Consider the following 55,628-nt stretch of genomic DNA (forward strand, 5'->3'; position numbering starts at 1 on the left):
GTTCGTGGGCGCAGGACCACGTCGCGGCGGCGATTCAGCGTTCGTGGGCGCAGGACCACGTCGCGGCGGCGATTCAGCGTTCGTGGGCGCAGGACCACGTCGCGGCGGCGATTCAGCGTTCGTGGGCGCAGGACCACGTCGCGGCGGCGATTCAGCGTTCGTGGGCGCAGGACCACGTCGCGGCGGCGATTCAGCGTTCGTGGGCGCAGGACCACGTCGCGGCGGCGATTCAGCGTTCGTGGGCCCTGGTTGCGGCGAGCATGGCGGTCAGCTGGTCCACGAGCCAGCCGTCGAGTTGCTCCCGCGGCACCGTTGCTTCCTGCAGCCAGGACAACAACGTGCCCTCGACCACGGCCGTCCAGCAGCGCAGGGTCAGCAGCACCAGCGGCGACGGTTCGGCAATCTCCAGCGACTCGAGGATCAGCGTCACCGCCCGGTTGCGCACCTCGTCGATCGCGGCGTCCGTCTCCGCCGTGGCGATCACCGAACCGCTGCGCAGCAACGCGACGTAACCGGCACGGTAATGCGCCGCGACGTCGACGAGTCCACGCACGGCTGCCCGGACCCGCGCCTTCGGCGGACCTTCCGCCAGCGTCGCGAGCCCGTCGACGAGGCCGTCGGTGACCGTGCGGAGGGCCTCCACCTGCAGCTCACGCAGGCTGGAGAAGTAGCGGTAGAACAACGGGCGCGACACCGCGGCGTGCGCGACGATGTCGTCCACGGTGACCAGTTCCGGCGCACGGCTGCCGAACAGGTCCAGCGCCGAAGCGATCAGATCGTCGCGCCGGGCCTGTGGAGTCATCCGGCGCGGCCGGCTCACGGCGCGACGTCCAGCTTCGCCGCCGCACGCAGCAGACCCGGCGTCAGTCGCGAAAGGACATAGGCCACCTTCGCCTCCGGAGTGGACGGTTGGACCGCGATGTTCCTTTCCACCGCACGGAGAATGTCCCGAGCGACTTTTTCCGGGCCGAAGTTGCGCCGCGCGTACAGCTTCGACGACGCCTTCTGCAGCCGCTGTTGCTCGTCGGCGTCCACACCGACGAACCGGGTGGCGCCGGTGATGTTGGTGTTCACGATGCCAGGACAGATCGCCGTGACGCCGATGCCGTCAGCCGCCAGTTCCGCGCGCAGGCCGTTGCTCAGCGCCAGAACGGCCGCTTTCGTGGTGCCGTAAGCGGTGAGGATCTTCGACGGCAGATAAGCCGCCGCCGATGCGAGGTTCACGATCTGCCCGCCTTCGGCCCGCTCCTTCATCATCGGCGCGAAGGCACGGCACCCGTGGATCACGCCCCACAGATTCACGTCCACGACCTTCTCCCAGTCCTCGACCGTGGTGTCGAGAAACGAACCCGACATGCCGATCCCGGCGTTGTTCACGACGATGTCGGGCACTCCGAACTCGTCCCGGACCTGCTCGGCGAACCGCGTGACCGCTTCCCCGTCCGAGGAGTCCACTGTGTACGCTCCGGCGGTGGAACCCTTGTCACGCACCAGCTTCGCGGTTTCCTCAGCCGTGTCCGCGGTCAGGTCGGTGACCACCACGTCGGCCCCTTCGGCGGCGAACGCCAGCGCCGTCTCCCGGCCGATGCCGCTGCCCGCACCGGTGACCACGACCAGCCGATGCGCGAAGCGGCCTCGCTCGGTCTCCCCGGCTCGGGACCGTTTCAACGCCCGGCTCTCGGCACCGGTCTCGGCGTAGGCGATCAGCTCGGCCGCCGCGGTGGCGACCACCTCCGGCTTGCCGCGGGCGACCCAGTGCGAGCCGACGATCCGCCGCACCCACAGGTCCGGCACCCAGCGCTGCACCTCGGTCTGCAGTGGATCGGTCACGTAGGCGTCGCCGGTCGGGGCGAGCACCTGCACCGGGATCTCCGCCGGACGCGGCTGCGGCCGGGCCATCCGCGGCCCCATGTTGGCGCGGTAGAGCTCGAGTCCGTGCACCCCGTCCACGGCCGACGGCGCGTTCTCGTCCGGCTCCAGACGCCGGATCAACGCCCGCATCGCGCCGGTGCGCCACATCAGCTCCGGAAGCACCGGCAGCTGGAATGCCACGATGTAGTAGGAGTGCAGGAGCTGCCGCAGCGCGTTCGCCAGCCGTTTCGGCGTCGGACGGGCCAGCTGCGCGCGGAACCAGGCACCGGCGTGATCGAGGCTCGGCCCGGAAATCGAGGTGTAGGAGGCGATCCGGCCCCGCAGCCGGTCGCCGGTGACCGCGTGCCACGCCTGGATCGAACCCCAGTCGTGCGCGAGCAGGTGCACCCGGCCGTCCGGCTGCACCTCGTCCACCACCGCGGCCAGATCGTCGGCGAGCTGGTCGAGCCGGTACGCGCTGCGCGGCCGCGGCTTGCCGGATTCCCCGGCACCGCGCACGTCGTAGGTCACCACGCGGTGGTGGCGGCCGAGGTCGGCGGCAACGCCGTCCCACAACGAGCTGTTGTCCGGATAGCCGTGCACGAGCACGACGGTCGGTCCGTCCGGTGCCCCGCCCACCCGGACCGAAAGGCGGACACCGTCACTGGCGGTCACCTGCTTGTGAGACATCCTGTCATGTTAGACAACTCGTCAACAGTGCCGTTCACCTCGACGGCGGTTGCCGTCTCCCGGTCGTACGTGCAGTGGGCCGCCCGGTCCGTTCGTGACGGCGTTTTCGCTGGTTCCACGGGAAACCAGGGCCGTCGGGTCCACCGTTCGGTGGACAGCCGGATTCCACTGCCCGGACGTCCCGCGACCGCGTCCGGTAGCCGCACGATGAAGCCATGAGCACTGCAGTGCGAGTGCGCGGACTGCGCAAGGAGTACCCGGGCCACGTCGCCGTGGCCGGCATCGATCTGGACATCCGCCAAGGCGAGGTGTTCGCCCTGCTCGGCCCGAACGGGGCAGGCAAGACGACAACCGTCGAGATTCTGGAGGGACACCGGCGGCGTACCTCCGGCGAGGCCGCGGTGCTGGGCGAGGACCCGGGGACTGCGGGCCGCGCGTGGCGCGCCCGCCTCGGCGTCGTGCTGCAGACGGCCACCGACGCGGCGGAACTGACCGTCGCGGAAACCGTGCGGCACTTCGCGAAGTACTACCCGCACCCGCGGAATCCGGAGGAGGTGATCGACCAGGTCGGGCTGACCGCGAAGGCAGGCGCCCGGGTCAAGTCGCTCTCCGGTGGGCAGCGCCGTCGGGTGGACGTGGCACTCGGCATCGTGGGCAGACCGGAGCTGCTCTTCCTCGACGAGCCCACCACCGGTTTCGATCCGGAGGCCCGGCGGCAGTTCTGGACGCTGATCGACGGGCTTGCCCACGCGGGCACCACCATCCTGCTCACCACCCACTACCTCGACGAGGTCGAGGCGCTGGCCGACCGGCTCGCGGTCCTCGCCCGCGGGGGTGTCGTCGCGGAAGGGACCCCGGCGACGCTCGCCGGGCGCGAGCGCGCCGAAGCCCTCGTGCAGTGGCACGACGAACGCGGGACCCACCAGGAGCACACCGCGTTCCCGACGAAGCTCGTCACGCAACTTTCCGGCGGTGGCAGGGAACTTGCCGGCCTGACCGTGACGCGGCCGAGCCTCGAGGACGTCTATCTCGACCTGATCGGGGAGAAACCGTGACCACGACCCTCACCCTGCCCGGCACCGCGCGCCTCGGGCTCGCCCGCGGCTCGTTCGAGCTGCGGCAGTTCTTCCGCAACCGGGAACAGGTGGTGTTCACCTTCTCCCTGCCCGCGGTGCTGATGATCCTGCTCGGGTCCATCCTGGACGGTCCGACCGCGCAGCCGGGCCTTTCCTCCGGACAGCTGCTCGCCGCGGGCATGATCGGCTCCGGCATCGTGTCCACGTCGTTCAACAGCGTCGGCATCGGGATCGCCGCGGATCGGGAGGTGGGCGCGCTGAAACGGCTGCGCGGTACACCGATGCCCGCGGCGGCCTACTTCATCGGCAAGATGATCATGGTCGCGGTGACCAGCGTGGCGCAGACCGTGCTGATGGCCGCGGTGGCGATGCTGCTGTTCGGGCTCGAACTGCCCGCCGACCCGGTGAAGTGGCTGACGCTGTTGTGGGTGCTGGTGCTCGGGATCGTGTCCTCGACCCTGCTCGGTATCGCGATCAGCTCACTCACCCGCACCGCCAACGGCACGGTGGCCGTGGTGCAGCTGGTGTACCTGGTGCTGCAGTTCATTTCCGGGGTGTTCGTGACACCGATCACGAACCTGCCGAAGATCATGGTCGACATCGCGTCCTTCTTACCGTTGAAATGGATCTGCCAGGGCTTCCGGTCGGTGTTCCTGCCACCGGAAGCCGCAACGCAGGAGATGGCGGGAGCATGGGAACTTCCGACGGTCGCACTGGTACTGGGGGTCTGGTGCGTGGTCGGGCTGGTGCTCACGAGGGTGACCTTCCGGTGGACGAACGAAGCGCGGTGAAGCAGCCGGACGACGCATGGCGGCGGTCGTACTGGGCGTGGGAGGTGTTGTTCGCGGTCGCCTGCGTGGCGACCGTCCTCCTGGTGCTGTTCGACGACCCGCCGGTGGCGGCCAAGGCGATCTCCGCTGGTGCGATCGGGGTGCTGGCGCTCGGTTACCTGGTGACCGGGCGCCGCATCGTGCACGAGCAGGACAACGGCACCACCCGCGTGGCCGCCGCGACGGTGCTGGTGGTGCTCACCGCCACCGCGGTGTTCGCGGCCACCTCGTCGAGCTTCGTCATGTTCTTCACCGCCCCGCTGCTGTTCATGCTGCTGGACCTGCGCCCGGCGATCGTGGCGACCACGCTGCTGCTGTTGTGCGAACCGGCCTCGGCCGTGGTCAACGGCGGCTGGCGCAATCCGAACCTGGTCATCCTGCTGCCGATGACCGCGATCCTGGTGGTGTTCAGCGTGCTGGCCGGGAAGTTCACCCACGACGTGCTGCGGGAGAGCAACGCGCGGGCCAAGCTGATCCGCGAGCTCGAGGAGAGCCAGGCGGAGGTCGAACGGCTCTCCCGGGAGGCGGGCACCGCGGCCGAACGGGAGCGGCTGGCCCGCGAAATCCACGACACGCTGGCGCAGGGCTTCACCAGCATCGTGGCGCTGGCCCAGGCGATCGAGTCCGAACTGGACACCGACCCGGCGGCAGTACGCAGGCATCTGGCGCTGACCGGCCGTACCGCGCGGGAGAATCTGGCCGAGGCGCGGGCGATGGTGGCCGCGCTGACCCCGTCCGAACTCGCCACCGGTTCGCTGCCCGATGCCGTGCGCAGGCAGGCGAACCGGCTTGCCGATGAGACGGGCATCGTCGTCGAGTGCACAGTGGACGATGCGTTGCCGCCACTGCGCACTGCGGTCGAAGTGGTGCTGCTGCGCGCGGCGCAGGAAGCGTTGTCCAACGTGCGCAAGCACGCCGGTGCCTCCCGGGTGCACGTGCGGCTGTCTGCTGTGGACGGAGCGGTACGGTTGCGCGTGGACGACGACGGAGGCGGCTTCTCCCCACAGGCACCCACCTCCGGGTTCGGGCTGCGGGGGATGCGCTCGCGCGCCGAACAGGTGGGTGGACGGCTGGCCGTGCAGGCGGGCGAGGACGGCGGCACCGAACTGGAACTGGAGGTGCCCGCGTGATCACGATCATGCTCGTGGACGACCACCCCGTGGTGCGCGAAGGACTGCGCGGGATGCTCGAGGCCGAGGCCGACCTCACGGTGGTCGGCGAAGCCGGCTCCGGCGACGAAGCGGTCGCGCTCGACCGCGTGAAACAGCCGGACGTGGTGCTGATGGACCTGCGGATGCCGGGTCTGGACGGGGTCGGGGCGATCCGCGCGATCCTCGCGGAGACGCCCGCGCGCCGGATCGTCGTGCTGACCACCTACGAAACCGACACGGACATCCTGCGGGCGGTGGAAGCGGGCGCGGCGGGCTACCTGTTGAAGGACTCGTCACGCACCGAGCTGGCCGGAGCGATCCGCGCGGCGGCCCGTGGGGAAACCGTGCTGGCGCCGTCGGTCGCCGGCAAGCTGGTGCACCGGATGCGGAACCCGGAGCCGGTCTCGCCACTGTCCACCCGGGAGGTCGAAGTGCTGCGGCTGGTCGCGAAGGGGCATACCAACGCGGACATCGGCCGTGCGCTGCACATCGGCGAGGCGACCGTGAAAACGCATCTGCTGCGGGTGTTCTCCAAACTCGGGGTGTCGGACCGCACCGCGGCCGTGACCACCGCGCTGGACCGGCAGCTGCTCGGCTGACCCGGCCGGGCAGAATGGCGCCCATGCTGGACTCGACCGAACTCGCCCTGTACCGCCGGCTCGCTCACGAACAGGCGGTGGGCCGTGCGCCGTCGCTGGTCGCCGCCGTGGTGCGGGACGGCGCACTCGCCTGGTCCGGCGCCCGTGGACGGGTCGGCGAGGCCCGCCCCGACGACGACACGCAGTACCGGCTCGGCTCGATCACCAAAACCCTGATCGCCACCGCCGTGCTGCGCCTGCGTGACGAAGGCCGGCTCGCGCTGACCGATCCGCTGGAGCGGCACCTGCCGGGCACCGCGTTCGGGTCGGTGACCATCGCGCAGCTGCTTTCGCACACCTCGGGCCTGACGTCGGAATCGCCGGGCCAGTGGTGGGAGCGCGCACCGGGCGCGGACTGGGCAGCGCTCGTGGCGAGCCTCCAGCAGGACGCGACGAAGCTGCGGCCGGGCTTCAAGTTCCACTACTCGAACGTCGGCTTCGGGGTGCTGGGCGAGCTGGTCGCGCGCCACCGCGGCAAGCCGTGGTTCGAGGTCGTGCGCGAAGAAATCCTCACCCCGCTCGGCATGCACCGCACCACGCCGCACCCGGTCGGTGCGCATGCGGAGGGCTTTGCCGTGCACCCGTTCGCGGACGTGCTGCTGCCGGAGCCGTCGCCGGACGCCGGCGCGATGGCCCCGGCCGGGCAACTGTGGTCCACGATCGCCGACCTCGCCCGCTGGACGTCGTTCCTCGGCGGATTCACCGGCGGCGTGCTGGCCGAGGACACCCTTGCCGAGATGCGGACGATGAACACCGTCGACGACACCGCGGTGTGGACGACCGGTTTCGGCCTTGGCCTGATGGTGCTCCGCCACCAGGGCAGGCACCTGGCCGGACACACCGGCTCGATGCCCGGCTTCCTCGCCGCGACGCTGGTCGACGCCGCGACCGGCACCGGCGCGCTGTGCCTGACCAACTCCACCGCGGGGGTCGGCATCACGCAGCTGTGCGTCGACCTGATCACGGTCACCGAAGAGCTGGAACCCGCGCTGCCCGCGGAATGGCAGCCGTCCACTGTGGACCCGAAGCTGCTGGCGCTGACCGGGCTCTGGCACTGGGGCCCGACGCCGTACCTGCTGCGGGTGCGCGGCGACGGCCTGCTGACGCTCAACCCCGCCGACGGAGCAGGCCGTGCGTCCCGCTTCCACCCGACCGGCCCGGACCAGTGGCTCGGCCTGGACGGCTACTACGCGGGCGAAACCCTGACCGTCGGCCGAACCGAGGACGGCACCGCAAACCACCTGAACCTCGCGACGTTCATCTTCAGCCGCACCCCCTACGACCCGGCCGCCCCAATCCCGGGCGGGGTCGACGAAGCAGGCTGGCGCTGAGGAAACCCACCACCTGGACCGATCGCCGGGTCTCCCGCGCGGTCCCCTCAGCACCGGCCCGCGCCCAGCAGCCCCGGAACCAGAACCCAGGCCGGTTCCGTAGCGCCGGGACGTGCACTGGTCGCGGCCAATCCCGGCCCGGCCCGGGCCGCGGGCCGATGGGGTCCGTGGGCCGATGGGGTCCGCGGGCAGGGCAAGGTCCGCGAGGCCAAGCAGGATCCCTGGGCCAGGCAAGATCCACGAAGCCAGGCAAAGTCCGCGCCCAGGCAAGGTCTGCGACGCAGGCAGGGTCCACGAAGCCAGACAGGGTCCGTGGACCGGGCAGGGTCCGCGAAGCCAAGCGAGGTCCGCAACCCAGGCAAGATCCGCGAGGCCAAGCAGGGTCCGTGGGCGGGCAAGGCCCGCGGGGCCGGGCAGGGGTTACTCGTCCCGCAGGTGTTCCGTGCTGGCGGTCCGCCATAGGGCGGGCAGCGTTACCGCGGTGACGAGCAGTACCGCGGCCGCCGCGGTCGCGGTCAGCAGTGCGATCGCCGGGACGTCCACGGCCATCGGGCGGTGTACCACCGCGGTGAGCAGCAGCCAATCGAGGATGAGCCCGGCCGGGATCGCGACGGTCACCGCGACCGCGACCGGAATCGTCAGCTGCCACACCAGTGACCGGGCGAGCACCCCGCGTCCGACACCGTTCGCGGTGAGCACCGCGAGGCTGCGCCGGCGTTCCCGCAACTGTTCCCACGCGGCGATCAGCAGGCTGCCCGCGGCGAGCAGCAGGATGAGCACCGAGCCGACCGACAGCGCACGGGTGATCAGCGCGTAGGTACCGTCGCGCCCGGTGCCGAGCGAGGCGACCTCTCCGTTCCACCCCACCAGGTTCCGGACCTGCTCCACGAGTTCCGGGTCCGCCGCGGGGACCGTCACCGACAACAACAACCCGACCTTCGACGCCGTGGCCAGCGCCCCGCTGGTGACGAGCAGCTCCCCCGTGCCGTCGCCGGTCGTTCGCGCCGGGTGCACCGCCGGGACCGTCCACTGTGCTGGTGCGGCCGGGTCGACCCGGCGCGCGCCCGCGAACCAGGTCTGCTCCCCTGCCCGTGGCACGTAGCCGTCGGACCCGTCGCGGTAGACCTCGCCGTCGCGGCAGTCCACGAGCCCGGCTTCGGCCCGCAGCTGTGTGCAGGACCCGACGAGGATCGAAATCTGTTTCCCGGCGTCGTTCTCGATCTGCCCGCCGAACCGGACCTGGCGATCACCCTGGCCCGGCAGGGTGTGGAAGGCGGCGGTGAACGCCTTGGCGTCCGCGGTACTCGTGGCGAAGTAACTCGTGATCACCGTCGCCTCCGGCACGGCCGGCTGCTCACTTTCGGCTCGGGCGTAAACCCCTTGCAACGCAATGGATCCGGCCAGCACGACGGCGATCCCGCTGACCAGCCGGGCGGCCGTCGCGCTGTCCAGCTGGAGACGGCGGACGGCCAGCAGCCACGCAGGAGAACCGCCGTGCAGCAGACCCGCGACGCGCTCGACCAGCCACGGCAGCACCACCGGGACCGCGACGAGAACGAGCACCACACCGCCGATCACCGCGGCGGTGCTCCGGGATTCGTCGGCTCCGTAGCCGACGAGCAGCAGCACGCCGCCGGCGAGCACGGGCAGGATCCGCCACCCCAGCCTCCGGCGGCCGTGCGCGCCCCGCCGCACGACACCAAGCGGTTCGATGACGACGAGCCGCAGCGCGAACACCGCCGCCGCGCACGCTAGCACCGGCAGCACCAGCAGGATCGGAACGGCGAGCCGCCAGTCCGGCACGATGTCGGCAGCGAAGAGGCCGCCGCCGAAGGCGGAGACGGTGATCCCCGGTGCGACCACGCGCACCACCAGGAACAGCGCGGCCCCGATGACGAGACCGGTGAGCGAGCCGAGCAGGGCTTCACCCGCGGCAATCCGGCGTACCTGGCCGCGGTCCGCGCCGACCAGGCGCAACGCGGCGAGCCGCCGGTCGCGCGACGCCGCGGCGAGCCGGGTGCTGGCGACGACGAAGACGAACACCGGCACGAGACACGTCGTCGCGCCCACCACGACCAGCAGCAGCTCGAGCGAGCTCAACCCTCGCCGGTGGATTTCCCCGCCGAACCGGCTCACCGCCGCGGCATCCGGTTGTCCGGCGACCGAATCGGAGCCGGTGTAGAAGAACAGCTCGTTCGGTCCGGTCAGCCCGGCGTCACCGATGGTGCCAATCACCCGCTGCGAGAACCGTGGCCGCAGCAGCTCACCCTCCGGGGACCGCAGGAGCTCGGCGAGCGCAGGAGAGAGCACCACTTCCCCCGGCGCCGGCAACCGTTCGACGCCCGGTGCGGAAGGCGGGTGCGGCCCGGTCGGCTGCACGACCTGGCCCAACAGCCCGCGGCCGCGGTACTCGTCGCTGCGCTGGACGACGTAGACCGGATCGACACCGTCGACCGCGGTTTCGTCGGCGATGCGTGCGGCCGAGCGATCGTCGCGGGCACCGAGCAGATGCGGTAGCGACGCCGCGGTGAGCAGAACCGCCACGCCGAGCCCGACCCCGACGGCGGTGAGACCGAGGCGGACGAGCGCGGTCCGCGCTCCACCGCCACGCAGGGCCAGGCGCATGCCCAGCGCCAGATCGCCCACCCAGCGCCGGATCACCGCGTCACCTCGAGCGCACGCGTACGGCCGTCTCGCACGACGACCTCGCGGTCGGAATACGCCGCGACCCGAGCCTCGTGCGTGACCAGGACGATCGCCGTGTTCCGCTCACGGGCCGCGGCGGTCAGCAGCTGCATCACCTGCTCACCGCTGAGCGAGTCGAGTGCACCGGTCGGCTCGTCGGCGAAGACCACGCGGGGGCCGGTCACGAGCGCGCGGGCCACGGCCACGCGCTGCCCCTGCCCGCCGGACACCTCGCCGGGCCGTTTGCCTGCCACCTCGGCAAGACCGAGTTCGGTCAGCATCTCCCGCGCCCGCTTGGCGGCGGCCCGGTTGCGTTCGCCGTTCAGCCGCAACGGCAGTGCGACGTTCTCCAGGCAGGTGAGCTCCGGGACGAGCTGCCCGAACTGGAAGACGAACCCGAAGTCCGTGCGCCGCAACGCCGAACGCTCCCGATCGGGCAGCCCGGCCAGATCGGCGCCCCGGTAGCGGACCGTCCCGGCATCCGGCCGGACGATCCCGGCGAGGCAGTGCAACAGGGTCGACTTACCCGCCCCGGAAGGACCCATCAGCGCGACCACCTCCCCCGCCCACACCTGCAGACCGGCACCGGCCAGCGCGTCGGTGGCCCCGTAGGTCTTGCGGACGCCGGTGGCGGAAAGCAGCGCGCCGTCCTCCGCCTCCGCAGGAGAAAGCCCGTCGGCAGTGCCGGATGCCCCCTCCGCGGGAAAAAGCCCGTCGGCAGTGCCGGATGCCCCCTCCGCAGGAAAAAACCCATCGGCAGCGCCGGATGCCCCCTCCGCAGGAAAAAGCCCGTCGGCAGCGCCGGATGCCCCCTCCGCAGGAAAAAGCCCGTCGGCAGCGCCGGATGCCCCCTCCGCAGGAAAACGTCCGTTGGCGAGGCTCATGCGAGGGCCTTCGCCAGCTGGTCTAGCCGGGCTGCGGTGAGCTCGAGCCAGCGGAGGTCGGCCTCGAGGTGGAACAGGGCGTGGTCGCAGACCAGCTGGTCGACGAGGTCGCCCCCGGTCTTGCGACGGGTGAGCTGGCGCATGGCGTCCAGGTGTGCGGTGCGCTGGATGTCGAGCACGTCGGCGGCGGCCCGTCCGGACAGCAGCGCGAGCACGACCTTCGTGTACAGCGTGTTCTGCAGGTAGGCCTCGGGCTTCTCCGGGGTCGAGAGCCAGCCCGCGACGTCCGCGACGCCGGCTTCGGTGATCGCGTAGCGCTTGCGCTCGGGACCGCCGTCCACCTCGACGCCGTCGGCCTCGACGAGTCCCTGCTTCAGCAACCGGGCCAGCGTCGAATAGACCTGCCCGTAGTGCACCTGGCGGTCGTGCCCGAACCGATCGTCATAGGCGTGTTTCAGGTCGTAACCGTGCCGGGGGCCGGTTTCCAGCAACCCGAGCAACGTGTGTCCCATCGACATGCGCCCCACTGTACACCACGTGTATAAACCGAGTTTATACACGTGGGCGGTAGTGATCACCCGGGTCCGGCCGATGCGCACCGGGGCAGGCCGCACCCGGCGGAGCACTGCCGCTCCCACATTCCGGGCAGTACCCGCCCCGTCAGCTGCGTCGTCCCGACCTGAGAGACTGGCCACATGACCGACGCTGAGTTGACCATCCCCGCGGACCTCAAGCCGGCCGACGGCCGCTTCGGCTGCGGACCCTCGAAGGTCCGCGAAGAGCAGCTCGCCGGCCTCGCCCGGTCCGGCTCCGCCTACCTCGGCACCTCGCACCGCCAGAAGCCGGTGAAATCCCTGGTCGGCCGGGTGCGCGCCGGGCTGTCCGAACTGTTCTCGCTGCCGGAGGGCTACGAGGTGATCCTCGGCAACGGCGGCACCACCGCGTTCTGGGACGCCGCGGCGTTCGGGCTCGTGCGGGAGCAGGCACAGCACTTCACCTACGGCGAGTTCTCCTCGAAGTTCGCCTCGGTGACCAACGGCGCACCGTTCCTCTCCGACTCCGTCGTGGTCAAGGCCGATCCGGGCAGTGCACCCGAGATCGCCTACCAGGCAGGTGCCGACCTCGTCGGCTGGGCGCACAACGAGACCTCCACCGGCGTCGCGGTGCCGGTCCGCCGCCCCGAAGGCAGCGACGGCGCACTGGTCGCGATCGACGCGACCTCCGGTGCCGGCGGCCTGCCGGTCAAGGCCGAGGACTTCGACGTCTACTACTTCGCGCCGCAGAAGTCGTTCGCCTCCGACGGTGGCCTGTGGATCGCGCTGGCCTCGCCTGCCGCGATCGAGCGGATCGGCGAACTCGGCGGCGGCGACCGCTGGATCCCCGAGTTCCTCTCGCTCACCACGGCGCTGGACAACTCGCGCAAGGACCAGACGTACAACACCCCCGCGGTGGCCACGCTGTTCCTGCTCGCCGAGCAGATCGAGTGGATGAACGGCCAGGGCGGACTCGACTGGACGACCGCGCGCACCAAGGACTCCTCGACCCGGCTCTACGAGTGGGCGGAGAAGACCTCCTACACCACGCCGTTCGTCACGGACCCGGCGCTGCGGTCGCAGGTCGTGGGCACCGTCGACTTCGCCGAGGAGGTCGACGCGGCCGCGGTGGCGAAGGCGCTGCGCGCGAACGGCATCGTCGACACCGAGCCGTACCGCAAGCTGGGCCGCAACCAGCTGCGCGTCGGGCTGTTCCCGGCCATCGACCCCGACGACATCACCCAGCTCACCCGCAGCATCGAGTACGTCGTCGAGCGGCTGTCCTGAACCCGGCCGGTGCCGGGCCCCGGCAGATCGGGGCCCGGCACCGGTTCAGGCCAGCGCGCGGCTTGGCGGCAGCCGCGCCGCACGTGCCGCCGGATAGGCCCCGGCGACCGCGCCGACCAGCGCGGACACCACGACCCCGCCGATCAGCGCGAGCGGGGGCAGCACCGCGGGCCACCCCTGGCTCAGCGCGTATCCGGCGGTCGCCGCCACGCCGATGAGCACCCCGACGATCCCGCCGAACCCGGACAGCAGCACCGATTCGGCGAGGAACTGCCCGCGGATCTGCCGCCGGGTCGCGCCCAGCGCCCGGCGCAGGCCGATCTCCCGGCGTCGCTCCAGCACCGAGATCACCATCGTGTTCGCCACCCCGACACCGCCGACCAGCAGCGCCACCCCGCCAAGGCCGAGGAACAACGCGCTGTAGCTGTTTTCGGTCAACTGCTGCGCTTCGAGCGCGTCGGACGGACGGCGGACATCCACCTCCCCCGGCGAACCCGGGTTCAGCGTCGCGCCGAGCACGTCGCGGACCGCGGGCACCTGCGACTCGTCGGCGCGCACGTACACCGTGCTCGGATGCCCGTCGAAGCCGAGCAGGGTTTTCGCAACGTCCCAGCCCACCAGCACCGAGCGCTCCACCTCGGGCGCCAGCGGCATCGGACCGAGCACGCCTGCCACGCTGAACCACCGTCCGCCCAGCCAGACCTGCGGCGGCCGCGCCGGATCGACATGGTCGATGCCGAGCCTTGTCGCGGCCTCCTGGCCGAGCACGACCACCGGGAACCGCTGGTTCGCCTGGTTGAGGAACGCCCCGGACACGACCTGCCCGCCCAGCACGTCGAGCAGGTTCCGGTGCGCCGCGTACACCGACAGCCCGGACGTCTCCTCGGCCGGGATCCGGTCGTTGCGGCGCACGGTCTGCTCGACCGACCCGACCTCGGCCGCAGCCTGCACCGGACCGATCCGGCCGGCCCGGCCGACCGCGCCGTCCGGCAGCGTCGCAGGCTCCCCGAACAACGTCTGCCCCGGCGCCGCGGTCAGCAGGTTCGTGCCGAGCGCGGCGAGCCGGTCGTGGATCGCCTTGGCACTCGACGCCGGAATCGCCAGCACCGCGACCATGGCAGCGACGCCGATCGCGATGCCCAGCGCGGAAAGCACGGCCCGCACCGGACGGGTACGCATCCCGTGCGCGCCGAGCGACAGCACGTCCCGCACACCCAGCCGGGCCGGGGACGGCACCGGCGGCGGATCCGGCAACGGGGTGGGCGGCGGAGGCACGACGGCGGTCATCGCGACCTGCCTTCCCTGCGCGCGGGCGAGCCGCCCGCGCTGTCTCCCACCGCGTGCAGGGCTGCCGCGGGGAACCCGGTGTCCCGCTGCAACACCCCGTCGAGCAGTTCGATCTGCCGGGGCAGCCCGGCCGCGATCTCCCGGTCGTGGGTGATCACGACGATCGTGGTGCCGTCCGCGCTCAGTTCGCCGAGCAGCTCGAGCACCGCCGCACCGGTCCCGGTGTCGAGGTTGCCGGTCGGTTCGTCGGCGAGCAGGATGGCCGGTTCGCTCACCACCGCACGAGCGATCGCCACCCGCTGGCGTTCACCGCCGGAGAGTTCGCCGGGCCGGTGCTCGGCGCGGCGGGCCAACCCGACCCGGTCCAGCGCGGCCAGCGCCCGCTTCCGCCGTTCGCGACGCGCCACGCCCGCGTAGAGCAGGCCGGTGCACACGTTGTCCACCGCGTCGAGCCCTTCGTCGAGGAAGAACTGCTGGAAGACGAACCCGATCCAGCGCGATCGCAACGCGGCCAGCCTGCGGTCCGACAGTGTGGCGACGTCGTGTCCGCGCACCTCGATCCGGCCACCCGTCGGCCGGTCGAGGGTGCCCATGAGCTGCAGCAGCGTAGATTTTCCCGATCCGGACGGGCCGACGATCGCGGCGAGTTCGCCTTCGGCCAGGGACAGCGAAACGTCGCGCAGCGCGGCCACCCCGCCCGGGTAGCTGCGGGAGGCTCCGCGCGCGGCGAGCACCGGCGTCACGAGGTCGTCACCACCCGCATGCCCTCGCTCAGCCCGGCGCCGGACACCTCCACCTTGCCACCGCTGAACAATCCGGTCTTGACCGCGATCAGCCGCCGCTGCCCGTGCTGCTCGGCCTCCACCGCGTAGCCGCCCTCGGCGAGCGCGAGCAGCGCACCGACCGGAACGGCGAGCACACCCCGGTGAACGTCCTTGGTGAACCGCACGGTCACCGGTGCCGAATCGAGCGAACCGGCCGCGTCGGCCTTGTCCAGCCGCACGGTGACGGTGATGGTGAGTTTGCCGTTGGGCTGCCCGGAGGCGTCCTTGCCCGGCTCGGCGACGTGCCCGACGTCGGTGACCGTGCCGGTGGTCACGGCCTCGTTCACGGTCACCGAAACCTTCGCACCCACCTGGGCGAGCTGCTGCTTCGCCGCGTCGAGTTCGACCTCCACCGAACGCGCGGTGCCGGTCGTCTTCAGCACCTCGCCCTGCGCCGGACCGCCGAGTTGCCCGGAAACCGCGGAAACCCGCAACTCCGCGGCGGCGAGCACCACATCTCCTTGGCCGAAAGTGCCGGTCTGCTCGACGCCGAGCGATTTCTGCCACCGCTTCACCGCCGCCGCGGTCGCCGACGTGAAACGGGTGTCCGGCGTGCCGAATCCACCGAATCCCAGCGCACGCAGGTTTTCTTCCAGTTCCTTGACGTCCGGGCCGTTTTCCGCCCCGGCCGAAAGGTCCCGGTAGAACGGCAAAGAGCCGTAGAACAACGGCACCGGTTTCGCGTCCACGCCATAAACCGTGTTCCCGCGGGAAACCTTCGCACCCGGCGAAGGCAACCACGTCAAGGTGCCGGTTTTCCGTCCGGTCACCGGGGATTCCGCGCCATAGCCGAGGGTCCCGTCGGCTTCCTCCTCGTCGCTGAGGTCGGCCTTGTGCACTTCGGCCGTCTCGACATTCTTCGGTGCGGCGGCCGGTGCGGGCGAGCCTTCGGCCACCCGCGTGAGCACCACAGCGGTGGTCGTGCCGAGCACGACCACCGCCGCGGCGACCGCGACGAACCACCGGTTCCGCCGGGATCGCCCGGTCACTTCGGTTCCCCTGCCGGCTCGCCCGCGTCGGCCATGGTGCCGAGCCCGCAAGCCTTCGCGGCCTCGGCCATCTTCCCCTTGTCACCCGCCTCGATGGCCGGACGGGCAGACTTGCCGCTCGGGTCCGGGTCCGGCATGTCGACGCCGTGCTCCCGCATGCACTTGGCCTCCTTGCGTGCCTTGTCCAGCTCCTGCGGGCTGAGCGGCTTCGGCTGGCCACCGTTGGGCAGCAACGATTTGCACGCGTCCTGCGCCTTGGTCAACTTGTCGTCGGACGCACCGCCCGGAAGGGCGATCGTGGCTCCCGACCCGTCGCCCTTGGGGTCGGGCATGTCGATGCCGTGCTCCCGCATGCATTTCGCGAACTGGCGCATTTGCTCACCGCGGTCGGTGTCCGTGCCGCCGCTTCCCCCCGCCGTACCGGCCGCGGACGTGCTCGGCGGCGCCGAAATCGACGCGACCTTGTCCCCGTCGTCCCCGCCGTTCCCGCAGGCCGACAACAGCAGTGCCGTCACCCCGGCCAGGACGGCCACCTGTGGCTTGCGCATCACTCCTCCTTCACTGCCGGGCGGTTCCGACCCGGTGGTGAAGTTCTACGAAAGCCACTATTCCGGCGCGGTAAGCGAATCCGCTTATGCGGTGCTTATCCCCCGCACTGGTATGAATGGCCGGGTGCGGGTACTGGTGGTGGAGGACGAACGGCTGCTGGCCGATTCGATTGCCGAGGGCCTGCGCCGGCTGTCCATGGCCGTCGACGTCTGTTACGACGGCAGGCAGGCAATGGAGCGGGTCGGGGTGCACGGTTACGACGTGGTCGTGCTGGACCGCGATCTGCCGCTGGTGCACGGTGATCAGGTATGCGCCGCGCTGCTGGAGCATGGCGGGCAGAGCCGGGTGCTGATGCTGACCGCGGCCGCGGACGTGCTGGACCGGGTCGCCGGACTCGGCCTCGGCGCCGACGACTACCTCACCAAACCGTTCGTGTTCGCCGAACTGGTCGCGCGCGTGCAGGCACTCGGACGCCGGGCCCGTCCCGCGCTGCCGCCGGTGCTCGAACGCGGGGACGTGGTGCTCGACCTGCCCCGCCACCAGGCCGCACGGGCCGGGCGGTTCCTGCCGTTGTCCCCGAAGGAGTTCGCCGTGCTGGAAGTGCTGATGCGGGCCGAGGGCGCCGTGGTCAGTGCCGAGGAGCTGCTGGAGAAGGCGTGGGACGAGCACGCCGATCCGTTCACCAACGCGGTGCGCGTGGCCGTGATGACCCTGCGGCGCAAGCTCGGCGAACCACCGGTGATCGAGACCGTGCCCGGCGCCGGTTACCGGTTCGACGCGTGAGGCGCATGCGGCTGTCCATCCGCAACCGGCTCACCGCGTTGTACGGCGGGCTCTTCCTGCTCGCCGGACTGGCCCTGCTGGTGATCAACTACGCGCTGGTGAACAGCTCCCTTCCGGATGCCGCGGGGTTCGTCGCCACCCAGCCCTTTTCGACGTCCGTGCCGTACCCGGCCGGTGCCACCGGTGCGGACGCCCCGGCCGGCGCGGGCCCGGCCCTGGCCCGGCCGCCGCACGCGATCAGGGCGGCGACCGAGATCGTGGTCTCGGACTACCGCTCGACCACCTTGTCCACCCTGCTCGTCGGATCCGCCATCGCGCTGCTCGTCGCGGCCGCGCTGGCGGTGTTCTTCGGCTGGGTGATGGCGAGCCGCACGCTGCGGCCGCTGCACACGATCACCTCGACCGCGCGGAAGCTCGAAGCGGGACGGCTCGACCGGCGGATCAACCTCGACGGTCCCGGCGACGAGCTGAAGGAACTCGCCGACACCTTCGACGGCATGCTCGACCGGCTCGGCGAATCGTTCGACAGCCAGAAGCGCTTCGTCGCCAACGCCTCACACGAGCTGCGCACCCCGCTGGCCGTGCAACGTACGTTGATCGAGGTCGCACTGGCCGATCCGGAGGCCGGACCCGAGCTGCGCAAGCTCGGTGAGCACCTGCTGCTGACCAACGAGCGCAGCGAGCGGATGATCGAGGGCCTGCTGGTGCTCGCGCGCAGTGACCGCGGGCTGGCCTGCCGGTCCCCGGTGCGGCTGGACGAGGTGGTGGCCACCGTGGTCGAGACGACCGCCGCGCAGGCAACGGAAGCCGGGGTGACGGTCGAAACCCGGCTGCCCGCGCGGACCGTCGCCGGTGATCCGGTACTGCTCGAACGGCTCGTGACCAACCTGGTGGCCAACGCGCTGACCTACAACTTCCACGGCGGATGGGTGCACGTCGAGATCGGCGGCGATCCGGCGCTGACCGTGCGCAACTCCGGGCCGGTCGTACCCGCGGACGCGGCGGCCGCGATCTTCGAACCGTTCCGCAGGCTCGACGGCGAACGCACCGGCGATTCACGCAACGCGGGGCTCGGCCTGTCCATCGTCCGATCGGTGGCCGCCGCGCACGACGGGGAGGCGACCGCCCGTCCCGGTGCGCGGGGCGGGCTGATCGTCGACGTCCGGCTGCCACCGCACGGGGATTCCACTCGTTCGTGACGGAACGTGTCCCGCGTGTCACGCCACCGCCAGCAGGAACCGGGCTGAGAAGATGATCACCAGCGGCGACCGGAAACGGACGCCTCGGCGCGCCTCGCACGTCAAGCCGACGCGCCGTTCTAACGTAGACACCCACAAAGGTGAAGACAGGGGAGGCGAGAAATGCGGGCGTTGCGGGTGGTCGGGCTGCACGAGGACGGGAAGTCCCTCGTGCTCGAGGACCCGGCGAGCCGTACCCGCTTCCTGCTCCCTGCGGATGAGAGGCTGCGTGCGGCGGCGAGGGGAGACATAGCCCGGCTGGGCCAGATCGAGATCGAGTTGGAGAGCCAGATGCGGCCACGCGAGATCCAGGCGCGAATCCGCGCCGGCGAGTCCGTCGACCAGGTCGCGAGCAGTGCCGGGGTGTCGGCACAGCGCGTGGAGCGGTTCGCCTACCCGGTACTGCTGGAGCGCTCGCGCACGGCGGAGCTGGCGCAGAGCGCGCACCCGGTTCGCGAGGACGGACCGGACGTACAGACTCTCGGCGAGGTCATCGCGTACGCCTTCGGGGTGCGCGGCAACGACTACAGCCAGGCCCAGTGGGACGCCTGGCGCGGCGACGACGGCAAGTGGGTCGTGGTGCTGCGCTGGAAGGCGGGCCGCTCGGACAACCGCGCGCACTGGTCGTTCTCCCCCGGCGCGCACGGCGGCACCGTGCACGCGCTGGACGAGAACGCCGAGGTCCTGCTCAACCCGAACGCCTACCGTGCGCCGCGCACCGTGCGTGCGCTCGAACCGGCCCGTGACTCCGTGGTGCAGCCGACGCTCGACGCGGCCGAGGAAGTGCCTGCCATCGAGGGCCCCGGCGATCCGGAGGACGACGACACCCGCGAGATCCCGCGGGTGCCCGGGGACGACGACGCGGCCGAGGAAACCCCCGCGAAGCCCAAGAAGAACCATCCGATCGTTCCGTCGTGGGAAGACGTGCTGCTCGGGGTCCGCACCCAGCGCGGCTGACGCCTCAACGCTCCAGCAGTGCGGCCAGTGACTTCGGCGCCACCTGCCGGTAGGCGTCCCGCACGATCTGCGCCACCTCGGCCCAGTCGAGGTCCACGTCCAGGCGCACGCCGAGCCAGCCGCGGTGCCCCACGTAGGGCGGCCGGAAGAACCGGTCCGGCTCGGTGCGCACCAGTTCCTCCTGCACCCCCGGCGGCGCCGGGCACCAGAAGGCGAGCCGGTCGTCGTGGTGGTGGTCGGCGAACATCACGAACGTCTTGCGGCCGCGCACGAACCAGGTCGGCTCGCCGTGGCTGAGGCGTTCGGTGGCCTCGGGCAACGCGAGGCACAACGCGCGCAGTTCCTCCAGTGGTGCCATCGGCCCAGTATCAATGGCTCGAAGCACCGTCACCAGCAGTGGTTCAGAAAGCGCTGCTCGCCTTGTCTCAGAGCACTGTCGCGAGCACGCCGATCCAGGCCAGCACGAATCCGCCGCCGGCGCCGTAGGCCGCCCAGCGCAGGATCGGCACCCGGCGGCCGAGCCACAGCGACGGCGCGACCCCGCCGGTCACCACGAGCGCCGCCAGCACCGCGAGCCAGCCACTCGTCTCCCTGGCGAGGGTGCCTGCCAGCGCCAGCATGCCGACGACGACCAGCACTGCGGAGAACACCGACACGGGAAGACCGGTGAGCCACGGCGTCGGCTCCCTGATCTCGCGCACCCGCGCGTGCCGGCCGGTCCCCGGCTGCCGGGGCGGCGGCTCGACCACGGTCTCGATCCCGGACACCGGATCGACCAGCCGCACCTGCGTGCCCATGACCGAGGCCAGCCGCGCAGCGAGCTGACGGCCGCGCTGGGTGACCACCGCACCCGCGGCGTCCGCATCCGGTCCGGCGCGCGACACCGCGGATGCCACCCTTGCCCATTCGTGCAGCGCTTGTGCGAGGTCGGCACCGATGGCGAGCCGGCGCGGGTCGACCTCTCGCGCGTGCTCGCCGCCCGGACCGGCGAGCATCGCGCGCTCGCCCTTGATCCGCAGCTCCATGCTGTCCTTCCGCGCGGGAATTTCCGGCGTATGCCACCTTAGTGGTGGGTACCCGCCGCCGATGTGCACCACGACCGGGACCGCTCAGCCCGTGGTGATCTCGTGGAAGGCGATCGCCGCGGCAGTGGCCACGTTCAGCGAATCGACGCCGGGGACCATTTCCACCCGCACCGCGACGTCGGCCGCGGCGATCGCCTCGGCGGTGAGACCGGGCCCTTCCGCGCCGAGCAACAGCGCAACCGGGCCGGGCACCTTCTCCCGCAGACCGCGCAGCGGCACGGCATCCGGACGCGGGGTGAGCGCCGCCACCCGGAACCCCCGATCGCGCAGCAGAGCCAGTCCGCCGGGCCAGGCGTCGAACGACGCGAACGGCACGCGCAGCACGTTTCCCATCGACACCCGCACACTGCGCCGGTACAGCGGATCCGAGCAGCCGGGCCCGAGCAGTACCCCGTCGACGCCGAGTGCCGCCGCGTTGCGGAACAACGCGCCGAGGTTCTCGTGGTCTCCCACACCCTCCAGCACGGCAAGCACGTGCGCGCGGTCAACGATGTCAGCCACGGTCGGCGGAGCCGGGCGATCCGCCACCGCCAGTACCCCACGGTTGAGGTGGAAACCCACGACCTCGGCCATGGTCTCCGCGGACGTCACGTACGCAGGCACGTCGAGTCCCGCGAGATCGTCTTCCAGCTCGTGCATCCGCCGTGCCACGCCGAGCAGAGCCCGCACCGGATACCGCGAGGCGAGCAGCCTGGCGACCACCACCGAGCCTTCCGCGATCACCAGCCCGCGCCCGCCGGGCCGGTCCGGGCGGCGGTCCGCTGTGGACAGGTCGCGGAAGTCGTCGAGCCCCGGATGGGCGCGGTCCTCGGTGAAGATCAGTTCAGCCACATCGGACAGTCTCGCATCCGCGCGTGCCCTCCCCTGCTGGTCCGAACGACGGGCAGACCGTGGTACGAACGGCGGATTCTTGCGTACGGTCAACCCCCCGTGACCGACAGCACCAGTTTGGCCGCTAGCCGCGGCGCACGTGCTGTGCAACGGTGGTCGGCCTGGCAGTCCTCGCCCCGGACATCCGCGGACAGCAGCCTAGGAGCGCGTCAGACATGGGTACGGATCTCTCGACCACTCCACGCCTTCTCGACCGCGGACGGTATCGGCGCAAGGTGCAACGGTGTCTGGACACCCTGGCCCGTATGCTCACCGATGGGAGTTTTTCCTTTCCCCGCAAGAATATCGGCCTCGAGGTCGAGCTGAACCTCGTGGACGAGCGGTTGCGCCCGTCGATGACCAACTCGGCGGTGCTGGATGCGCTGGACGATCCGTCCTTCACCACCGAACTGGGTCAGCACAACCTGGAACTGAACGTGCCGCCGCGGCCGCTCGCCGGAGATTCGGCTCTGCAGCTGGAAAACGATCTGCGGGCCTACCTCGGCAAGGCCGCGGCCACCGCGAGCGACACCGGTTCCACCCTGGCCATGATCGGTATCCTGCCCACCCTCGGCCACGAGCACTTCGACCAGAAATGGCTCACCAACAAGGCACGTTATTCGTCACTGAACGACGAGATCTTCGCTGCCCGCGGGGAACGGATTGCGCTGGCGGTGGACGGTGCGGCACTACCCGACACCCAGCCGGAACGCCTGCGCAGCTATGCGGAGTCCATTCTTCCGGAAGCCGCCTGCACTTCGGTCCAGCTGCACCTGCAGGTGGCACCGGAGGAGTTCGCCGCGCACTGGAACGCCGCGCAGTGCCTGGCCGGCGTGCAGATCGCGCTCGCCGCGAATTCACCTTTCCTGCTGGGCAAAGCGCTGTGGCACGAAACCCGGATCCCGTTGTTCCAGCAGGCCACCGACACCCGTCCGGAGGAGCTGAAAAACCAGGGGGTCCGGCCGCGAGTGTGGTTCGGCGAACGCTGGATCACCTCGATTTTCGACCTGTTCGAGGAGAACGTCCGCTATTTCCCCGGCCTGCTTCCGGAAACCGACACCGAGGATCCGCTCGAAGCGCTGGAATCGGGCCAGGCACCCAAACTTTCCGAACTGCGCCTGCACAACGGCACGATCTGGCGCTGGAACCGGCCGGTCTACGACGTGGTCGACGGGCTGCCGCACCTGCGCGTGGAAAACCGCGTGCTGCCTGCCGGTCCGACGGTGGCCGACATCGTCGCGAACGCCGCGTTCTTCTACGGTGCGCAACGCGCGCTCGCCGAGGACGAACGCCCGGTCTGGACCCAGATGTCGTTCCAGGCCGCGGAAGAGAACCTGTACGCGGGCGCACGCAAGGGATTCGATGCGCAGCTGTACTGGCCGGGCATCGGCTGGATCCCGCCGGACGAGCTGGCCCTGCGCGTCCTGCTGCCGCTGGCCCACGAAGGCCTGCGCCGTTCCGGCGTGTCCGACCAGGCGCGGGTGCGTTACCTGGGCATCATCGAACGCCGGTGCCTCGCCCGCCGCAGCGGTGCGACCTGGCAGCGCGACTACGTGCGGCGCGCCGAGGACCGCGGCGCCGACCGGGAAACCGCACTGAACCGGATGCTGGGCCGGTACCTGGACCTGTCGGCGGCGGGCGAGCCGGTGCACACCTGGCCGCTCGCCGACTGAACACGGCGCCGCTTCCCCTACAGTGTTTTCACCGGAAGGGGGTGGGGCGCATGCCGAAGGTGCTCGGCGGCTCACTCGAAGCACACCGCCGCGAGGTGCGTGCGCGGGTGTTCGAGGTGCTGCGTGCGCAGCTCTACGAGCGCGGTTTCGACGCGATCACGCTGGCCGGCGTCGCCGCGGCGGCGGGCGTCGGCCGCACCGCGCTGTACAACCACTTCCCGGACAAGGAAAGCCTGCTCGTCGCGTTCGTCGAGGACGAAGCGGCGCAGTACGTGGCACGGCTGCGGACGGCCGTGGAGGCGGAACCGGATCCGGTCGCCCAGCTGGCCACGTTCGTCCGGCTGCAGCTGCGCGTGCTCGCCGAGCACCACCTGCCGCCGGGTGCCGCACTGGAGTCCGCGCTCGCGCCCGCGGCGTACCAGCGGATCAGCGCGCACGCCGATCCGATCACCGGACAGCTGCGGGAAGTACTGCTCGCGGGCGTGGACGCGGGCAGCTGGCCCGCCCAGGATGTGGACGTGGTGGGCGCGATGATCACCGCCGCGCTGGGCAGCAGGCAGGTGATCGACGTACCCGCGGACCAGCTGGACGAGGTGATCGAGACGGCCGTCCGGTTCGTGCTGCAGGCACTCGGTTCGGTGCAGGTTTCCAGATCCGCGCCTGATTTAGGCTAGCCTAAGCCGCAGTAGTGGCCTACGCTCTTTCTGACAGCCTGTCAGATCGATTGCCGGAGGCCTCATGTCGGTGACCACGGACCTCGACGCGCACCCGTTCTCCAAGCAGCTGCGTGCCTCCACCTGGACGGTGCATCAGAAGGCCAACCACTCCCGGTACATGAGCGCACTGTTCGGCGGCGAACTGCCGCTGTCGGGCTATGCGCGGCTGGCCGTCCAGTACTACTTCATCTACCAGGCGATCGAGCGCGCCAGCGACGCGATGACCGGGGACGCGGTCGGCGGTGAGTTCGTGTTCGACGAGCTGCGCCGGCTGCCCGCACTCGAACGCGATCTGGCGCACCTGGTCGGTCCCGGCTGGCGCCACGAGATCCGGCCGCTGCCGGCCACCGCGGCCTACACCGCGCGGATCACCGAGGCATCCGGCTGGGCGGGCGGCTACGTGGCCCACCACTACACCCGCTACCTCGGCGACATCGCAGGCGGTCAGGCCATCCGGCGGCTGCTGGAGAAGACCTTCGACCTCACCGGGGCCGGCACGCTCTTCTACCACTTCGACCTGAACGGCAGCGCACCCGCGTTCCGGGACAACTACCGGGCCAAGCTCGACCAGGCGCCGTGGAGCGAGCAGGAGCGCAGCCGGGTGATCGGCGAGTCCAGGATCGCATTCGAGCACAACATCGCCGTCTTCGACGAATTGGCCGCCGAACTGGAGCTGGGCAGCGCAACCGAATGAATCCGGTCACAGCACATTGACCTCCAGCTAACTGGAGGTACCAGTCTCGGTTTCGCACCATCCGCACCCGGGTAGCCGGTGTCGACCCGTGGGATGACACCGCCCCCGCTCGCCGGGGACCCCGGTTTGCTACTAGGTTCGACAGTACGGACTTGCGTCGAAGACAGTTAGGAGGGCCAATGGCCCGCTACGAGCTGCCCGAACTCGACTACGACTACGGCGCCCTTGCGCCGCACATCTCGGGCGAGATCAACGAGCTGCACCACAGCAAGCACCACGCGACCTACGTCAAGGGCGCGAACGACACGCTGGACAAGCTGGAGGCCGCTCGCGAAGCGAACGACTTCGGCTCGATCGTCGGCCTCGAGACGACGCTGGCGTTCAACCTCGCGGGCCACGCGAACCACGTCGTGTGGTGGAAGATCCTTTCCCCGGAAGGCGGCGACAAGCCGACCGGCGAGCTGGCCGCGGCGATCGACGAGGCGTTCGGCTCGTTCGACAAGTTCAAGGCCCAGTTCACCGCCGTGTCCACCACGATCCAGGGCAACGGCTGGGGCGCGCTCTCCTGGGACCCGATCGGCAAGACGCTGATCACCCAGCAGCTGCGCGATCACCACAACAACCTCATCCTGCCGACCGTGCCGATCCTGCTGGTCGACGTGTGGGAGCACGCGTTCTACCTGGACTACAAGAACGTGAAGCCGGACTACGTCAAGGCCCTGTGGAACATCTTCAACTGGGCGGAGATCAGCAAGCGGTTCGACAACGCCGTCGCGGGCGGCAACGGCCTGCTGCTGAGCTGAAGCTCGACCTGATCCACGCCGAACGGGGTCCTTCCGCACGGGAGGGGCCCCGTTCGGCTTTTTTCGCTTGACCTCGAGTGCACTTGAGATGTGAGAGTGGAGCCATGGACGTCGACGCCTACCTCGCCCGCCTGGACCTGCCGGTACCCGGCGCGGCCGATCTGGCCGCCCTTCGCGTGCTGCAGGAGCGGCATCTCGCCCGGGTCCCGTTCGAGAACCTGAGCGTGCACCTCGGCGAGACGATCGAGCTGACCGAGGAAGCACTGTTCGACAAGATCGTGCACCGGCGCAGGGGCGGTTTCTGCTACGAGCTGAACGGGCTGTTCGCCGCCTTGCTGCGTGAGCTCGGCTTCGAGGCCACGCTGCACGCGGCGCAGGTCTTCGGCCCGGACGGCGTGCCTGGGCCGCCGCTGGACCACGCGTGCGTACTCGTCCGCATCGACGGCGAGCAGTGGCTTGCCGACGTCGGCTTCGGCCGGTTCAGCAAGCAGCCGCTGCGGCTGTCCGCAGTGGAGCCGCAGCCGGACGCCGAGGGCGAGTACCTGCTGCTGGACGCGCCCCACGGCGACGTGGACGTGCTGCGCGACGGCGAGCGCGTGTACCGCCTGGAGCGCCGGCCGCGGCAGCTGTCCGACTTCACCCCGATGGCCTGGTGGCAGTCGACCTCGCCGGACTCGCACTTCACGCAGACCCTCACCTGCTCCCGCCCGACCGCACAAGGCCGGGTGACCCTGTCCGGCAACCGGCTGATCGAGACGGTCGACGAGGTGCGGCACGAGCAGGAACTGCCCACCGACGAGGCCATCCGCCTCGCCTACCGGGTGTACTTCGGTCTTCGGCTGCCCCGCCTGCCGGTACCACCCGACGAACACCCCTTGACGACCCCCTCGCAGGACCCGACCATGAACCCGTCCTGACCCGGCCGCAAGCGGTCCGACACGAACAAGACCGAACCCCAGCCGCCCCCACGGGAACGGGGTTTACCTCGGACGGGCCTGCACCAGCAGGTTTGTCCCGGACTGGGCCGCACCACCGGGCCTGACTCGGGCCAGGCCGCACGAGCAGGTTTGTCCCGAGCCGGGCCGTACCACCGGGCCTGCCTCGGGCAGGGCCGCACCCCGGACTCGCCTCGAGCGGGTCTGGACAACCAGGCTTGTCTCGAGCGGGCTTGTCTCGGGCTGGGCCGCACGACTGGGCTTGCCTCGGGCCAGGCCGTACAACCGGGCTTGTCTCGGGCGGGGCCGCACCCCGGACTCGCCTCAAGTGGGTCTGGACAATCGGGCCTGTCTCGAGCGGGCTTGTCGAGAGCGGTTGGCACCGCAACCGGCCAGCCGCACTCGGGCCGACCGTGCTCGGGCCGGCGCAGTCCGGGCCGACTGTGCTCGGGCCGGCACAGTCCGGGCCGACTGTGCTCGGGCCGGCACAGTCCGGGCCGACTGTGCTCGGGCCGGCACAGTCCGGGCCGACTGTGCTCGGGCTGGCACAGTCCGACCTGGCGCAGTCCGGGCCGTACATGAACGGAGCCCCGCACCCGGGGTTCCCAGGTGCGGGGCTCCGTCCGTTCCCGAACTGACTGCCGCTCCCACCACGAAGCGGACATGTATGAGGTTAGCCTAACCTCATCAACGCACGCAAGTCCGTCCCGGCGGAGACCCGCGTCTCACTCGTCCGAGTGACAACTTTCGGCGCGCGGAAAGGCCCTCTCACCCTGGGGCGAGAGGGCCCTTCGCAGGTCTTTTCCCAGCTCTCAGCGCTGCAGTACGCGCAGTCCGCTGCTGAAGCGCCGTTTCGGCAAGGACACTCCGCCGCGACGGACCAGCACCACTGCGCACACCACGGCCGCGATCAGGGAGAGCGCGCCACCGATGTAGAACGGCGAGCGCCCGCCGAACGCGTCGGCCATCCAGCCGGTCATCGGGCCGCCGATCGGGTTGCCGCCGATCAGCACCAGCACGTAGAGGCCCATTACGCGGCCCCGCATCTCCGGCGACACGGACGTCTGCACCAGGGTGTTGGCCGTGTTCAGGAAGGTGATCGTGGCGAAGCCGAGCGGGATCAGCCCGATGCCGAAGGCGAGATAGCTCGGCATGAACGCGGTGATGAACTCGAACAGGCCGAGCAGCGCACCGGACAACAGCAGCAGCCGCACCCGCGGACGGCTCCTGATCCCCCGCCGCGCGGAGGCGAGCGCGCCGGTGAAGGTCCCCACCGCGACGAGTGTGGACAGCAGTCCGTAACCGTCGGCCTGGGTGTGGAACACGTTGGCGGCCACGATCGGCAACGAGGTGAAGTAGGTGATGCCGAACGTGCTGACGAAGAACACCAGCACCATCACGGTGATCAGGTCGGAGCGCCGTCGCACGTAGCGCAGGCCCTCGACCAGCTGACCCTTCGCGCGCGGGACGGCAGGGCCGCGGAACAGCTTGGCCGGGTCCATCAGCGCGACCCCGGTGATCACCGCGATCGTGCTGACCGCGTTGGCCATGAACAGCCAGCCGGTGCCGACCCAGGTGATCGCGAACCCCGCGATCGCCGGTCCGGCGATGCGGGCCATGTTGAAGATCGACGAGTTCAGCGCCACCGCGTTGGCCACCTGGTCGCGCCCGACCATCTCGGCCACGAACGACTGCCGGGTGGGCACCTCCATCGCCGAGGTGACGCCGAGCAGCATGCACAGCAGGTAGACCTGCCACAGCTGCGCCACACCTGCCAGGTCGAGCGCCCCGAGCAGGACCGCCTGCACACAGTTCGCCGCCTGAATGATCATCAGCAGCCTGCGCTTGTCGACGCGGTCGGCCAGCACCCCGGCCCACAGCGACAGCAGCAGCGTCGGCGTGAACTGGAAGGCGACCGCGATGCCGAGCGCAACCGGGTTGTTGCCGGAGAGGGTGAACACCAGCCAGTCCTGCGCGATGCGCTGCATCCAGGTGCCGACGTTCGAGATGACCTGGCCGGTGAAGAACAGCCGGTAGTTGCGCACCCGCAGGGAGGAGAACATGCCGCGGCTCTTCTTCGGCGCGGCCTGCTGGGCCTGCTGCTCCGCGGCTCCCGGTTTCACCCCGGACTCCGGTTCGGCCTTCGCCTGTTCCGCACCCGGCCCGGGTTTCGCCGTCTCGGACTCCGGCTTCCGCCCGCGCTCGGAATCCGGATTCGGACCATCGGCTGCGACGTCGCCGGGTGGGCCCGGCGGAGCTGACGGTGGTGCCGTCTCCCGGGTAGCAGTGGGTTCGGTCGGACGTCCTGTTTCGCTACCCGTGGTGGTCACCGGTGCTAGTTCCCCGCCATCCTGTCGATGATCTCCGCGGCTCGGTTGAGCACCTGCAGCTCTTCCTCGCCGAGTTCGGCCAGTTGCCGGTCCAGCCACGCCTCCCGCACCGAGATGGCCTTGCGCACGTAGGCCAGCCCGTCGTCGGAAAGTTCGACGATGGCCTGCCTGCCATCCGTCGGATGCGGGCGGCGCTCGACGAAACCCATCTCCTCGAGCGCGGCGATCACCCTCGTCATCGAGGGCGGCTGGACGCCTTCCTTCGCGGCGAGCCGACCTGGGGTCAGCGGACCGCATTTGTACAGGGTGGACAGCGCGGCGATCTGCGTCAGCGAAACGTCGTCGCCCACCCGCTGTGCCCGGAGCCGGCGGTTGAGCCGGACCACTGCGAGGCGCAGGCGGCTCGCCAGGGAGCGCTCGTGCGGATCGCCGGACATATTAGTTAGCATACCTCACGACCCGGCCCGATCGTTCCCACGAGTGAGCGATCTCGCGCCGGTCAGGACAGCGCAGCCTGGATCGGACCGACCGCGAAGTAGCCGACGAACGCCACCGCGATCACCCACATCAACGGGTGCACCTGCCGGGCCTTGCCGGTCACCGCGCGGATCACCACATAGCTCACGAAGCCTGCTCCGATTCCGTTGGCGATCGAGTAGGTGAACGGCATGACCACGATCGTCAGGAAGGCGGGCAGCGCGATCGAGAAGTCGGTGAAGTCGATCTCGCGGACCTGCGCCATCATCAGCGCGCCGACCACGACCAGCGCAGGTGCGGCGGCCTCGACCGGGATCACCTGGTAGAGCGGGGTGAGGAACATCGCGGCGAGGAACAGCACGCCGGTCACGATGTTCGCCAGCCCGGTGCGCGCGCCCTCGACGATGCCGGACGCGGACTCCACGAACACCGTGTTCGAGCTGGCCGAGCCGAAACCGCCCGCCGCACCGGCGAGCCCCTCCACGAACAGCGCCTTGCCCACGTTCGGCAGCTGGCCGTCCTTGCCGACGAGGCCGGCTTCCTTGCCCAGTCCGGTCATGGTGCCCATGGCGTCGAAGAAATCGGCGAGCACCAGCGTGAACACCAGCAGCACCACGGTGATGATCGGCAGCCGGGTCCAGGCGCCGAAGGACACGTCGCCGACCAGCGACAGATCGGGCAGCCCGAGGACCTGGTCCGGCAACGCCGGATAGCCGAGGTTCCACCCCTTCGGATCGGCGCCGTTCGACGGCCCCGCCTTCACGATCGCCTCCACCACGATCGCGAGCACGGTGGAGCCGAGCACGCCGATCAGGATCGCGCCCTTGACCCGCTTGGCCACGAGAAACGCGGTGAGCAGCAGACCGACCACGAACACCGCGGTCGGCCAGGAGGCGATGGAGCCGTTGATACCGAGCCCGACCGGCACCGTGGTGTGCGCGTCGTCCGGGATCCGGCGCACGAACCCGGCGTCGACGAGCCCGATGAAGCAGATGAACAGCCCGATACCGACCGCGATGGCCGATTTCAGTTCGGCAGGCACCGCCCGGAACACCGCGGTGCGGAAGCCGGTGAGCACCAGCAGCACGATGATCACGCCCTCGATCACCACCAGGCCCATCGCTTCCGGCCAGCTCATCTGCGGGGCGATGGTGACCGCGAGCAGGCTGTTGATGCCGAGCCCGGTGGCGATGCCGAACGGGTAGTTCGCGACGAGGCCCATCAGGATGGTCAGCACCCCGGCGACCAGCGCGGTGACCGCCGCGACCTGCGGCACCGGCAGGATGTGGCCGAGCACGTCCTCGTGCGCGGACGGGCTTCCGGCCGCGAAACTACCGATGATCAGCGGGTTGAGGACCACGATGTAGGCCATCGTCACGAAGGTGACGACCCCGCCGCGGACCTCCCGCCCGGTGCTCGACCCGCGTTCGCTGATCTTGAAGAAGCGGTCCAGTGTGGACCGTGACCCGCTGTGCCGTTCGCTGCGCTCCGCCATTTCCCTGCCTGTCTCGCTGCCGGTCCGGGGTAGGCTGCACCACGTGGATGAACCGACCGGTGCCCCGGACGTTACGGGCTCGTTGCGGCACACGCCGGAACTGCCCAAGCGGCTGACCGACCTGACCCCGGTGGTGATCGTAGGTACCACGCTCTGGCTGGTCGCACTGGTGGTGCTGTTCTTCGGCGCGCACGGGGTGTGGGTACAGACCGCGCTCGCCGGCGTGGTGCTCGGCCTGATCGGCTTCGGCATCATCTTCTGGCAGCGTGCAGCCGCCCGCCGCGGTTCGAAATCGGCCCAGCGGCTCTAGCTCAGTTCAGCAGCGTGCGCGGTGCCGGGTCCTCCAGCAGTGCGGTGATCCGGTAGCGCTCGGCCCACCGGCCGCCGGCCGTGGCGAACGCCCTTGCCAGGCCTTCCGAGGTGTCCGCGGCATGCAGCCGGTCGTCGGACCACCACGGAACGTCGTACTCGGTGCCGTCCACGGTCACGGTCAGCGGATCGTGCAGCAGCAAACCGCCGTCGGGCAGGGCGAGGCCGAGTTGTTCGGCAACGAGCAGCACAGCGGGCAGCTCGGCCCAGGCCACGTATTCGCCGGTGCTGGTCACCTCGGCGGGCAGGCCACTGGCGGTGGGCAGGTCGAGCAGTTCGGCGAGCCGTTCCGGGTCCTGCGGTGCGACCACCATCCGGCTGGGCTCCAGTACCGCGGCGAACCACGGCGCGTCGAGCACCACGGCTTCCGTTGCCACCGTGCCGTCCGCCACCCGGACGCCGGCGGGTGCGTCGAGGTCGGCCACTTCGACCGGCGCGGCCACCAGCGCGGCGTGCGCGCGGGCGACCAACCCGGGCGCCGGGGTGCGAGCCGGATCGCCGAGGCGGTCGAGCAGATCGGTCACGTCCTCGGCAGTGTCGAGGACGAGCTCTGTCCGCACCCCGGTGACCAGCAGCAGATCGTCGGTCAGGCCGAGGTCCGGGACCACGTCGTACAGTCCGGCGAGCCCGGTGGCCGACGGCATCCGCCATGCGCCCGGCGGTTCCCCGGCCAGCAGCGCGTACTGGCTAAGCCACCACGCGGCGTGCCCATCCGGGGTGTGCAGTGCTTGCCACGTCTGCGGACGCGCGGCCAGCAGCCGCAGCGCAGCAGGCCAGGCGTCGTCCGCGACGAGGTCGAGATCCCGCACCGCGACCACAGTCGACGGCTCGCAAGCCTCCCACCACAGGTCTTCGTCCGGCAGATCGTGGTCGGGCTCGTGTGGTTGCTCGTCGCGGACCACGGCGAACGAATCGAGCACCCCGGTGGCCACGAGCGTCTCGGCAGGCCAGTCCTCGGCGAATTCCTCGTCGAGGACTGCGAGTGCGCCATCGGGCTCGAACACCTCGGGGTCGAACACGTCCAGCAGCGGGGAAGCGGGCAGCACCACCTCGGCTGCCCGGCGCCAACCGTCCTCCGTGGGCAGTGCGAGCGCAGCTGTCCAGCCTGGCGCCTGATCACCGCATTCGGCAACGAGCCGGAGCACGGCACCGGCGAGCACCATTCCGTCCGAACCGGACTGAACGTCGGCCACGCTGCGCTCCACTGCGTACTGCACTTGCTCGGCTTCGAGCAGCTGCCGCGCGTCGGCGTGTTTGGCACCGAGTCGTTCCAGCAGCGGATGCGCTGCAGCGGGGTGCACCAGACGCAGTCCTGGAACGTCCACATCGGACAGTAGTTCGAGCAGTTCCCCGCTGCCTTCCACGAGCAACGCACCCTGGACGCCCGGCAGCGTGCGACCGTCGGACAGCGGCACCGGCAGCCCGTCGAGCTGCGCCGAGGTGAGGGCGTGTCCGTCGACCGCCTTCGCCAGCACCGCGTAGAGCTCGCGCCACCATTCGGGTTGCCGGTCGATACCGGTCAGCAGCTCGAGTACATCGCCGATTCCCTGCAGTTGAGCGGAAACCGGCTTCAGCAGCCGGACTGCGGACGGCGGCACGACCACCAGCCCCGGCACCAGATCAGCCAGCAGCGAGGACAGCCCCGGGGCGTCCACGTCGAGAATTCGCGCCTGCCTGCCCGGCACGACCTCTCCGTCTACCGTGGAAAGCCAGGGCTGCCCGGACAGTTCGGCGAAAATGAACTCGCCGAGCTGTGAGTCCACAGTAGATTTGGGGAATCCTGCCGCGGGAATGAGCGCAAACCGGTGCTCTGGCGGCAGCTCCCGCACGAGAGCGACGTACTGGCCTGCCGCGTCCCGCAATGCTTCGGTGAGCCCGTCGCCCGGAAGAACCCTTCGCCGCGACGGCTCCAGCGGCACCGCCAGAATCAGCCGCGCGGGCAGTGAAAGCTCTTCGTCGGTAGGGGTCGGTGCGTGCAGCACATCGTCGTTGAGCGGGCGGGGGACACCCTCGTCGTCCACCGGGACCGCCCACGGTCCATGCGTGCGCCAGCGCGCCTTCCCTTGTGGACCATCAATCTGCACGATGCCGTCGCCGGTGCGAGTCCACACGCGACCGTCTACTTCGGCTTCGGCAAGCCACGGCAATGCGAGCAACAGGTCGCCGATTTCCCCGGCGACCTCGTCGAGCAGCGCCCGCCCCTGCTCCCGCAACGGCAGCCGGACCTCGGTGTCGTACCCCGCCGTCGGCTCCTCGTCGACCGGGAACGGCAGCCGCAACACCGGTACGTCACCGGACCTGGCGGCTTCCTCCCTGGTGCGCCGGGCGGAAAAGCCGACCGCCCCGGTGGTGGAAACCACGCGCGGCTCGTCGGTCACCGTGAGCACGGCGGCGAACCCGATCCCGAACCGCCCGACCGTGCCGAGCTGCTCTTTCCCCGACGCCCGCAACGAGGCCAGTGACTCGACACCTCGTGCATCCAACGGTGCACCGGTGTTCGCAACCCGCAACTCACCGTCCACAACGGACACCCGGAGTCGGCCAGGCACCCCTGCCGCCTGCGCGGCATCCGCCGCGTTCTGCGCAAGCTCGACGAACAACCGATCCCGGTACGCGCCGACCCGCAGATCCCGCTCGGAATTCGTGTCCTCGGTGAACCGGGTGGGTGAATCCCGCCAGGCCGCCAGCACCGCCGAACGCAACCGCCCCGTCCCGAACGGATCAGCCTCAGCGCCGGCCCTCACCGGCCGTCGCCACTCCCGCCGACCTCTTCACCATCGGCGCCACCCCGCCCCTCGAACCCAAACCCCTGAACCGCCCCGGCAACACTGTCGGAACCGGAGCTTGCGGCGTCGTTGGAACCGGAATCTGCCGCCGCCTCGGGAGCGGAGTCCGGTGTCGCCCCGGCCGTGGAGTCTGCAACCCCTTCGGTTGCGAAGCCCGCAACACCCGCCGAGGCGGAGTCAGCAGCCTCCTCGGTGGCGGAGCCCGTTGCCTCCTCAGTGGCGGAGCCCGTTGCCGCCTCGGTGGCGGAACCCGTTGCCGCCTCAGTTGCGGAACCCGTTGCCGCCTCGGTGGCGGAGTCGGTAGCCGCGTCGGCCGTGGGGGCCGAGTCCGGAACCACGTCGGTGGCGGAGTGCGCAACAGACTCGGCGGATCCGGCGGTACCGACCGGCTCGCCAGTCCCAGCTGCCTGCTGAACATCCCTGTCAGCGACAACCCCGGAAAGCCCCTCGGACCCCCCGGAAGGCTCCGCAACCTCGTCGACCGCGGGCGCCTCGCCGGGCACGATCTGCTCCGCGGCATTGCCGACCGTAGGCACCACGTCGGGTACGACCTCAGGCACCTCCGCAGCATTGCCGGCCGCAGGCACCTCCGCTTCCGCGGCGTTGCCGACTGCGGGCGCCTCGCCGGGCACGACTGCCTCCGTTGTCGCCGCGGGGGCACTCGGGGCGTCCGGCTCGGCCGGGGTCAGTGGTTCGGTCGGGTTCGGCGCGGCTTCGGTGGTCGCAACCGTCGCCGGATCCGCGGCCGGTTCCGGTGCCGAAGCCGACTCCGGTGCCGCAGTCGAGTCCACAACGGACTCCGGTGCCGCAGCCGCGTCCGCAACCGGCTCCGGCTCCGGTGCCGTGGCCGGTTCGGGGAGCGACGCCGGGCTGTAGTCGATCAGTGAATCGTCGTACACCAGTTCCGCCACCGGGACCGAGGACGTGACCTCGACCTGGACCTCCGAATGCGCGCCGCAGCCGTATTCGACGTCCACCACGTGACCGTCGGCGGGGGCGATGTCGTTCGCGCAGGCACCGAAGGCGGCGCGCAGCGAACCGGCCAGCGGCACGAAGAATCCGCAGGTGCCGCAGGTGCCGGGGGCGCTGCGGGCCATGTCCGAGCGCGGGCCGAACTCGCCGGTGTGCCAGCGGGCGGCCGCGTCCAGCCTGCCGTGCCTCGAGAGCACGTGCACCCGGCCGAGGCCGACCTCCTGCGCAGTCTCCTCGACCGCCGGATCGTCCGACCGCAAGTACGCGGGCACGAGCCGCAGGTCGTCCTTGTCCGCCGGGAACAGGTCACCGACGCCGAGATCGCCCGCGCGCACCCGCCGCTCCCACGGCACCCAGGTGGGCGCCACCAGTGCGTCGGGGCCGGGGCGCAGAGACAGCTCGCTCACCGTGACCGGTTCGTCCTTGTCGGTCACCGCCACCGTCACCGACCAGCGCCAGCCGCGGTACCCGGGCACCCATGCCTCGAACAGGTGGCTCAGCGAAACGGCGTCCTCCGGCTCCACGCCGACGTGCTCGCCGACCTGATCGGGCGGCGCGTCCGCCAGCACGGCGGCCCGCGCGACATCTTCGGCGTCGGCGAGCTTCCGGTGGAGAGAGCCGTCGTCCAGAGTCAACAGCAGCGTCATACCCCCAATTGTGCCGCACGCATCCGCGGCGCCCGTGCCAGGCTGTTCCTCGTGCGAACCCGGATCGTCGTGCCCCTGCTGACCCTCGCGCTGCTCGGCGGCTGCGGCGGCACGCAAGCCGCGCCCGCCCCGCCCGAACAGCTCGCTGTGCAGGTGCTCGAGACGCTGCCGCACGACAGTACGTCGTTCACCGAGGGCCTCGAGTATTCCGGCAGCACGCTGTATGAAAGCCGTGGCCTGGCGGGTCAGTCGGCGCTCACCGCGGGACCGGCCGGCGGACCGCCCGTGCGGCGCGTGGCGCTGCCGTCGCCGCTGTTCGCCGAGGGCATCACCGTGCTCGGTCCGAAGCTGTGGCAGCTCACCTGGCAGGACGGTGTCGCCATCGAGCGCGACTCGAGCAGCCTCGCCGAACTCCGCCGCGTGCCGTTCGACGGTGAGGGCTGGGGCCTCTGCCACCAGCCCGACGGACGGCTCGTGATGAGCAACGGGTCATCGACACTCACGTTCCGTGACCCGCAAACGTTTGCCATCACCGGTTCCGTCGACGTCGGCGAGGACCAGCTCAACGAACTGGAGTGCGTCGGCAACACGGTCTACGCGAACGTCTGGCAGACCGGCACCATCCTGCGCATCGACGCGGGCACCGGGCGGATCACCGGCCGGATCGACGCCAGCAGCCTCCGCACGCCGGTGCATCCCGGCGAGGACGTGCTCAACGGCATCGCCGCGGTGCCCGGCACGGACCAGTTCCTCGTCACCGGGAAACTGTGGCCATCGGCGTTCCGCGTGAAGTTCGTCCCGGAAACCCGGCGAACCGGCACGTGAGCGGGCGCAACCGGGCCCCGATGAGGCAGGATTGAAGCCGTGGCACTTTTCGGCTCGCGCTCCGGTTCCGGCGGCCCCCTCGGCGGGCAGTCGGGCAAAGGCCGCGGCCGCAAGAGCAAGCGCCGCTGGACCCCGGAACCGAGCGCCGCGCAGAGCCGCTCCTGGCGGGAACCGCCCCGGCCGACCCGGGTCGACCAGGCCGTCGATTCCCGCACGCGGCAGGCGCAGCCGGAGTACGAACCGCCACGCGCCCAGCCCGAGCACGTACCCGCGCAGCCCGAAGCGCCGCGGCCCCAGGCCGAGTACGCCCCCCGTGCCGAGGGCTTCGCGCCGGAACCACCGCGCGCCCGGCCGGACCGCGTTCCGCCGGAACCACCGCGCGCCCGGCCCGAATACCCGGCCGAGCCGCCGCGTGCCCGGCCCGAATACGTCGCGGCCGAGCCGCCGCGCGCCCGGCCCGAGGACGCCGCCGCGGAAGGCCGGATCCGCGAGAACCCGCGGGGTCGCCCGGAGCGTCCCAGCCCGTTCTACGACGGTCACTCGCGCGGGCCGACCGCCGACGAAGCGCCCACCGGTGAGGTTCCGGTTGGCCGTCGTATGCCTCCGCCGCGAGGTGCCCGGCCCTATCCGCCGCGTGATCACCGCACCGAGCCGGTGCGTCCGCGGCCGCACGACGGTCTGCCCGGCAGCGGCGAGTACGAGCACTACGACACCGGTGGCTACGCCGGCGAGCCACGCGTCAGTCCCGGCGCGGAAGAAGACCTGCACACCACGGCCGTCCCCGGTGCCGGATCGGTACCGAAGCTGCCGAAGAAGCTCACCGTCACGCGGGTCGCCGCGCTGCGCAGCCGCCAGCTGAGCGGGCAGGCCATCGGCATGTTCCAGCGGGCCACCAAGGCCGACGGCGCGGACAAATCCGGCCTCACCTCGCTGATGTACGCGGTGATGCTGAACTACGCCAGCGACGCCGCGATGGCGATCGCGCTGGCGAACACCCTGTTCTTCGCCGCCACCAGCGGGGAGAGCAAGGGCAAGGTGGCGCTGTACCTGCTGATCACGATCGCGCCGTTCGCGCTCGTCGCGCCGGTGATCGGCCCCGCGCTGGACCGGATCCAGCGCGGCAGGCGGCTCGCCATGTGCGTCGCCTCGGTCGGGCAGGGCCTGATGGCCGTGGTGATGGCACTGCACTTCGACGACTGGCTGCTCTACCCCGCCGCACTGGGGATGATGGTGCTGTCGAAGTCGTTCACGGTGCTGAAGGCGGCCGTCACGCCCCGCGTCGTGCCGCCGGAGATCACGCTGTCCAAGACGAACGCGCGGCTCACCGTGTTCGGCCTGGTCGCAGGCGGCGCGTTCGGCGCACTGGCCAGTGGTGTGAACAGTCTCGCCGGCTCGGCCGGCGCGCTGTGGTTCACCGCGGCGATCTGCGTGGCCGCGGCCGTGCAGTCGATGCGGATCCCGTCGTGGGTCGAGGTGACCGAGGGCGAGGTGCCCACGTCACTGTCCGCGCACCCGGAGGGCAAACAGCGCAAACAACGCCAGCCGATGGGCCGCCACATCGTGGTCGCCTTGTGGGGCAACGGTTCCGTACGGGTGCTCACCGGGTTCCTGATGATGTTCGCCGCATTCGCGGTGAAAGCGCAGACCGAGGGCGCCGGGCACAGCCCGTTCATGCAGTTGCTGCTGCTCGGCGTGATCGGCGCCGCGGCAGGGGCAGGCGGGTTCATCGGCAACGCGCTCGGCGCACGGCTGCAGTTCGGTTCGCCGGACCAGGTGGTGGTGAGCTGCGTGGCGGCCGCGGTGCTCAGCACGCTCCTCGCGACGCTGCTGCCCGGCCTCGCCACCGCCGCAGTCGTCGGTCTCGTCGGTTCGACGGCCAGTGCGCTGGCGAAGGTCAGTCTCGACGCGGTGATCCAGGAGGACCTGCCGGAGCAGTCCCGGGCGTCCGCGTTCGGCCGTTCGGAAACGGTGCTGCAGCTGGCCTGGTGCTTCGGCGGCGCGGTCGGGCTGTTGCTGCCGCCGACGTACTGGATCGGCTTCCTGGTGGTGACCGTGCTGCTGGCGATCGGGCTCACGCAGACCTATCTGGTCCGCCGCGGCGGTTCGATCGTGCCGGGGCTCGGCGGGAACCGTCCGCTGCGACCGGCGCCCACCGGCAGCTTCCCCGCGCAGGGCCGCCGGTAATCTTCGGGGCATGCGACGTTCCCGTGTGGTGGCCGTGCTCGCGGCCGGTGGTCTTGCGGCGGCAGGCTGTTCGGCGCCAGGGCCGGCCGAGGTGACCTTCTACGGCGACGGGCACACGATCCGCGTCGGCCCGATCGGCAACTGCGATCTGAAGACCGGCACCTGCGCGGCCGATCCGGGCGCGGCGGGCACGCTCAAGGTGCGACCGGGACGTTCGGTGCAGATCTCGGTACCGAAGGAGATCGCCGAGACACCGTGGAAAGTCACCGTGCAGTACGTGAACGGCGAGGGCCGGCGCCAGCCTCTCGACGAGCACATCATCACCACCGGCGACCGCTACGCCTACACCGCCGCCCCGCCGGCGAAGGACGACCAGATCACGGTCGTGGAGATCGCACAGGCATCGGTGATCAGCCGAACCGGCGACCCGAACGACGCCGAGCCGATCACCACGGCACTGTGGTCACTGCAGGTGCAGCCGGGCTGACCCGGCGAGAGTCACCGCAGGCACGGCCCAGCCGCCCCGACTGTTGCCACCGCAGGCACACCCCGGCCAACCCGGGGCAGTCACCACAGCCACCCCAGCCGACCCGGCGGAGTCACCACAGGCACCCCAGCCAACCCGGCGACAGTCACCACAGCCACCCCGGCCAACCCGGCGGAGTCACCACAGCCACCCCAGCCAACCCGGCGACAGTCACTACAGGCATCCCAGCCGATCCGGCGGCAGTTACCACAGGTGCAGTCCGGCCGACCGGCGAACGGGCCCGATCACGGGTCGAGGTCGCGTGCGACCGCGCGCATGATCTCCGCGATCTGCTTGGTGTGCTTGCGATCCGGGTAGCGATTGCGCCGCAGGTCGGGCTGGACCTTCAGCTCGAGCAGCTTGATCATGTCCTCGATGAGGCCGTGCAGCTCCTCGGCGGGACGGCGGCGAGCCTCGGCCACCGACGGCGGCGGGTCGAGCAGCCGGACGGAAAGCGCCTGCGGCCCGCGTCGGCCGTCGGCAACGCCGAACTCGAGCCGTTGGCCGGCCTTGAGCCCCTCGACGCCTTGGGGCAGTGCGGCCTTGCGGATGTAGACGTCCGCGCCGCCGTCCTGCGTGACGAACCCGAACCCCTTCTCCGCGTCGTACCACTTGACCTTGCCGGTCGGCACTTCCCTCACCAGTCCTTCTGCTGTGCTGCTCACGACGAACGCGCCTCGGGCGTACCGAGGCGCGCGTTGTACCCAGCCTATCTCGCCACCGGCACCGGCGAGAAGTGGATACGGCGGTTACCCCGCAGCGGCGCCCCGCAGCCGCCCTTGGTGGCGCACCTCCGCCGCACAGTTACCCTTTAGCCATGGCAAACGCAGCGAAACCGGCGGGCAAGCCGGTCCTGATGCGGATCGGCATCGGCCTGTTCGGCATCGGCATGGCCGCCGTGCTGGCGGTGTTCGTGCTGTTCGCCGCGGGGCTGGAGAACCTGCCGGTGTGGCTGAGCGCGGTGGCCGGGGTGATCACCCCGCTCGGGTTGCTGCTGGGGCTGATCGCGCTCGTGCGTGAGGCTCGCTCCGCCAAGACGGGCTGACCCGGCCGACGACGGGTCCGCGAGGACCCGGTCAACGCGCGATCCGCGGTGGTCAGGCCGCCTGCCCGGCGAACCGGTTGGCGAACCACTCCGGGAACTCCGTCAGCGAGTCGAACACCACCTCGGCGCCCTCGGCGGCCAGCTCTTCCCTCGTGCACGGCCCGGTGGCGACCGACACCGCGACCGCGCCCGCCGCGTGCGCGCCCCGGACGTCGCCGAGGTGATCACCGACGTACACCTGCGCGCCGTGCGCCAGCAGCGCTTCCGCTTTCCGTGTCGACCACAGCTCGCCCACCACCTCGTCGACCTCCAGCCCCAGCGCGTCGACGTGCAGCTGCGCGTTCGGCGCGTACTTCCCGGTGACGACGACGGTGTTTCCGCCGGCCTGGTGCACCACCCGCAGCGCCTCGGCCGCGCCGGGCAGCGCGACGGTGACCGGCACGACCACCTCCGGGTACAGCGCGCGGAACCGGTCGATCAGCCACGGGATGCGTTCCTCCGGCGCCTCGAAACCACGCAGGATGTCGTCCAGCGGCGGCCCCAGGTTCGCGGCGAACCGCTCCCCGTCGAGCGGGAGACCGGACTCCGTGCCGAGCGCGTTCATCGCCGCAGCCATCCCCGGCCGCGAATCGATCAGTGTCATGTCGAGGTCGAATCCCACGGTCACTCCCACGCCGGCCACGGTAGCCGCCCGCACCGACAATCCCGGCATCCGCTGTACACAGCAGCTGATCCGGTCAAGTTTCTTGACACGTGACTCAGCTGTGTCAAGCTGACAGTGTGACAAGCTTCACCGAGCGCACCAAGGCTTCGCTGCGCGAGGCCCTGCTGGACGCGGCCGCCGAACTGCTGCCCGAGCACGGTCACCGGGCGCTGCGGATGGCCGACGTGGCCGCGCGGGCCGGCGTCAGCAGGCAGACCGTCTACAACGAGTTCGGCAACAAGGCAGCGCTGACCCAAGCGGTGGCATTGCGCACCGCGGCGGAATTCCTCGACGGCATCCGCCTCCGGTTCGAAGACGCCGAGAGCCTGACCACCGGCATGCACGGTGCAGTCGTCTACACGATCGAACACGCCAGGGAGAACCGGCTCATCGCCGCGGCGCTCGGCACCGAGGCAGGCGAAGACCTGCTCCCGCTGCTCACCACGCAGGGCGAGCCGATCCTCGCTGCGGCCGCCGAACTGGCCGCCCGGCAGTACCTCGCGTTCGAACCGCGGCTGTCCGCCGAATCGGCCGCACTGCTGGCGGAGACGGTGGTGCGGCTCTCGCTCAGCCACCTGGTGCTGCCGACGCATTCCGCGACCGCAGCAGCGGACGCCGTGCTCGCGGTACTCGCCCCCGCCATCGACCTGTTCGTCCACAACGGAGTGCAACGGAAGGGCCAGCCATGACCGAGACACTTCCCGAACTGCGCGACGGGTTCTCGTCGCTGCGCAGGAGCGGGCTCAACTGGGATTCGTTCCCGTTGCGGCTGTTCGTCAAGGGCAACAAGAAGTTCTGGAACCCGGCGGACCTCGATTTCAGCCGCGAACGTGAGGGGTGGGACACGCTCGACCCGGAGCAGCAGCGTTCGGCCACCTACCTGGTCGCGCAGTTCATCGCGGGGGAAGAAGCGGTCACCGAGGACATCCAGCCGTTCCTGCGGGCGATGTCGGCCACCGGGCGGTTCGGCGACGAGATGTACCTGACCCAGTTCTGCTTCGAGGAGGCCAAGCACGTCGAGGTGTTCCGGCGCTGGATGGACGCGGTGGGCCTCACCGAGGACCTGCACTCCTACGTCGCGGAGAACCCGCACTACCGCAAGCTGTTCTACGAGGAGCTGCCGCAGTCGCTGCGCGCACTGGAGGACGATCCCAGCCCGCTCAACCAGATCCGCGCGAGTGTCACCTACAACCACGTGATCGAGGGCAGTCTCGCGCTCACCGGGTACTACTCGTGGCAGCTGATCTGCACCCGGAACCAGATCCTGCCCGGCATGCAGGAGCTGGTGCGCCGCATCGGTGACGACGAGCGGCGGCACATGGCCTGGGGCACCTTCACCTGCCGCAGGCACGTCGCCGCGGACGACTCGCTGTGGGACGCCGTGCAGCAACGCATGGGTGAACTGCTGCCGCATGCGCTCAACATGATCCAGTGGGTGCAGGACCAGTTCGAGGAGGTCCCGTTCGCGGGCGACGACCCGGAGGAACTCCTCACCTACGCCGCCGACCGCGCCCAGCGCCGCCTCGGCGCCATCGAATCGGCCAGGGGCACCCCGGTCGAGCAGATCGACCTGGACTACTCGCCGGAGCGGCTGGAAGACACCTTCGGCGAGGAGGACGAGAAGGCGCTGGCCGAAGCAGCCACGGCGGCGACCACCTGACAAACCGCTCGCCCGCATGACGAACCGGCGGCGCCCACGCGACCGACCGGCAGCGACCATGGGACCCGACCGGCGGCGTCCGAGGGGCGGACCGGCAACCGCCCACGCGACGAACCAGCGGCGCCCGCGGGACGAACCGGCAACCGCCCACACGACCGACCGGCAGCGACCACCGGGGCGGACCGGCAACCGCCCACGCGATCGACCGGAAGCGACCACCGGGGCACCCGACGTCCGTCCACTTCAGACGGTCGCCGGGGGTGGTGCGGATCAGGCGTGTTCGCGCGCTGCGAGCTGTTCCAGTCCGAGCAGGGTCACGGACTGTTCCCGCATCTCCACCTTGCGCACCTTGCCGGTGACGGTCATCGGGAACTCGTCGACCACGTGCACGTACCGCGGGATCTTGTAGTGCGCCAGCTTGCCGTGGCAGAACTCGCGCACCGCCTCGGTGGTCAGCTCCGCCGCGCCCTCGCGTACCCGGATCCAGGCCATCAGCTCCTCGCCGTACTTCGCGTCCGGCACCCCGATCACCTGCGCGTCGAGCACATCCGGGTGGGTGTAGAGGAATTCCTCGATCTCACGCGGGTAGACGTTCTCCCCGCCGCGGATCACCATGTCCTTGATCCGGCCGGTGATGTTGACATACCCGTCGTCGTCCATGATCGCGAGGTCGCCGGTGTGCATCCAGCGCGCGGCGTCGATGGCCTCCGCAGTCTTCTCCGGTTCCTCCCAGTAGCCGAGCATCACCGAGTAGCCACGGGTGCACAGCTCGCCGGGGGTGCCGCGGGGCACCGTGAGCCCGGATTCCGGATCGACCACTTTGGACTCCAGATGCGGGCCGACCCGGCCGACCGTGGACACCCGGCGCTGCACCGAATCGTCCGCGCGGGTCTGCGTGGACACCGGGGAGGTTTCGGTCATGCCGTAGCAGATGGACACCTCCGCCATGCCCATCCGGTCGATCACCTGCTTCATCACCTCGACCGGGCACGGCGAACCCGCCATGATCCCGGTCCGCAGGCTGGACAGGTCGTGTGTGGCGAAGTCCGGATCGTTCAGCTCGGCGATGAACATGGTCGGCACGCCGTAGAGCGAGCTGCACCGTTCGGCCGCGACCGCGGCGAGCGTGGCCTTCGGCTCGAAACCCGGCGCGGGGATGACCATGCACGCGCCGTGACTGGTGCATGCGAGATTGCCCATCACCATGCCGAAGCAGTGGTAGAACGGCACCGGGATGCACACCCGGTCCTGTTCGGTGTAGTTGCACAGTTCGCCGACGAAGTAGCCGTTGTTCAGGATGTTGTGGTGGCTGAGCGTGGCGCCCTTGGGGAACCCGGTGGTGCCGGAGGTGTACTGGATGTTGATCGGATCGTCCGCGGACAGGCCTGCCTGCAGCTTCGCCAGCAGCGCCGGATCCCCGCCGCGGCCTTCGTCCAGCAGCCGGGTCCACGTCGGCGTGCCGAGCAGCACCACGAACTCCAGGCCGGGGCACTGTGGCCGGACCTGCTCGATCATGCCTGCGTAGTCGGAGGTCTTGAAGCTTTCCGCGGCCACCAGCATCCGCACGCCTGCCTGGTTGAGCACGAACTCGAGTTCGTGCGACCGGTAGGCGGGGTTGATGTTGACCAGGATCGCGCCGATCTTGGCCGTCGCGTACTGCAGGATCGTCCACTCCGCGCGGTTCGGCGCCCAGATCCCGACCCGGTCGCCCTTGCCGATGCCGTCCGAGACCAGCCCGTGTGCCAGCGCGTTCACGTCGGCGGCCAGTTCGCGATAGGTCCAGCGCCGCCCGGCCGCCCGGTCGACGAGCGCGTCGCGGTCGCCGAACGCGGCCACTGTGCGGTCGAAGTTGTCGCCGATGGTGTCCCCGAGCAACGGGACCTCGGACGTTCCGGAGGAGTAGCTGGGCAGGGCAGGCGTTTCGGGCATGGAATCCTCCCAGAACGGACGGTCGGCGTCGACGCGCAGAGTCTAGCTCCGCTACCCTGCCCCGGCTGACGACCGGCCGAATCCGGTACCGGGTCCGCTACGCTCGGTGCGGGTTGTGTCGGGCACGAGGGGACGGGGACATTGCCGGAGGAATTCTTCCTTGGCTGGACCGAGACCGACGTCGCGGTGCGGCGCAGCGGACTGCCCGCCTCGTGGCATCCGTTCGAGATCCGCAGTGCGGGCGCCACGATGACCGAGCACCGGATTGCCGCCGATCAGGCATGGGAGTCCCTGCGCGCTCGCGGCCTTGCCGACGACGACAAACTCGACCACGACCTCTCCGCCACGCTGCACGCCTGGACCCGGCCGGAGGTCCTGATCATCGTGCGTGCCGCGGAACTGCCTGCGGGCACCGTGCTGTACCGCGCCTGCGTCGGCGAGGGGCTGGGGGTGTTCTCGGTGCAGGCCGAGGAGGGGATCCACTTCCGGCAGGTCCGCCCGGACCGCCTGGTGGACACCGTGCTGAGCAACTTCCCCGGCTACCCGGCCCTTCCGGTCGCCCCGGTGGCGGTGACCCAGCGGGCCCCGCGGCGCACCGGCGCCGCCGCGGACAACGCCGACCAGGACTTCGCCTCCGACGCCCCGACACCGGCACGGCGCGACCGCGACGCACTGGCCGCGTACTCGCGCTGGCCCCTGCACCGGCACGGCACGGTCGAGCTGTCCCTGCGGCCGCACCACGGCACCCTGCGAGCCGTCTCGACGGCGACCTTCGTGGACACCGGCGGCGGGCGGTACCTGACGTTCTCCGAGCCGCTGCCGGACGGCGGATTCCGGCTCCGCTTCACCCCGTCGGACGGATCACACCTGCGGACGTGGCTGGTGGAGGCGATCGAGGAAGGCCTGCGGTGAGCGCTGCCGGACGGCCACGCGAAGACATCGAGAACCGGGGGAAACCCTGACGTCCCGCAGACCGCTCGACGGTACCGTTCAGTGCATGCGCTGCTACGTCGTGGATGCCTTCACCGGCAACGCGTTCACCGGGAACCCGGCAGGCGTCGTGGTACTCGAAGAGCCCGCCGAGCCGAGCTGGATGCAGCAGGTGGCCGCCGAGCTGAAGCACTCCGAAACGGCTTTCGTGCTCCCCGGCAAGCCCGGCGCGGCCACCGGGCTCCGGTGGTTCACCCCGGCCACCGAGGTGGACCTCTGCGGGCACGCCACCGTCGCCGCCACCCAGGTGCTCGGCGGTGACCGGACCTACGACACCCGCAGCGGTCTCCTGCGCTGCACCAAACACGACGACGGCTGGATCACGATGGACTTCCCGTCCGATGAGCCGCGGGAAAGCCAGGACGACCTCAGCCGGATCCTGCCAGGCACGACCCCGAAGTACGTGGGCCGGGCCAGTGAGAACCTGTTCGCCGAGCTGAGCAGCGCCGAACAGGTCGCAGCGGCCGAACCGGACCTCGATGCACTCGGCAACACCTGGACCGGACGGCTGATCATCACGGCGAAGGGCGGCGGCACCGACTTCGTCAGCCGGTTCTTCGGACCGGGCGTCGGGGTGGACGAGGATCCGGTCACCGGGTCGGCGCACTGCTGTCTTGCGCCTTACTGGAGCCGGAAACTCGGCAAAACCGACCTGGCCGGCACCCAGGTCTCCAAGCGTGGCGGAGTCGTCGGCGCCACGGTGAACGACGATCGAGTACTTCTGCGTGGCCGGGCGGTCACCATTCTGAGCGGGGAGTTGCACGTCTGATGCGCTTGATCCTGAACGTCATCTGGCTCGTCTTCAGCGGGCTGTGGATGGCGCTGGGCTACCTGGTGGCAGGCGTGATCTGCTGCATCCTGATCATCACCATCCCGTTCGGCATCGCGTCGTTCCGGATTGCCGGCTTCGCGCTGTGGCCGTTCGGACGCACCGTGGTCGACCGGCGGGACGCGGGGGTCGGATCGTTCCTCGGGAACGTGGTCTGGTTCGTGTTCGCCGGACTGTGGCTCTCCATCGGCCACCTGCTCAGCGGCGTGGCGCTGTGCATCACGATCATCGGGATCCCGCTCGGCCTGGCGAACTTCAAGCTGATCCCGGTCTCCCTGATGCCACTCGGCAAGGAGATCGTCGAACTTCCCTAGCCGTCCGGCGACCGGGTGCGCCCTAGTCGGCCGGGACGAACGGCAGCTTCACCACCAGGCAAGGACCGCCGACGAACAGGCCGCCGTCGATGCCCAGTGCTTTGCCGCCCGCGTAGAGGTAGGGGTCCTCGATCTGGGTCGGGTGGATGCCGAGCTGGTCGGCGATCACGCTGTGCCCGTGCACGATCCGCTCGCCGCCGAGGGTGTCCAGCAGGCGCTGGGCGTTCTCCTCACCGGACGGGCCGCGGAAGGCGTAGCGCGTGGTCATCCGGCGCCACACCTCCCACCAGGCCTCGAGATCGCTGCCGTTCAGGATCTCTTGCACGGTCGTGTTGATCGAGTCCAGATCGGATCCCCAGTCGAGGTACTCCAGGGTGTCCGAATGCATCAGCAGGTGCTCGTCCACCAGCGCGACCAGCGGGCGCTCGGTGAGCCATTCGATGTGCTCGGGCGTGAGCCGGTCCTGGTCCGACAGCAGGCCGCCGTTGATCTCCCAGCTGCGCGCGAAGCTGCGCGGGCCGAAATCGGACGGCACCGGGCGGTCGCCGAAGTGGTACATGCCCAGCAGCAGGATCTCGTGGTTGCCCAGCAGCATCTGCACCGATCCGCCCGCATCGGCCGCCTGCGGCTGCAGGTCGCGGACCAGATCGATGACCCCGACGCCGTCCGGGCCGCGGTCGGTGAAATCGCCGAGGAACCACACCCGGTCCTCGGCGCCGGTCCACTTGCCGTCGTCGTCGACGAGTCCCTCGGCGCGCAGCGCGTCGGCCAGGGCGTCCCGGTGCCCGTGGACGTCGCCCACCACGTACAAGCTCATCGCTCGACGATATGCCCTGCTCCCGGCCGGGTGACGGTCAGCCTTCGCCGAACGGGTCCATGGTTCGCCCGATCAGGTCCGCGACCGAGTCGAGCACCATCGTCGGACGGTACGGGTACCGGTCCGCCGACTCCTGGGTCGAGATGCCGGTGAGCACCAGGATCGTCTGCAGCCCGGCCTCGATGCCCGAGTGCACGTCGGTGTCCATCCGGTCGCCGATCATCAACGTCGACTCCGAATGCGCGCCGAGCCGGCGCAGCGCCGAACGCATCATCAGCGGGTTCGGCTTGCCCACGTAGTACGGCGAGCGCCCGGTGGCCTTCTCGATCAGCGCCGCAACGGACCCGGTGGCGGGCATCGAGCCGTCCACGCTCGGGCCGGTGGCGTCCGGATTGGTGGCGATGAACTTCGCGCCGCCCTCGATCAGCCGGATCGCGCGGGTGATCGCGCTGAAGCTGTAGGTGCGGGTCTCGCCGAGCACCACGTAGTCCGGATCGCGGTCGGTGAGCACGTAACCCACCTCGTGCAACGCGGTGGTCAGGCCCGCCTCGCCGATCACGAACGCCGATCCGCCCGGCCGTTGCGAGTCCAGGAACTTCGCGGTGGCCAGCGCCGAGGTCCAGATCGATTCCTCGGGGATGTCCAGTCCGGTGCGCTCAAGCCGGGCCCGCAGGTCGCGTGGGGTGTAGATCGAGTTGTTGGTGAGCACCAGGAAGTCGATGCCGTTGTCCCGCAGTTCGGCGAGGAATTCCTCGGCGCGGGGCACGAGGTGCTCCTCGCGCACCAGGACACCGTCCATGTCGCTCAGATAGGTCCAGCGGCCTTCGGTCGTCACCTTCGCGTGCCCTCGTTTCTCGATCACACCAGTCCAGGCGGCTGCTGAATCGTATCAGTCGACTGCCGGGTGCACAGCCACCATCGCCGCCTTGACCGACAGCGTCACCGGCGATCCCGGCTCCAGCGCCAGGTCCGCGACCGCGGCCGGAGTGAGGTCCGCGGACAGCCCGGACGCCCATGGCGGACCGCCTGCCACCCGCAACCGGATCACCGGCCCGTGCGGTTCCAGTCCGGCGACCGTGGTCTCCACGGTGTTACGCGGACTGCCCTCGTGCGCACCGTCGTGCGGGTACACCGCGACCGCACTCGGTTCGAACACCGCGACGGCCGCCTCGTCCAGCACGGTGTCCGGCGACAACAGCCCGGTCACCACCTCTCCCGAGGCCGTGCGCAACCCCTCCGCCACGGCCACGCCTGCCACCAGGTTCAGCCCGGCGATCCGGGCGGTGAACGCGGTGCGCGGCGCGCCGAGCACCTCCCGGGTCGGACCCCGCTCGACGATCCGGCCCTCCGCCAGCACCGCGACGTGGTCGGCGAGCGCCAGCGCGTCGAGCGGATCGTGGGTGACCAGCACGGTGGTCGGCCCGTCGCGCAGCACCCGGCGCAGCAGTCCGCGGATCGCAGGCGCCGAGTCCACGTCGAGCGCCGCGAACGGCTCGTCCAGCAGCAGCAGCTCCGGCGCCGACGCCAACGCGCGCGCGATCGCCACCCGCTGCTGCTGCCCGCCGGAGAGCTGACCCGGCCGCCGCTTCGCGAACTCGGCGGCGTCCACTTCGGTCAGCCATTGCGCCGCGATTTCCCGTGCCCGCACCCGGCTCTGCCCTGCCGAACGCGGCGCGAACGCGACATTGTCCACTGCGGACAGATGCGGGAACAGCAATGCGTCCTGGGAAAGCAGACCGATCCGCCGCGCATGCGGTGCCAGGTCGAGGCCGGGTCCGGCCAGCCGCCGGTCGGCGAGCGTCACGTCGGCGGCGGCCACCGGCAGCAGCCCGGCCAGGCTGCCGAGCACAGTGGATTTTCCGGAACCGTTGGGCCCCAACAGCGCGAGCACGGTACCGGTCGGCACGGTGAACTCGACATCGAGGGAAAACGTGCCACGGGAGAGCGCGAGCCGCGCGGACAGCGTCACCGCAGACCACCTTCCCAGGACCGCGGCCGGGCCACCGCGATCACCACGACGGCAACCACGATGAGCAGCAACGCGAGCGCCACCGCGCTGTCGGTGTCCACTTCGGCCTGGGTGTAGACCTCCAGCGGCAGGGTGCGGGTGACCCCCTCCAGACTGCCGGCGAACGTGATGGTCGCGCCGAATTCCCCCAGCGCGCGGGCAAAACTCAGCACCATCCCGGAACCGAGCGCGGGCAGCAGCAGCGGCAGCGTCACCCGGCGGAACACCGTCCACGGACGCGCACCGAGCGTCGCGGCAACCTGTTCGTAGCGGTCTCCCGAACCACGCAGCGCACCTTCGAGGCTCACCACCAGGAACGGCATCGCCACGAACGTCTGCGCAACCACCACCGCGGCCGTGGTGAACGGCACCTGCTGCCCGGTCAGCCAGTTCACCAGCTGACCGAGAAAACCCTTGCGGCCCAACAGGTACAACAGGGCGAGACCGCCGACCACCGGCGGCAGCACGAGCGGCAGCAGCACCACCGAACGCAGCAGCCGCACGCCCGGCAGCCGGGACCGGGCCAGCACCACGGCCAGTGGCACCCCGAGCAGCACACAGGCCACAGTGGACAGTGCGGCGGTCAGCACGGACAGTTGCAGGGCATTCAGCGACGACGGGGTCACCAGCAGTGCCGGGAACCGGGTGAGATCGCTGCGCACCAGCAGGCCGACGACCGGCAGCACCACCAGCGCCAGCGCGAGGACCGCGGGGAACCAGAGCACGAGGGGCAGCCGGGAATGCGGCGGCCGCGCACCGGCCGCCGCATTCGAGCCGCCCCTACTGGGCCGGGCCAAACCCGATCTTGGTCAGCTCGTCCTTGCCCTGCGCGCCGAGCACGAAGTCGCTGAACTGCTTGGCGAGCGCCGCCTGCGGGGCGTCCTTGACCACCGCGATCGGGTACTTGTTCACCGCACCCGAGGACTCCGGGAAGTCGACCTTGTCCACTTTGCCCGCAGCCGACGTGGCGTCGGTCACATACACCAGACCGGCGTCCGCGTCCCCGGACTGGACCTTCGCCAGCACCTGCTTCACGTCCGTCTCCTCGCTCGCCGGCTTGAGCGTGGTGCCGGTGTTCTTCTCCACCGTCTCGGTGGCCGAACCGCACGGCACCTGCTGCGCGCAGACCACCACGGTCAGCCCGCCCTTGGTGAGGTCGGAGAAGGACTTGATGCCCTTCGGATTGCCCTTTGCCACCGCGATGGCCAGCTTGTTGGTGGCGAACACGGTGGGCTGGCCGTCGATCACGCCGCCCTGTACCGCCTTGGTCATGTTCTTCTCGTCCGCCGAGGCGAACACGTCCGCCTTGGCCCCGTTGTCCAGCTTCTGCACCAGCGACGAGGAACCTTCGTAGTCGAAGGAAACCTTGACCCCGGGGTGCGCGGCCTCGAACTGCTTGCCCAGCGCGTTGAACGACTCGGTCAGCGAGGCGGCGGCGAACACCGTCAGCGTGCCGCCTGCCGGTGCGGGCGCCGAGCTGGAGCCCGAACCGGGACCGGCGCTGGGTTCGTCGTTCGAGCTGCACGCGCCTGCGAGCAGGGCGAGCGCCGTGGTGCCGGCGACGACGAGGGCGAGCTTCTTCATCTGGTTCCTTCCGGGGTTTCCACCACGACGGTGGTCGCCTTCACCACGGCCACCGCGAGCACACCCGGGCGCAGCCCGAGCTCGCGGACGGCTTCGGTGCTCATGAGTGACACCACTCGGTGCGCCCCGCACTGGAGCTCGACCTGCGCCATCACCTTGTCGGTGACGACCTCGGTGACCAGCCCCACGAACCGGTTGCGCGCGGAGCGCCCGACCGCCGACGGGTCCTCGGGGCCGGTTGCCTGCGCGCGGGCGAACCCGGCGAGCTGAGCCCCGTCGACCACCTTGCGGCCGGCGGCGTCCTCGGTCGCGCTCAGCTGACCGGCCCTGACCCACCGGCGAACCGTGTCGTCGCTGACGCCGAGCAGCCTGGCGGCCTCGGACAACCGAAATTGCGGCATGGCCGGAACATTATCGCCGCAGATGCGGAAAAGCCATGCGGGTGGCGATTTTCCGGGTAACGCTTTGAGTATTGCGAGCCACCCTCCGCGGCCGGCTTTCCGGCCGCACCCGGCGAACTCGGTCGGACCGGCCTGATCCCGCCTGTGACAAGGGATTCCGTGCCGGATCCGGGACCGGTTCGGCAAGCCGGAAAACCGGCTCGCGCGCGACCGGGGAACCAGCCTCCGGGATACCCGGCGGCCCCGGCGGCACGGACCACTCGCACGGGTCTGCTTTTCCGGCGTGAGCGAGCTATCCTGAACGCAATGACCGCAGTACATCTCGGGTTTCCTCGCGTCCCCGGTACACGAGGTCCCACTGACGCGCCCCGCCCCGAACACCCCGGTCTCCTCGACTCCTTCGGACGGGTGGCGACCGACCTGCGGGTCTCGCTCACCGACCGGTGCAACCTGCGCTGCACGTACTGCATGCCTGCCGAGGGCCTCGAATGGCTGCCCGGTGAGCAGGTGCTCACCGACGACGAGCTGATGCGGCTGATGCGCATCGCGGTCGAGCAGCTTGGCATCACCGACATCCGGCTCACCGGCGGCGAACCGCTGCTGCGCGCGGGCCTGGAGGACATCGTCGGGCGGATCACCGCACTGCAGCCGCGGCCCCGGGTGTCCATGACCACCAACGGGATCGGGCTGGCCAAGCGCGCGACCGGACTCGCCGCGGCCGGGCTGGACCGGATCAACGTGTCACTCGACACCATCGATCGCGATCGGTTCGCGAAGCTGACCCGCCGTGACCGGCTGCCGCACGTGCTGGCAGGCCTCGCCGCCGCGCGCGACGCGGGACTGGTGCCGGTGAAGGTCAACGCGGTGCTGATGCGCGGGCTGAACGAGCACGAGGCGGCGCCGCTGCTGCGGTTCTGCCTCGACGAGGGCTACCACCTGCGGTTCATCGAGCAGATGCCGCTGGATGCCCAGCACGGCTGGAACCGCACCGGAATGATCACCGCCGAGGAGATACTGGCGAAGCTGGGCGAGGAGTTCACGCTGTCGCCGTTCCCGGCAGCACGCGGCGGAGCACCGGCGGAGCGCTGGCTGGTCGACGGCGGACCCGGCGACGTCGGCGTGATCGCCTCGGTGACCAGGCCGTTCTGCGCAGCCTGCGAGCGCACCCGGCTGACTGCGGACGGCGCCGTCCGCTCGTGCCTGTTCTCGAACGACGAGACGGACCTGCGCGCCCTCGTGCGCGCGGGCGCGCGTGATGAAGAGGTGGCGGACGCGTGGCGGGCCACGATGTGGCGCAAGCTCGCCGGCCACGAGATCAACGAGGCCGGCTTCGCGCAGCCGATCCGGCCGATGAGCGCGATCGGCGGATGACCATGGCAGCTCGGCAGACGGCAGCCCCGGACGCGGCTGCCCGCGAGACGATGACGATCGTCGTCCGGTACTTCGCCTCCGCCCGCGCTGCGGCAGGGCTGGACGAGGAGAAGGTGGAGCTGCCCGCGGGCTGCTCCGTTGCCGACGCGATGCACGCCGTGCGCGAGCTGCACCAGGGGGAACTCGCCAGGGTGCTGGACGCGGCGAGCTTCCTCGTGAACGAGGTGGCCGTCCGCGATCGCACTCGAACGCTCAGTGACGGATCCCGTCTCGACGTCCTCCCGCCGTTCGCGGGCGGCTGAGGTTTCCGGCAGTTCGCCACGCACCGGGCTGAGTGCCACACAGACCGGCGGAGCACCGTCGTCCGGCCATTTGGTCCGGACCATGCCTGATGGCGGCGCAGCCGCATTCAGCAGCCCCGCGCGTTTATCCCTACTCTCCGAAGCAGTTCGCTCACGGCGTATTCAACGGTTTACCCGGAACCACTCCAGCTGCAGTGGCGGCGCACTCCGACTGTGGTTTAAGGTGCCCCCCGCTAAGCGGTACGAATGGTCCCTTGACGCCTTATCGGCGTGATCCAAGCCTCACGATCCGTGAAATATCTCGGCTAGGAAACGGACCGGTAACGGTGCTCTGACCTGCTGAAACTGGCCAATCGGGCGACGTTGCGTGGTGTTACTGTGATGTAGGTCACACGCCGAATAATTTCCGATCACGGCGCTCGTTACGTACCGTCGCTATTCGGTTGGCCCCGAACCGACCATGCAACACCGGGAATCCGTAGCGCCAAGCCCTGTCCAACGGATACCCGGACCCATACCCCGAGCGAAAGCATTCCCGGACAGGGACGAGGGGACGAAGACGACGCGTTGTGCGCCGTCCGCGTCTGCCGCCCGGCAACGGGCGGACGGGCTCCCAACCCGACCCGCAGCGACAAGCTCGTAGGCGCAGGAAGCCGAGATGTTTTCAAATGTCGTACCGAGGCAAACACCGCAAGATGTCCGCTGCCACCCGCACGATCGCCCGCGTCACTGTCGCGGGTATCGCGGTCGGAGCGCCCCTCGCGATCGCCGCGACCCCCGCGTCGGCGACCAACTGGGACGCCATCGCGCAGTGCGAGAGCGGCGGCAACTGGAACACCAACACCGGCAACGGTTACTACGGTGGTCTCCAGTTCACCCAGAGCACGTGGAAGGCCTACGGCGGTACCGGCAGCCCGCAGGGTGCCTCGCGTGACCAGCAGATCGCGGTCGCCGAGCGCGTCATGCAGGGCCAGGGACCGGGCGCCTGGCCGGTGTGCAGCAAGAAGGCCGGCAGCTCGTCGTCGTCCTCTTCGCACCACTCGACCAAGCAGCACAGCAGCAAGTCGTCGTCGAAGTCCAAGTCGACGAAGAGCACCACGCCGAAGAAGACGACCACCAAGCCGGTCGCCATCGGCAGCTCGAACCCGAACGGTGACTACACCGTCGTGGCCGGCGACACGCTGACCAAGATCGCGCAGAAGTTCAACGTCCAGGGCGGCTACCAGAAGCTGAAGGACCTGAACGACAAGTACGTGCCGAACGCCGACGTGATCACCGTCGGGCAGAAGCTCGCCACCAAGTGATCCGAGCCTCCTCGTGAGGCAGGTCCCGGCGCAGCTGCTGCTGTGTTCCGAACGAAAGGGCCCCACCGCGTCAATCCCCTGGCGGTGGGGCCCTTCTCGGTGTCCGGACCGGCTCAGGGCGAGTTGACCCACTCGTCCGTGCCGTCGGTGAAGTGCTGGTGCTTCCACACCGGCAGCCGGGCCTTGACCTCGTCGACGAGGTCCGCGCAGGCGGTGAACGCCGCTCGGCGGTGCTCTGCGGAGACGGCGCAGGCCAGTGCGATGTCGCCGATGGTCAGCGCACCCACGCGGTGGCTCACCGCGACCGCGCGGACGCCGGTCCACCGGGCAGCCAGCTCGGTGACCACCTCGGTGAGCACGTCCCGCGCGGTGGGATGGCCCTCGTAGGTCAGGTCCCGCACGCCCTTGCCGCGGTCGTGGTCCCGGACCACGCCGGCGAACGTCACCACGGCGCCGGCCGCCTCGTCCGACACGAGCCGGGCGTGCTCGTCGACCGACAGCGGCTGGTCGCTCACCTCGGCACGCAGGATGCGCACCTCGGCACGGGCCGCCGCAGCCTGCCGCGGGTGGTCGCCGCCGGCGAGCTGGTCCACGGCGTGCTCCAGGATGTCCTCGAGCACGCGCAGCCCGTCCTTCACGCCGCCGCTCGAACCGGGCAGGTTCACCACCAGCGTGCGGCCCGCGACCCCGGCCACACCGCGCGACAGCACGGCGGTGGGGACCTTCGGCAGCCCGGCCGCGCGGATCGCGTCCGCGACGCCGGGCAGCTCGTGGTCCAGCACCGCGCGGGTCACGTCCGGGGTCCGGTCGGTCGGCGAAATACCGGTGCCGCCGGTGGTCAGCACCACCGCGACCTGATCGGCCACCGCACCACGCAGCGCCACCCCCACCGGATCGCCGTCTTCGACGACCACCGGCGCCGGCACGTCATAACCCCGGTCGCGCAGCCACGCCACGAGCACCGGGCCGGTCCTGTCCTCGTAGACCCCCCGCGCGGCCCGGTTGGACGCCACGATCACCCTCGCCCCGCGCCGAGCCCGCTCCCCGCCGGTCGCCGCCTCCGCGGAAGGGAATCCGTCGCCAGTGCCGGCCGCCTCCGCGGAAGGGAATCCGTCGCCGGTGCCGGTCGCCTCTGCGGAAGTAGATGCGTCGCCAGTGCCGGTCGGCTCCGCGGGAGGGAATGCGTCGCCGGTGCTCATGTCTGCCGCTCCCAGGTTCCGGTCTTGCCGCCGTCCTTGCGGATCAGCCGCACGTCGTCGAGCGTCGCGGCCGGGTCGACCGCCTTGATCATGTCGTGCACGGTGAGCCCGGCGACTGCGACCGCGGTGAGCGCCTCCATCTCGACGCCGGTGACGTCGGTGGTCTTGGCTGTCGCGCTGATGTGCACCGCGGATCCGGCCA

Annotated in this window: 55 protein-coding genes (1 of these 55 running past the window's edge); 27 read left to right on the forward strand and 28 right to left on the reverse strand. The window is 70.4% G+C overall.

All coding sequences use genetic code 11. From position 1 onward, the window contains the following. Window positions 1-229 precede the first annotated feature (229 nt). Window positions 230-802 (reverse strand): TetR/AcrR family transcriptional regulator, encoded by a 573-nt coding sequence (locus ABD793_RS21055; protein ID WP_344863077.1) that lies wholly within the window; start codon window positions 800-802, stop codon window positions 230-232. 14 nt (window positions 803-816) lie between these two features. Beyond that, window positions 817-2,541, reverse strand: coding sequence for an SDR family oxidoreductase (locus ABD793_RS21060; RefSeq protein WP_344862507.1), 1,725 nt, complete (start codon window positions 2,539-2,541; stop codon window positions 817-819). Window positions 2,542-2,756: 215 nt separating this feature from the next. On the opposite strand from ABD793_RS21060, the gene ABD793_RS21065 reads away from it, so the two are divergent. Genes ABD793_RS21065 through ABD793_RS21085 form a run of 5 tightly spaced genes read left to right on the forward strand, consistent with a single transcriptional unit; the run spans window position 2,757 to window position 7,567 of the window. Continuing rightward, entirely contained in the window at window positions 2,757-3,596 is an 840-nt protein-coding gene (locus tag ABD793_RS21065; RefSeq protein WP_344862509.1) for an ABC transporter ATP-binding protein, read from the forward strand. After that, window positions 3,593-4,408: an ABC transporter permease gene (locus tag ABD793_RS21070; protein ID WP_344862511.1), complete on the forward strand. Its 816-nt coding sequence runs from the start codon at window positions 3,593-3,595 to the stop codon at window positions 4,406-4,408. The genes ABD793_RS21065 and ABD793_RS21070 overlap by 4 nt, the downstream gene beginning before the upstream one ends. Next, a complete protein-coding gene (locus ABD793_RS21075) occupies window positions 4,387-5,577 on the forward strand; it encodes a sensor histidine kinase (protein ID WP_344862513.1) in 1,191 nt (396 codons plus the stop codon). The genes ABD793_RS21070 and ABD793_RS21075 overlap by 22 nt, the downstream gene beginning before the upstream one ends. After that, window positions 5,574-6,197 carry a response regulator gene (locus tag ABD793_RS21080; RefSeq protein ID WP_344862514.1) on the forward strand — a complete coding sequence of 208 codons (624 nt, stop codon included), beginning with the start codon at window positions 5,574-5,576 and terminating at the stop codon, window positions 6,195-6,197. The genes ABD793_RS21075 and ABD793_RS21080 overlap by 4 nt, the downstream gene beginning before the upstream one ends. Before the next feature lie 23 nt (window positions 6,198-6,220). Beyond that, window positions 6,221-7,567, forward strand: a complete 1,347-nt coding sequence (locus ABD793_RS21085; protein WP_344862516.1) for a serine hydrolase domain-containing protein — start codon at window positions 6,221-6,223, stop codon at window positions 7,565-7,567. Window positions 7,568-7,987: 420 nt separating this feature from the next. On the opposite strand, the gene ABD793_RS21090 is transcribed toward ABD793_RS21085, so the two are convergent. The 3 genes from ABD793_RS21090 to ABD793_RS21100 all read right to left on the reverse strand — a co-directional run bounded on the left by ABD793_RS21090 (window position 7,988) and on the right by ABD793_RS21100 (window position 11,654). Continuing rightward, on the reverse strand, window positions 7,988-10,228 hold the full coding sequence (locus ABD793_RS21090; RefSeq protein ID WP_344862518.1) for an FtsX-like permease family protein: 2,241 nt from the start codon (window positions 10,226-10,228) through the stop codon (window positions 7,988-7,990). Next, window positions 10,225-10,893, reverse strand: a complete 669-nt coding sequence (locus ABD793_RS21095; RefSeq protein ID WP_344863079.1) for an ABC transporter ATP-binding protein — start codon at window positions 10,891-10,893, stop codon at window positions 10,225-10,227. The genes ABD793_RS21090 and ABD793_RS21095 overlap by 4 nt, the downstream gene beginning before the upstream one ends. 239 nt (window positions 10,894-11,132) lie before the next feature. Then, a complete protein-coding gene (locus tag ABD793_RS21100; protein ID WP_344862520.1) occupies window positions 11,133-11,654 on the reverse strand; it encodes a PadR family transcriptional regulator in 522 nt (173 codons plus the stop codon). 177 nt (window positions 11,655-11,831) lie between these two features. Between ABD793_RS21100 and serC the strand changes: the two genes are divergently transcribed. Further along, window positions 11,832-12,956, forward strand: coding sequence for a phosphoserine transaminase (serC, locus tag ABD793_RS21105; RefSeq protein WP_344862522.1), 1,125 nt, complete (start codon window positions 11,832-11,834; stop codon window positions 12,954-12,956). 45 nt (window positions 12,957-13,001) lie between these two features. On the opposite strand, the gene ABD793_RS21110 is transcribed toward serC, so the two are convergent. The 4 genes from ABD793_RS21110 to ABD793_RS21125 are packed head-to-tail and all read right to left on the reverse strand — an operon-like array spanning window position 13,002 to window position 16,604. Further along, window positions 13,002-14,243 (reverse strand): ABC transporter permease, encoded by a 1,242-nt coding sequence (locus ABD793_RS21110; protein ID WP_344862524.1) that lies wholly within the window; start codon window positions 14,241-14,243, stop codon window positions 13,002-13,004. Further along, window positions 14,240-14,986 carry an ABC transporter ATP-binding protein gene (locus tag ABD793_RS21115; protein ID WP_344862526.1) on the reverse strand — a complete coding sequence of 249 codons (747 nt, stop codon included), beginning with the start codon at window positions 14,984-14,986 and terminating at the stop codon, window positions 14,240-14,242. Before ABD793_RS21115 ends, ABD793_RS21110 begins: the two co-directional genes overlap by 4 nt. Then, on the reverse strand, window positions 14,983-16,056 hold the full coding sequence (locus ABD793_RS21120; RefSeq protein ID WP_344862528.1) for a peptidoglycan-binding protein: 1,074 nt from the start codon (window positions 16,054-16,056) through the stop codon (window positions 14,983-14,985). Before ABD793_RS21120 ends, ABD793_RS21115 begins: the two co-directional genes overlap by 4 nt. Continuing rightward, on the reverse strand, window positions 16,053-16,604 hold the full coding sequence (locus tag ABD793_RS21125) for a hypothetical protein (protein ID WP_344862530.1): 552 nt from the start codon (window positions 16,602-16,604) through the stop codon (window positions 16,053-16,055). Before ABD793_RS21125 ends, ABD793_RS21120 begins: the two co-directional genes overlap by 4 nt. A 124-nt stretch (window positions 16,605-16,728) precedes the next feature. Between ABD793_RS21125 and ABD793_RS21130 the strand changes: the two genes are divergently transcribed. The 3 genes from ABD793_RS21130 to sepH all read left to right on the forward strand — a co-directional run bounded on the left by ABD793_RS21130 (window position 16,729) and on the right by sepH (window position 19,583). Then, window positions 16,729-17,388 (forward strand): response regulator transcription factor, encoded by a 660-nt coding sequence (locus tag ABD793_RS21130; protein WP_344862533.1) that lies wholly within the window; start codon window positions 16,729-16,731, stop codon window positions 17,386-17,388. Window positions 17,389-17,393: 5 nt separating this feature from the next. Then, a complete protein-coding gene (locus ABD793_RS21135; protein ID WP_344863081.1) occupies window positions 17,394-18,587 on the forward strand; it encodes a sensor histidine kinase in 1,194 nt (397 codons plus the stop codon). 162 nt (window positions 18,588-18,749) lie between these two features. Beyond that, a complete protein-coding gene (gene sepH, locus ABD793_RS21140) occupies window positions 18,750-19,583 on the forward strand; it encodes a septation protein SepH (RefSeq protein WP_344862535.1) in 834 nt (277 codons plus the stop codon). Window positions 19,584-19,587: 4 nt separating this feature from the next. Here sepH and ABD793_RS21145 read toward each other — a convergent pair whose 3' ends face one another. From ABD793_RS21145 to ABD793_RS21155, 3 genes are all read right to left on the reverse strand, one after another. Then, window positions 19,588-19,941: an MmcQ/YjbR family DNA-binding protein gene (locus ABD793_RS21145; RefSeq protein ID WP_344862539.1), complete on the reverse strand. Its 354-nt coding sequence runs from the start codon at window positions 19,939-19,941 to the stop codon at window positions 19,588-19,590. A gap of 67 nt (window positions 19,942-20,008) precedes the next feature. Next, a complete protein-coding gene (locus ABD793_RS21150; protein ID WP_344862541.1) occupies window positions 20,009-20,608 on the reverse strand; it encodes a DUF2537 domain-containing protein in 600 nt (199 codons plus the stop codon). An 84-nt stretch (window positions 20,609-20,692) separates the two neighbouring features. After that, window positions 20,693-21,499 carry a TrmH family RNA methyltransferase gene (locus ABD793_RS21155; protein ID WP_344862544.1) on the reverse strand — a complete coding sequence of 269 codons (807 nt, stop codon included), beginning with the start codon at window positions 21,497-21,499 and terminating at the stop codon, window positions 20,693-20,695. 215 nt (window positions 21,500-21,714) lie between these two features. Here ABD793_RS21155 and ABD793_RS21160 point away from each other — a divergent pair, with 215 nt between their 5' ends. The 5 genes from ABD793_RS21160 (at window position 21,715) to ABD793_RS21180 (ending at window position 26,341) form a co-directional block, all read left to right on the forward strand. Then, entirely contained in the window at window positions 21,715-23,211 is a 1,497-nt protein-coding gene (locus tag ABD793_RS21160; RefSeq protein WP_344862546.1) for a glutamate-cysteine ligase family protein, read from the forward strand. A gap of 50 nt (window positions 23,212-23,261) precedes the next feature. After that, complete coding sequence (locus ABD793_RS21165; protein ID WP_344862548.1) at window positions 23,262-23,885, forward strand: TetR/AcrR family transcriptional regulator; 624 nt, start codon at window positions 23,262-23,264, stop codon at window positions 23,883-23,885. 64 nt (window positions 23,886-23,949) lie between these two features. Beyond that, window positions 23,950-24,621: a biliverdin-producing heme oxygenase gene (locus tag ABD793_RS21170; protein ID WP_344862550.1), complete on the forward strand. Its 672-nt coding sequence runs from the start codon at window positions 23,950-23,952 to the stop codon at window positions 24,619-24,621. 179 nt (window positions 24,622-24,800) lie between these two features. Next, complete coding sequence (locus ABD793_RS21175) at window positions 24,801-25,424, forward strand: superoxide dismutase (protein ID WP_344862552.1); 624 nt, start codon at window positions 24,801-24,803, stop codon at window positions 25,422-25,424. A gap of 104 nt (window positions 25,425-25,528) precedes the next feature. Next, window positions 25,529-26,341 carry an arylamine N-acetyltransferase family protein gene (locus ABD793_RS21180; RefSeq protein WP_344862554.1) on the forward strand — a complete coding sequence of 271 codons (813 nt, stop codon included), beginning with the start codon at window positions 25,529-25,531 and terminating at the stop codon, window positions 26,339-26,341. Window positions 26,342-27,171: 830 nt separating this feature from the next. Here the strand turns inward: ABD793_RS21180 and ABD793_RS21185 are convergent. From ABD793_RS21185 to ABD793_RS21195, 3 genes are all read right to left on the reverse strand, one after another. After that, on the reverse strand, window positions 27,172-28,422 hold the full coding sequence (locus tag ABD793_RS21185) for an MFS transporter (protein WP_344863083.1): 1,251 nt from the start codon (window positions 28,420-28,422) through the stop codon (window positions 27,172-27,174). Between the two features lie 272 nt (window positions 28,423-28,694). Beyond that, complete coding sequence (locus ABD793_RS21190) at window positions 28,695-29,126, reverse strand: MarR family winged helix-turn-helix transcriptional regulator (RefSeq protein WP_344862557.1); 432 nt, start codon at window positions 29,124-29,126, stop codon at window positions 28,695-28,697. A 62-nt stretch (window positions 29,127-29,188) separates the two neighbouring features. Continuing rightward, window positions 29,189-30,661: an NCS2 family permease gene (locus ABD793_RS21195; protein ID WP_344862559.1), complete on the reverse strand. Its 1,473-nt coding sequence runs from the start codon at window positions 30,659-30,661 to the stop codon at window positions 29,189-29,191. An 82-nt stretch (window positions 30,662-30,743) separates the two neighbouring features. Here ABD793_RS21195 and ABD793_RS21200 point away from each other — a divergent pair, with 82 nt between their 5' ends. Next, entirely contained in the window at window positions 30,744-30,971 is a 228-nt protein-coding gene (locus ABD793_RS21200) for a DUF2530 domain-containing protein (RefSeq protein WP_344863085.1), read from the forward strand. A 1-nt stretch (window position 30,972) separates the two neighbouring features. On the opposite strand, the gene ABD793_RS21205 is transcribed toward ABD793_RS21200, so the two are convergent. Both ABD793_RS21205 and ABD793_RS21210 read right to left on the reverse strand, forming a co-directional pair. Further along, window positions 30,973-33,732: a sacsin N-terminal ATP-binding-like domain-containing protein gene (locus tag ABD793_RS21205; RefSeq protein WP_425548730.1), complete on the reverse strand. Its 2,760-nt coding sequence runs from the start codon at window positions 33,730-33,732 to the stop codon at window positions 30,973-30,975. A 38-nt stretch (window positions 33,733-33,770) separates the two neighbouring features. Next, window positions 33,771-35,435 carry a DUF3027 domain-containing protein gene (locus tag ABD793_RS21210; protein ID WP_344862563.1) on the reverse strand — a complete coding sequence of 555 codons (1,665 nt, stop codon included), beginning with the start codon at window positions 35,433-35,435 and terminating at the stop codon, window positions 33,771-33,773. Between the two features lie 51 nt (window positions 35,436-35,486). On the opposite strand from ABD793_RS21210, the gene ABD793_RS21215 reads away from it, so the two are divergent. From ABD793_RS21215 to ABD793_RS21225, 3 genes are read left to right on the forward strand one after another with little or no spacing between them, the layout of a single operon-like run. Continuing rightward, complete coding sequence (locus ABD793_RS21215) at window positions 35,487-36,260, forward strand: glutaminyl-peptide cyclotransferase (protein ID WP_344862565.1); 774 nt, start codon at window positions 35,487-35,489, stop codon at window positions 36,258-36,260. A 39-nt stretch (window positions 36,261-36,299) separates the two neighbouring features. Then, window positions 36,300-38,444 carry an MFS transporter gene (locus ABD793_RS21220; RefSeq protein ID WP_344862567.1) on the forward strand — a complete coding sequence of 715 codons (2,145 nt, stop codon included), beginning with the start codon at window positions 36,300-36,302 and terminating at the stop codon, window positions 38,442-38,444. 10 nt (window positions 38,445-38,454) lie between these two features. Next, a complete protein-coding gene (locus ABD793_RS21225) occupies window positions 38,455-38,931 on the forward strand; it encodes a DUF2771 family protein (RefSeq protein WP_344862569.1) in 477 nt (158 codons plus the stop codon). 284 nt (window positions 38,932-39,215) lie between these two features. On the opposite strand, the gene ABD793_RS21230 is transcribed toward ABD793_RS21225, so the two are convergent. Next, window positions 39,216-39,602 carry a cold-shock protein gene (locus ABD793_RS21230; protein ID WP_007033367.1) on the reverse strand — a complete coding sequence of 129 codons (387 nt, stop codon included), beginning with the start codon at window positions 39,600-39,602 and terminating at the stop codon, window positions 39,216-39,218. Window positions 39,603-39,787: 185 nt separating this feature from the next. On the opposite strand from ABD793_RS21230, the gene ABD793_RS21235 reads away from it, so the two are divergent. Beyond that, window positions 39,788-40,015 carry a hypothetical protein gene (locus ABD793_RS21235; RefSeq protein WP_344862571.1) on the forward strand — a complete coding sequence of 76 codons (228 nt, stop codon included), beginning with the start codon at window positions 39,788-39,790 and terminating at the stop codon, window positions 40,013-40,015. Between the two features lie 52 nt (window positions 40,016-40,067). On the opposite strand, the gene ABD793_RS21240 is transcribed toward ABD793_RS21235, so the two are convergent. Continuing rightward, window positions 40,068-40,688 carry an HAD family hydrolase gene (locus ABD793_RS21240; RefSeq protein WP_344862573.1) on the reverse strand — a complete coding sequence of 207 codons (621 nt, stop codon included), beginning with the start codon at window positions 40,686-40,688 and terminating at the stop codon, window positions 40,068-40,070. A 107-nt stretch (window positions 40,689-40,795) separates the two neighbouring features. Here ABD793_RS21240 and ABD793_RS21245 point away from each other — a divergent pair, with 107 nt between their 5' ends. Then, the gene (locus ABD793_RS21245; RefSeq protein ID WP_344862575.1) at window positions 40,796-41,407 is read left to right on the forward strand and encodes a TetR/AcrR family transcriptional regulator; all 612 of its coding nucleotides are present in this window, start codon (window positions 40,796-40,798) and stop codon (window positions 41,405-41,407) included. After that, window positions 41,404-42,378: a R2-like ligand-binding oxidase gene (locus ABD793_RS21250; protein WP_344862578.1), complete on the forward strand. Its 975-nt coding sequence runs from the start codon at window positions 41,404-41,406 to the stop codon at window positions 42,376-42,378. The genes ABD793_RS21245 and ABD793_RS21250 overlap by 4 nt, the downstream gene beginning before the upstream one ends. Window positions 42,379-42,648: 270 nt before the next feature. Here the strand turns inward: ABD793_RS21250 and ABD793_RS21255 are convergent, their stop codons facing one another. Beyond that, on the reverse strand, window positions 42,649-44,307 hold the full coding sequence (locus ABD793_RS21255) for an AMP-binding protein (RefSeq protein WP_344862580.1): 1,659 nt from the start codon (window positions 44,305-44,307) through the stop codon (window positions 42,649-42,651). A gap of 141 nt (window positions 44,308-44,448) precedes the next feature. Here ABD793_RS21255 and ABD793_RS21260 point away from each other — a divergent pair, with 141 nt between their 5' ends. The 3 genes from ABD793_RS21260 (at window position 44,449) to ABD793_RS21270 (ending at window position 46,440) form a co-directional block, all read left to right on the forward strand. Beyond that, window positions 44,449-45,219, forward strand: coding sequence for an ESX secretion-associated protein EspG (locus ABD793_RS21260; RefSeq protein WP_344862582.1), 771 nt, complete (start codon window positions 44,449-44,451; stop codon window positions 45,217-45,219). An 85-nt stretch (window positions 45,220-45,304) separates the two neighbouring features. After that, window positions 45,305-46,066 (forward strand): PhzF family phenazine biosynthesis protein, encoded by a 762-nt coding sequence (locus tag ABD793_RS21265; RefSeq protein WP_344862584.1) that lies wholly within the window; start codon window positions 45,305-45,307, stop codon window positions 46,064-46,066. After that, entirely contained in the window at window positions 46,066-46,440 is a 375-nt protein-coding gene (locus ABD793_RS21270; RefSeq protein WP_344862586.1) for a YccF domain-containing protein, read from the forward strand. Before ABD793_RS21265 ends, ABD793_RS21270 begins: the two co-directional genes overlap by 1 nt. A 22-nt stretch (window positions 46,441-46,462) precedes the next feature. Here the strand turns inward: ABD793_RS21270 and ABD793_RS21275 are convergent, their stop codons facing one another. From ABD793_RS21275 to ABD793_RS21300, 6 genes are all read right to left on the reverse strand, one after another. Then, window positions 46,463-47,257: a metallophosphoesterase family protein gene (locus ABD793_RS21275; RefSeq protein ID WP_344862588.1), complete on the reverse strand. Its 795-nt coding sequence runs from the start codon at window positions 47,255-47,257 to the stop codon at window positions 46,463-46,465. Between the two features lie 37 nt (window positions 47,258-47,294). Further along, complete coding sequence (locus tag ABD793_RS21280) at window positions 47,295-48,056, reverse strand: HAD-IIA family hydrolase (protein ID WP_344863092.1); 762 nt, start codon at window positions 48,054-48,056, stop codon at window positions 47,295-47,297. 90 nt (window positions 48,057-48,146) lie between these two features. Further along, window positions 48,147-49,226, reverse strand: a complete 1,080-nt coding sequence (locus ABD793_RS21285; RefSeq protein ID WP_344862590.1) for a sulfate/molybdate ABC transporter ATP-binding protein — start codon at window positions 49,224-49,226, stop codon at window positions 48,147-48,149. Then, on the reverse strand, window positions 49,223-49,990 hold the full coding sequence (locus tag ABD793_RS21290; protein WP_344862592.1) for an ABC transporter permease: 768 nt from the start codon (window positions 49,988-49,990) through the stop codon (window positions 49,223-49,225). The genes ABD793_RS21285 and ABD793_RS21290 overlap by 4 nt, the downstream gene beginning before the upstream one ends. Before the next feature lie 55 nt (window positions 49,991-50,045). Further along, window positions 50,046-50,849: a molybdate ABC transporter substrate-binding protein gene (gene modA / locus ABD793_RS21295; RefSeq protein ID WP_344862594.1), complete on the reverse strand. Its 804-nt coding sequence runs from the start codon at window positions 50,847-50,849 to the stop codon at window positions 50,046-50,048. After that, complete coding sequence (locus tag ABD793_RS21300) at window positions 50,846-51,250, reverse strand: TOBE domain-containing protein (RefSeq protein WP_344862596.1); 405 nt, start codon at window positions 51,248-51,250, stop codon at window positions 50,846-50,848. Before ABD793_RS21300 ends, modA begins: the two co-directional genes overlap by 4 nt. A gap of 306 nt (window positions 51,251-51,556) precedes the next feature. On the opposite strand from ABD793_RS21300, the gene moaA reads away from it, so the two are divergent. The 3 genes from moaA (at window position 51,557) to ABD793_RS21315 (ending at window position 54,227) form a co-directional block, all read left to right on the forward strand. Next, complete coding sequence (gene moaA, locus ABD793_RS21305; protein ID WP_344862598.1) at window positions 51,557-52,621, forward strand: GTP 3',8-cyclase MoaA; 1,065 nt, start codon at window positions 51,557-51,559, stop codon at window positions 52,619-52,621. Between the two features lie 50 nt (window positions 52,622-52,671). After that, entirely contained in the window at window positions 52,672-52,923 is a 252-nt protein-coding gene (locus ABD793_RS21310) for a MoaD/ThiS family protein (RefSeq protein ID WP_344863094.1), read from the forward strand. 668 nt (window positions 52,924-53,591) lie between these two features. Next, on the forward strand, window positions 53,592-54,227 hold the full coding sequence (locus tag ABD793_RS21315) for a LysM peptidoglycan-binding domain-containing protein (protein ID WP_344862600.1): 636 nt from the start codon (window positions 53,592-53,594) through the stop codon (window positions 54,225-54,227). A gap of 113 nt (window positions 54,228-54,340) precedes the next feature. On the opposite strand, the gene ABD793_RS21320 is transcribed toward ABD793_RS21315, so the two are convergent. Both ABD793_RS21320 and moaC read right to left on the reverse strand, forming a co-directional pair. After that, entirely contained in the window at window positions 54,341-55,246 is a 906-nt protein-coding gene (locus tag ABD793_RS21320; RefSeq protein WP_344862602.1) for a molybdenum cofactor biosynthesis protein MoaE, read from the reverse strand. 176 nt (window positions 55,247-55,422) lie between these two features. Then, window positions 55,423-55,628, reverse strand: partial view of a cyclic pyranopterin monophosphate synthase MoaC gene (gene moaC / locus ABD793_RS21325; RefSeq protein ID WP_344862604.1) — the end only. The gene runs 268 nt beyond the window's last position; the window shows 206 of its 474 coding nt (coding positions 269-474); the start codon falls outside the window, past its right edge; its stop codon occupies window positions 55,423-55,425.

The sequence above is a fragment of the Amycolatopsis ultiminotia genome, assembly GCF_039536925.1.
Taxonomy (GTDB): domain Bacteria; phylum Actinomycetota; class Actinomycetes; order Mycobacteriales; family Pseudonocardiaceae; genus Amycolatopsis; species Amycolatopsis ultiminotia.

What these genes read in the sequence shown, in the direction of transcription:
- ABD793_RS21055 (WP_344863077.1), bottom strand. Translation starts at nt 802, where the DNA reads ATGACTCCACAGGCCCGGCGCGACGATCTGATCGCTTCGGCGCTGGAC.
- ABD793_RS21060 (WP_344862507.1), bottom strand. Translation starts at nt 2,541, where the DNA reads ATGTCTCACAAGCAGGTGACCGCCAGTGACGGTGTCCGCCTTTCGGTC.
- ABD793_RS21065 (WP_344862509.1), top strand. Translation starts at nt 2,757, where the DNA reads ATGAGCACTGCAGTGCGAGTGCGCGGACTGCGCAAGGAGTACCCGGGC.
- ABD793_RS21085 (WP_344862516.1), top strand. Translation starts at nt 6,221, where the DNA reads ATGCTGGACTCGACCGAACTCGCCCTGTACCGCCGGCTCGCTCACGAA.
- ABD793_RS21100 (WP_344862520.1), bottom strand. Translation starts at nt 11,654, where the DNA reads ATGTCGATGGGACACACGTTGCTCGGGTTGCTGGAAACCGGCCCCCGG.
- serC (WP_344862522.1), top strand. Translation starts at nt 11,832, where the DNA reads ATGACCGACGCTGAGTTGACCATCCCCGCGGACCTCAAGCCGGCCGAC.
- ABD793_RS21110 (WP_344862524.1), bottom strand. Translation starts at nt 14,243, where the DNA reads ATGACCGCCGTCGTGCCTCCGCCGCCCACCCCGTTGCCGGATCCGCCG.
- ABD793_RS21125 (WP_344862530.1), bottom strand. Translation starts at nt 16,604, where the DNA reads ATGCGCAAGCCACAGGTGGCCGTCCTGGCCGGGGTGACGGCACTGCTG.
- ABD793_RS21135 (WP_344863081.1), top strand. Translation starts at nt 17,394, where the DNA reads ATGCGGCTGTCCATCCGCAACCGGCTCACCGCGTTGTACGGCGGGCTC.
- sepH (WP_344862535.1), top strand. Translation starts at nt 18,750, where the DNA reads ATGCGGGCGTTGCGGGTGGTCGGGCTGCACGAGGACGGGAAGTCCCTC.
- ABD793_RS21145 (WP_344862539.1), bottom strand. Translation starts at nt 19,941, where the DNA reads ATGGCACCACTGGAGGAACTGCGCGCGTTGTGCCTCGCGTTGCCCGAG.
- ABD793_RS21150 (WP_344862541.1), bottom strand. Translation starts at nt 20,608, where the DNA reads ATGGAGCTGCGGATCAAGGGCGAGCGCGCGATGCTCGCCGGTCCGGGC.
- ABD793_RS21160 (WP_344862546.1), top strand. Translation starts at nt 21,715, where the DNA reads ATGGGTACGGATCTCTCGACCACTCCACGCCTTCTCGACCGCGGACGG.
- ABD793_RS21165 (WP_344862548.1), top strand. Translation starts at nt 23,262, where the DNA reads ATGCCGAAGGTGCTCGGCGGCTCACTCGAAGCACACCGCCGCGAGGTG.
- ABD793_RS21170 (WP_344862550.1), top strand. Translation starts at nt 23,950, where the DNA reads ATGTCGGTGACCACGGACCTCGACGCGCACCCGTTCTCCAAGCAGCTG.
- ABD793_RS21175 (WP_344862552.1), top strand. Translation starts at nt 24,801, where the DNA reads ATGGCCCGCTACGAGCTGCCCGAACTCGACTACGACTACGGCGCCCTT.
- ABD793_RS21180 (WP_344862554.1), top strand. Translation starts at nt 25,529, where the DNA reads ATGGACGTCGACGCCTACCTCGCCCGCCTGGACCTGCCGGTACCCGGC.
- ABD793_RS21185 (WP_344863083.1), bottom strand. Translation starts at nt 28,422, where the DNA reads ATGTTCTCCTCCCTGCGGGTGCGCAACTACCGGCTGTTCTTCACCGGC.
- ABD793_RS21190 (WP_344862557.1), bottom strand. Translation starts at nt 29,126, where the DNA reads ATGTCCGGCGATCCGCACGAGCGCTCCCTGGCGAGCCGCCTGCGCCTC.
- ABD793_RS21195 (WP_344862559.1), bottom strand. Translation starts at nt 30,661, where the DNA reads ATGGCGGAGCGCAGCGAACGGCACAGCGGGTCACGGTCCACACTGGAC.
- ABD793_RS21210 (WP_344862563.1), bottom strand. Translation starts at nt 35,435, where the DNA reads ATGACGCTGCTGTTGACTCTGGACGACGGCTCTCTCCACCGGAAGCTC.
- ABD793_RS21225 (WP_344862569.1), top strand. Translation starts at nt 38,455, where the DNA reads ATGCGACGTTCCCGTGTGGTGGCCGTGCTCGCGGCCGGTGGTCTTGCG.
- ABD793_RS21235 (WP_344862571.1), top strand. Translation starts at nt 39,788, where the DNA reads ATGGCAAACGCAGCGAAACCGGCGGGCAAGCCGGTCCTGATGCGGATC.
- ABD793_RS21250 (WP_344862578.1), top strand. Translation starts at nt 41,404, where the DNA reads ATGACCGAGACACTTCCCGAACTGCGCGACGGGTTCTCGTCGCTGCGC.
- ABD793_RS21255 (WP_344862580.1), bottom strand. Translation starts at nt 44,307, where the DNA reads ATGCCCGAAACGCCTGCCCTGCCCAGCTACTCCTCCGGAACGTCCGAG.
- ABD793_RS21265 (WP_344862584.1), top strand. Translation starts at nt 45,305, where the DNA reads ATGCGCTGCTACGTCGTGGATGCCTTCACCGGCAACGCGTTCACCGGG.
- ABD793_RS21270 (WP_344862586.1), top strand. Translation starts at nt 46,066, where the DNA reads ATGCGCTTGATCCTGAACGTCATCTGGCTCGTCTTCAGCGGGCTGTGG.
- ABD793_RS21275 (WP_344862588.1), bottom strand. Translation starts at nt 47,257, where the DNA reads ATGAGCTTGTACGTGGTGGGCGACGTCCACGGGCACCGGGACGCCCTG.
- ABD793_RS21280 (WP_344863092.1), bottom strand. Translation starts at nt 48,056, where the DNA reads ATGGACGGTGTCCTGGTGCGCGAGGAGCACCTCGTGCCCCGCGCCGAG.
- modA (WP_344862594.1), bottom strand. Translation starts at nt 50,849, where the DNA reads ATGAAGAAGCTCGCCCTCGTCGTCGCCGGCACCACGGCGCTCGCCCTG.
- ABD793_RS21300 (WP_344862596.1), bottom strand. Translation starts at nt 51,250, where the DNA reads ATGCCGCAATTTCGGTTGTCCGAGGCCGCCAGGCTGCTCGGCGTCAGC.
- moaA (WP_344862598.1), top strand. Translation starts at nt 51,557, where the DNA reads ATGACCGCAGTACATCTCGGGTTTCCTCGCGTCCCCGGTACACGAGGT.
- ABD793_RS21310 (WP_344863094.1), top strand. Translation starts at nt 52,672, where the DNA reads ATGACGATCGTCGTCCGGTACTTCGCCTCCGCCCGCGCTGCGGCAGGG.
- ABD793_RS21315 (WP_344862600.1), top strand. Translation starts at nt 53,592, where the DNA reads ATGTCGTACCGAGGCAAACACCGCAAGATGTCCGCTGCCACCCGCACG.